This window comes from Pseudochrobactrum kiredjianiae (genome assembly GCF_030362795.1).
Classification (GTDB): domain Bacteria; phylum Pseudomonadota; class Alphaproteobacteria; order Rhizobiales; family Rhizobiaceae; genus Pseudochrobactrum; species Pseudochrobactrum kiredjianiae.
In genome coordinates this window covers 115,343-173,013 of record NZ_JAUCBM010000004.1, presented here as the reverse complement: position 1 = coordinate 173,013, position 57,671 = coordinate 115,343, and the positions used below count along the sequence as shown (strand labels likewise).

Annotated in this window: 49 protein-coding genes (2 of these 49 running past the window's edge); 28 read left to right on the top strand and 21 right to left on the bottom strand. The window is 50.4% G+C overall.

From position 1 onward, the window contains the following. Positions 1-1,084 carry the 5' portion of an HAL/PAL/TAL family ammonia-lyase gene (locus QUF18_RS10240; RefSeq protein ID WP_289386961.1) on the bottom strand. It extends 599 nt beyond the left edge of the window, so only the first 1,084 of its 1,683 coding nucleotides appear in the window; it begins with the start codon at positions 1,082-1,084; its stop codon lies off the left edge, out of view. Positions 1,085-1,497: 413 nt separating this feature from the next. On the opposite strand from QUF18_RS10240, the gene QUF18_RS10235 reads away from it, so the two are divergent. Further along, a complete protein-coding gene (locus QUF18_RS10235; protein WP_289386960.1) occupies positions 1,498-3,093 on the top strand; it encodes an amidohydrolase in 1,596 nt (531 codons plus the stop codon). 55 nt (positions 3,094-3,148) lie between these two features. On the opposite strand, the gene QUF18_RS10230 is transcribed toward QUF18_RS10235, so the two are convergent. Further along, entirely contained in the window at positions 3,149-3,826 is a 678-nt protein-coding gene (locus QUF18_RS10230) for a helix-turn-helix transcriptional regulator (protein WP_289386959.1), read from the bottom strand. A 158-nt stretch (positions 3,827-3,984) separates the two neighbouring features. Between QUF18_RS10230 and QUF18_RS10225 the strand changes: the two genes are divergently transcribed. Further along, positions 3,985-5,409, top strand: coding sequence for an MFS transporter (locus QUF18_RS10225; protein ID WP_289386958.1), 1,425 nt, complete (start codon positions 3,985-3,987; stop codon positions 5,407-5,409). Between the two features lie 37 nt (positions 5,410-5,446). On the opposite strand, the gene msrQ is transcribed toward QUF18_RS10225, so the two are convergent. The 4 genes from msrQ to gltX form a co-directional block, all read right to left on the bottom strand. Next, positions 5,447-6,103 (bottom strand): protein-methionine-sulfoxide reductase heme-binding subunit MsrQ, encoded by a 657-nt coding sequence (gene msrQ / locus QUF18_RS10220; protein ID WP_289386957.1) that lies wholly within the window; start codon positions 6,101-6,103, stop codon positions 5,447-5,449. Between the two features lie 15 nt (positions 6,104-6,118). After that, positions 6,119-7,072: a protein-methionine-sulfoxide reductase catalytic subunit MsrP gene (msrP, locus tag QUF18_RS10215; protein WP_289386956.1), complete on the bottom strand. Its 954-nt coding sequence runs from the start codon at positions 7,070-7,072 to the stop codon at positions 6,119-6,121. Positions 7,073-7,252: 180 nt separating this feature from the next. Continuing rightward, positions 7,253-8,545, bottom strand: a complete 1,293-nt coding sequence (gene gltA, locus QUF18_RS10210; RefSeq protein ID WP_113942921.1) for a citrate synthase — start codon at positions 8,543-8,545, stop codon at positions 7,253-7,255. Between the two features lie 367 nt (positions 8,546-8,912). Then, positions 8,913-10,331: a glutamate--tRNA ligase gene (gltX, locus tag QUF18_RS10205; RefSeq protein ID WP_289386955.1), complete on the bottom strand. Its 1,419-nt coding sequence runs from the start codon at positions 10,329-10,331 to the stop codon at positions 8,913-8,915. 257 nt (positions 10,332-10,588) lie between these two features. On the opposite strand from gltX, the gene QUF18_RS10200 reads away from it, so the two are divergent. After that, complete coding sequence (locus QUF18_RS10200) at positions 10,589-13,144, top strand: ComEC/Rec2 family competence protein (protein ID WP_289386954.1); 2,556 nt, start codon at positions 10,589-10,591, stop codon at positions 13,142-13,144. A 123-nt stretch (positions 13,145-13,267) separates the two neighbouring features. Here QUF18_RS10200 and lexA read toward each other — a convergent pair whose 3' ends face one another. The 6 genes from lexA to QUF18_RS10170 form a co-directional block, all read right to left on the bottom strand. Beyond that, positions 13,268-13,990 (bottom strand): transcriptional repressor LexA, encoded by a 723-nt coding sequence (gene lexA, locus QUF18_RS10195; RefSeq protein WP_289386953.1) that lies wholly within the window; start codon positions 13,988-13,990, stop codon positions 13,268-13,270. Between the two features lie 206 nt (positions 13,991-14,196). After that, positions 14,197-15,417: a molybdopterin molybdotransferase MoeA gene (locus QUF18_RS10190; protein WP_289386952.1), complete on the bottom strand. Its 1,221-nt coding sequence runs from the start codon at positions 15,415-15,417 to the stop codon at positions 14,197-14,199. 33 nt (positions 15,418-15,450) lie between these two features. Further along, the gene (gene moaC / locus QUF18_RS10185; RefSeq protein WP_289386951.1) at positions 15,451-15,927 is read right to left on the bottom strand and encodes a cyclic pyranopterin monophosphate synthase MoaC; all 477 of its coding nucleotides are present in this window, start codon (positions 15,925-15,927) and stop codon (positions 15,451-15,453) included. 3 nt (positions 15,928-15,930) lie between these two features. Continuing rightward, positions 15,931-16,728 carry an indole-3-glycerol phosphate synthase TrpC gene (gene trpC, locus QUF18_RS10180; protein WP_289386950.1) on the bottom strand — a complete coding sequence of 266 codons (798 nt, stop codon included), beginning with the start codon at positions 16,726-16,728 and terminating at the stop codon, positions 15,931-15,933. A 1-nt stretch (position 16,729) separates the two neighbouring features. Then, positions 16,730-17,752: an anthranilate phosphoribosyltransferase gene (gene trpD, locus QUF18_RS10175; RefSeq protein ID WP_289386949.1), complete on the bottom strand. Its 1,023-nt coding sequence runs from the start codon at positions 17,750-17,752 to the stop codon at positions 16,730-16,732. Positions 17,753-17,895: 143 nt separating this feature from the next. Further along, positions 17,896-19,785, bottom strand: coding sequence for a SurA N-terminal domain-containing protein (locus tag QUF18_RS10170; RefSeq protein ID WP_289386948.1), 1,890 nt, complete (start codon positions 19,783-19,785; stop codon positions 17,896-17,898). Positions 19,786-20,121: 336 nt separating this feature from the next. Between QUF18_RS10170 and tpiA the strand changes: the two genes are divergently transcribed. The 5 genes from tpiA to kdsA all read left to right on the top strand — a co-directional run bounded on the left by tpiA (position 20,122) and on the right by kdsA (position 25,289). Next, on the top strand, positions 20,122-20,886 hold the full coding sequence (tpiA, locus tag QUF18_RS10165) for a triose-phosphate isomerase (protein WP_289386947.1): 765 nt from the start codon (positions 20,122-20,124) through the stop codon (positions 20,884-20,886). A 112-nt stretch (positions 20,887-20,998) separates the two neighbouring features. Beyond that, positions 20,999-21,388 (top strand): preprotein translocase subunit SecG, encoded by a 390-nt coding sequence (gene secG, locus QUF18_RS10160; protein WP_289386945.1) that lies wholly within the window; start codon positions 20,999-21,001, stop codon positions 21,386-21,388. A gap of 231 nt (positions 21,389-21,619) precedes the next feature. Then, on the top strand, positions 21,620-22,270 hold the full coding sequence (locus tag QUF18_RS10155) for a L,D-transpeptidase (RefSeq protein WP_289386944.1): 651 nt from the start codon (positions 21,620-21,622) through the stop codon (positions 22,268-22,270). Between the two features lie 370 nt (positions 22,271-22,640). After that, a complete protein-coding gene (pyrG, locus tag QUF18_RS10150; RefSeq protein WP_289386943.1) occupies positions 22,641-24,269 on the top strand; it encodes a CTP synthase in 1,629 nt (542 codons plus the stop codon). A gap of 177 nt (positions 24,270-24,446) precedes the next feature. Further along, positions 24,447-25,289 carry a 3-deoxy-8-phosphooctulonate synthase gene (gene kdsA, locus QUF18_RS10145; protein ID WP_289386942.1) on the top strand — a complete coding sequence of 281 codons (843 nt, stop codon included), beginning with the start codon at positions 24,447-24,449 and terminating at the stop codon, positions 25,287-25,289. Positions 25,290-25,342: 53 nt separating this feature from the next. On the opposite strand, the gene QUF18_RS10140 is transcribed toward kdsA, so the two are convergent. Further along, positions 25,343-27,664, bottom strand: coding sequence for a TonB-dependent hemoglobin/transferrin/lactoferrin family receptor (locus QUF18_RS10140; RefSeq protein WP_289386940.1), 2,322 nt, complete (start codon positions 27,662-27,664; stop codon positions 25,343-25,345). A 136-nt stretch (positions 27,665-27,800) separates the two neighbouring features. Continuing rightward, complete coding sequence (locus QUF18_RS10135) at positions 27,801-28,238, bottom strand: Lrp/AsnC family transcriptional regulator (RefSeq protein ID WP_289386939.1); 438 nt, start codon at positions 28,236-28,238, stop codon at positions 27,801-27,803. A gap of 172 nt (positions 28,239-28,410) precedes the next feature. Here QUF18_RS10135 and rocF point away from each other — a divergent pair, with 172 nt between their 5' ends. The 3 genes from rocF (at position 28,411) to QUF18_RS10120 (ending at position 31,263) form a co-directional block, all read left to right on the top strand. Continuing rightward, on the top strand, positions 28,411-29,334 hold the full coding sequence (gene rocF, locus QUF18_RS10130) for an arginase (protein ID WP_289386938.1): 924 nt from the start codon (positions 28,411-28,413) through the stop codon (positions 29,332-29,334). 199 nt (positions 29,335-29,533) lie between these two features. After that, on the top strand, positions 29,534-30,604 hold the full coding sequence (gene ocd, locus QUF18_RS10125) for an ornithine cyclodeaminase (protein ID WP_289386937.1): 1,071 nt from the start codon (positions 29,534-29,536) through the stop codon (positions 30,602-30,604). Positions 30,605-30,822: 218 nt separating this feature from the next. After that, entirely contained in the window at positions 30,823-31,263 is a 441-nt protein-coding gene (locus QUF18_RS10120; RefSeq protein WP_289386936.1) for a DUF1489 family protein, read from the top strand. Between the two features lie 10 nt (positions 31,264-31,273). Here QUF18_RS10120 and QUF18_RS10115 read toward each other — a convergent pair whose 3' ends face one another. Both QUF18_RS10115 and QUF18_RS10110 read right to left on the bottom strand, forming a co-directional pair. Beyond that, on the bottom strand, positions 31,274-31,561 hold the full coding sequence (locus QUF18_RS10115; protein WP_289386935.1) for a hypothetical protein: 288 nt from the start codon (positions 31,559-31,561) through the stop codon (positions 31,274-31,276). A gap of 202 nt (positions 31,562-31,763) precedes the next feature. Next, positions 31,764-33,356 carry an SPOR domain-containing protein gene (locus QUF18_RS10110; RefSeq protein WP_374806864.1) on the bottom strand — a complete coding sequence of 531 codons (1,593 nt, stop codon included), beginning with the start codon at positions 33,354-33,356 and terminating at the stop codon, positions 31,764-31,766. Positions 33,357-34,087: 731 nt separating this feature from the next. On the opposite strand from QUF18_RS10110, the gene clpS reads away from it, so the two are divergent. Then, a complete protein-coding gene (clpS, locus tag QUF18_RS10105) occupies positions 34,088-34,438 on the top strand; it encodes an ATP-dependent Clp protease adapter ClpS (RefSeq protein ID WP_374806922.1) in 351 nt (116 codons plus the stop codon). A gap of 6 nt (positions 34,439-34,444) precedes the next feature. Continuing rightward, positions 34,445-36,889, top strand: a complete 2,445-nt coding sequence (clpA, locus tag QUF18_RS10100) for an ATP-dependent Clp protease ATP-binding subunit ClpA (RefSeq protein WP_289386934.1) — start codon at positions 34,445-34,447, stop codon at positions 36,887-36,889. A gap of 82 nt (positions 36,890-36,971) precedes the next feature. Here the strand turns inward: clpA and scpC are convergent, their stop codons facing one another. After that, on the bottom strand, positions 36,972-38,465 hold the full coding sequence (scpC, locus tag QUF18_RS10095; protein ID WP_289386933.1) for a succinyl-CoA:acetate CoA-transferase ScpC: 1,494 nt from the start codon (positions 38,463-38,465) through the stop codon (positions 36,972-36,974). A 615-nt stretch (positions 38,466-39,080) separates the two neighbouring features. Here scpC and QUF18_RS10090 point away from each other — a divergent pair. Then, positions 39,081-39,737, top strand: coding sequence for an AzlC family ABC transporter permease (locus tag QUF18_RS10090; protein ID WP_289387167.1), 657 nt, complete (start codon positions 39,081-39,083; stop codon positions 39,735-39,737). Next, positions 39,734-40,081, top strand: a complete 348-nt coding sequence (locus QUF18_RS10085) for an AzlD domain-containing protein (protein WP_289386932.1) — start codon at positions 39,734-39,736, stop codon at positions 40,079-40,081. Before QUF18_RS10090 ends, QUF18_RS10085 begins: the two co-directional genes overlap by 4 nt. Positions 40,082-40,126: 45 nt before the next feature. Here QUF18_RS10085 and QUF18_RS10080 read toward each other — a convergent pair whose 3' ends face one another. The 4 genes from QUF18_RS10080 to QUF18_RS10065 all read right to left on the bottom strand — a co-directional run bounded on the left by QUF18_RS10080 (position 40,127) and on the right by QUF18_RS10065 (position 43,079). Then, complete coding sequence (locus QUF18_RS10080) at positions 40,127-40,549, bottom strand: HIT family protein (RefSeq protein WP_289386931.1); 423 nt, start codon at positions 40,547-40,549, stop codon at positions 40,127-40,129. Between the two features lie 10 nt (positions 40,550-40,559). Then, positions 40,560-41,786, bottom strand: a complete 1,227-nt coding sequence (locus QUF18_RS10075; RefSeq protein ID WP_289386930.1) for a GNAT family N-acetyltransferase — start codon at positions 41,784-41,786, stop codon at positions 40,560-40,562. A gap of 82 nt (positions 41,787-41,868) precedes the next feature. After that, entirely contained in the window at positions 41,869-42,609 is a 741-nt protein-coding gene (locus QUF18_RS10070) for a glycerophosphodiester phosphodiesterase (RefSeq protein ID WP_289386928.1), read from the bottom strand. Between the two features lie 2 nt (positions 42,610-42,611). Further along, entirely contained in the window at positions 42,612-43,079 is a 468-nt protein-coding gene (locus QUF18_RS10065) for a RidA family protein (RefSeq protein WP_289386927.1), read from the bottom strand. A 278-nt stretch (positions 43,080-43,357) separates the two neighbouring features. Here QUF18_RS10065 and QUF18_RS10060 point away from each other — a divergent pair, with 278 nt between their 5' ends. The 13 genes from QUF18_RS10060 to lpxA all read left to right on the top strand — a co-directional run. Then, the gene (locus tag QUF18_RS10060) at positions 43,358-44,203 is read left to right on the top strand and encodes a cell envelope integrity EipB family protein (protein ID WP_289386926.1); all 846 of its coding nucleotides are present in this window, start codon (positions 43,358-43,360) and stop codon (positions 44,201-44,203) included. 185 nt (positions 44,204-44,388) lie between these two features. Further along, positions 44,389-45,489 (top strand): alkene reductase, encoded by a 1,101-nt coding sequence (locus QUF18_RS10055; protein ID WP_289386925.1) that lies wholly within the window; start codon positions 44,389-44,391, stop codon positions 45,487-45,489. Positions 45,490-45,774: 285 nt separating this feature from the next. Further along, positions 45,775-46,542 carry a 30S ribosomal protein S2 gene (rpsB, locus tag QUF18_RS10050; protein WP_289386924.1) on the top strand — a complete coding sequence of 256 codons (768 nt, stop codon included), beginning with the start codon at positions 45,775-45,777 and terminating at the stop codon, positions 46,540-46,542. 456 nt (positions 46,543-46,998) lie between these two features. After that, complete coding sequence (tsf, locus tag QUF18_RS10045) at positions 46,999-47,922, top strand: translation elongation factor Ts (protein ID WP_289386922.1); 924 nt, start codon at positions 46,999-47,001, stop codon at positions 47,920-47,922. A gap of 425 nt (positions 47,923-48,347) precedes the next feature. Next, a complete protein-coding gene (pyrH, locus tag QUF18_RS10040; protein ID WP_289386921.1) occupies positions 48,348-49,070 on the top strand; it encodes a UMP kinase in 723 nt (240 codons plus the stop codon). A 325-nt stretch (positions 49,071-49,395) separates the two neighbouring features. Continuing rightward, a complete protein-coding gene (gene frr / locus QUF18_RS10035) occupies positions 49,396-49,956 on the top strand; it encodes a ribosome recycling factor (RefSeq protein WP_289386920.1) in 561 nt (186 codons plus the stop codon). A 323-nt stretch (positions 49,957-50,279) separates the two neighbouring features. Continuing rightward, positions 50,280-51,071, top strand: coding sequence for an isoprenyl transferase (locus QUF18_RS10030; RefSeq protein ID WP_289386919.1), 792 nt, complete (start codon positions 50,280-50,282; stop codon positions 51,069-51,071). A gap of 164 nt (positions 51,072-51,235) precedes the next feature. Continuing rightward, entirely contained in the window at positions 51,236-52,048 is an 813-nt protein-coding gene (locus tag QUF18_RS10025; RefSeq protein ID WP_289386917.1) for a phosphatidate cytidylyltransferase, read from the top strand. A 51-nt stretch (positions 52,049-52,099) separates the two neighbouring features. Then, positions 52,100-53,239 carry an RIP metalloprotease RseP gene (gene rseP, locus QUF18_RS10020; protein WP_289386916.1) on the top strand — a complete coding sequence of 380 codons (1,140 nt, stop codon included), beginning with the start codon at positions 52,100-52,102 and terminating at the stop codon, positions 53,237-53,239. A gap of 263 nt (positions 53,240-53,502) precedes the next feature. Further along, positions 53,503-55,905 carry an outer membrane protein assembly factor BamA gene (gene bamA / locus QUF18_RS10015; RefSeq protein ID WP_289386914.1) on the top strand — a complete coding sequence of 801 codons (2,403 nt, stop codon included), beginning with the start codon at positions 53,503-53,505 and terminating at the stop codon, positions 55,903-55,905. A gap of 67 nt (positions 55,906-55,972) precedes the next feature. Then, positions 55,973-57,019: a UDP-3-O-(3-hydroxymyristoyl)glucosamine N-acyltransferase gene (lpxD, locus tag QUF18_RS10010; RefSeq protein WP_289386913.1), complete on the top strand. Its 1,047-nt coding sequence runs from the start codon at positions 55,973-55,975 to the stop codon at positions 57,017-57,019. Position 57,020: 1 nt separating this feature from the next. Further along, the gene (fabZ, locus tag QUF18_RS10005) at positions 57,021-57,482 is read left to right on the top strand and encodes a 3-hydroxyacyl-ACP dehydratase FabZ (RefSeq protein WP_289386912.1); all 462 of its coding nucleotides are present in this window, start codon (positions 57,021-57,023) and stop codon (positions 57,480-57,482) included. 82 nt (positions 57,483-57,564) lie between these two features. After that, positions 57,565-57,671 carry the start of an acyl-ACP--UDP-N-acetylglucosamine O-acyltransferase gene (gene lpxA / locus QUF18_RS10000; RefSeq protein WP_289386911.1) on the top strand. 724 nt of this gene lie beyond the right edge of the window, so the window shows 107 of its 831 coding nt (coding positions 1-107); it begins with the start codon at positions 57,565-57,567; its stop codon lies beyond the right edge, outside the window.

Here is a 57,671-nt window from a genome sequence, read left to right as displayed (position 1 = left end):
CTTTTTCTGCAGGCTTGTCTGAAGTGACTGCTGCCGGATTGTCATCGCTGGCATTGATATGGATATGCAGAGCTTCTTCGAGGGCGGACTGCGCTTCCCATGCATTACCAAGCGCATAGGCCATCGTGCGGTAAGAGAGCGGATCTTGCAATGCGCGGCTGTCAGACTGCTGCCAGAGATAGGAACCGTCCAGCGCGGTACGAATATCTGTTGCCGCCTTCACCATTCCCGGAAATGGACGCAGTTCGGTTGTCTCGCTCAGGAAGGGCGCGACATTGCCATTATAGCCTTCAAGCGACAGGGCAAAGACGGCTGTGGCGGCTTCCAGATAATGGCGGGTTTCTTCTGCAAGCAAAGCAGCCTGACCGGCAGTCAGTGCATTGGTACTGAGAATGGAGAGGAAGTCTTTGCCAACCGGTTCAATTGGCTTCAAGCCAGCCAGTTTCAGCGCATCTGCCGCAGGCATGCGCTTGCCCTGATAATCGACAAACCATTCGCCAATCATAGCCAGACCGATATGGGAGGCGAGTGTAATATCAGCCTCACCGACCGAGCCTTTTTCCGGCACAACGGGGATGATGTCGTGGTTGAGGAAGTCGCGATAGGCTTCGACAACACTCAGCTGTGTTCCGGTTTCACCGCCGAGCATTTCATTGAGGCGGATCAGCATACCGGCGCGTACAGCCTGCGCAGGCATAGCTTCGCCAATACCGCCACCATGAGCATGAAGCGAACTGGTGTTGAAGCGGCGGGAAAGCGCCAGCAATTCATCATCCAGCGTGCGGCGGCCTTTAACCTCTTTGAAAACCGGTTTGTCCTTGTTCCAGCCCACGCCGACATTCAGCCCGTAAACAGCGGTGCCCTGTAAGGCGGCTTCCATTACCAGATCAAAACTATGGCTGACTTTTTGTGCCGCTTCCGCTGCGATTTCGACTTTTTCATTTTTGTTCGCTGCGAACTCTGCCACCTGCGCAGTGGTGAGCTTCGTGCCGTTAAGCTGCAAAGCTTGTGCATAGGCCGCAGAAGACGACAGGAGTGCAAGTGTCAGAATGCTGATTTTGGACAGGTGATTGAGCGTTTTCATAATGGGTTCCCGTTTGCCTTCTCCCTCTGGATAAGGGTGCTTATGGATGCGGCAAATTATGGGTCAGTATAGGAATTGCTTGAAAGGCTGAAACGGCGAAAGTTGCGAAACCGGCAATAACAAAAAGCTAAATGCTGCCGGTATCAGAGAATAGTTTTCTGAAGTCGGCAGCTTGTCACCATAGGCCGCTTTTTGGTTTCATTTTACACCGGAATGAAAAGGACTGAGTGTAACTGAAAGGCTGAGTATGGGAAATGAAACTCGATATTCAGTTGTTGTTAAAATGACAATAAATACTGTAAAATCAAAAGGTTGTAATTGTTATTTTAAGGGTTGTGTATGGCGTTTTTATGATGAATTGTCTGCGCGTCACTGTCATATAATCTCAGGCAAAATCAGTAACGGAGTTGTACATGTCTTGTAATCTCTCGTCTAAAATTGCACTCAGCCTTATGATGTCGGCCTCTTTGCTCAGTCAGGCCGCAGCACAAAAATCAGAACAGGATGTCAAAGCCTATAAGCAACAGGTCACGGCTGGTGTGGAGAGCCGCGCCAAGCTTGCACAGGAGATGACGGATTCAATTTTCAGCTTTGGTGAGCTAGCTTTTCAGGAAGTGGAAACCTCAAAATACATCACGGATATTCTTGAGAAGAACGGCTTTACCATTGAGCGCGGCGTTGCCGGTCTGCCAACGGGTTGGGTGGCACGCTGGGGCTCAGGCAAGCCGGTGATTGCACTGGGCAGCGATATTGACGGTCTGCCGAAAACATCTCAGATGCCCGGTGTTGCCTATCGTAAGCCGATGATTGAGGGCGCACCCGGTCATGGGGAAGGGCATAATTCGGGGCAGGCTGTGAATGTGGTCGCAGCTTTGGCGATGAAAGACCTGATGGAGAAAGAAAAGCTCTCCGGCACGCTGGTATTGTGGCCGGGGGTGGCTGAGGAACTGCTGGGCGGCAAAGCCTATATGGTGCGTGACGGCGTATTCAAAGATGCGGATGTGGTGATGTTCACCCATGTCGGCAATAATCTCCAGACATCGTGGGGCGCGGCCAATGGCACGGGTATGGTCTCGGTCAAATATACATTTGCCGGAGAGTCTGCCCATTCTGCCGGTGCGCCATGGCGTGGCCGCAGTGCGCTTGATGGCGTAGAGCTGATGAATGTGGGCTGGAATATGCGGCGCGAACATCTGCGCCCTGAACAGCGCTCGCATTATGTAATCCCTGACGGCGGCGATCAGCCGAATGTGGTGCCGTCTGTTGCCAGTGTCTGGTATTTTATCCGTGAGACGGATTTTGAGAACATCGCCAAGAATTTTGCGATAGCCAATACCATGTCTGAAGCAGCGGCAAAAATGTCTGACACAACAGTGGAACGGCAGATTATCGGTACAGCAGCACCGCGCCATTTCAACAAGCCTATGGCGGAGGCAGCCTATGCCAATATTGTCGAAGTTGGCCTTCCGAAATGGACTGACGACGAAAACAGCTTTGCCAAAGCTGTGCAGAAGGCGGTGAAAGGCAAAGAAGACGGGCTGGCGACAAAGCTGAAGAAACTGGCTCCACCGCCGGAAAAGCTGGAAAGCGGCGGCTCGGATGATATTGGTGATGTGTCATGGATTGTGCCGACAATTACGCTGAATTATCCGTCGAATATTCCGAACCTTCCGGGGCATCACTGGTCAAATGCCATGTCGATGGCTACACCAATCGCTCATAAAGGCGTTGTCGCCGGCTCAAAAGTGATTGCTATGACCGGTGTTGATCTTTTGACCAAGCCTGAACTGGTATCTGCGGCACAGGATTATTTTACCAATGTACAGCAGAAGGATCAAAAATACCTGCCGATGCTTGGTGCGGATGACAAGCCGCAAATTCAGCTGAATACGGAGATTATGCAGCAGTTCCGTCCTGAAATGCAGAAGCTTTATTATGATGCTGAGAAATATCCGAGCTATCTGGATCAGCTGGGTGTGAAATTTCCTGAACTATCAGCTCCGCAATAATATGGACGTCTGAATATAACAAAGGCGGTTCGGTATTTTGCCTTATCGCCTTTGTTTATCCGGTCTCAGTAATACGATAAGCGCAGCGCCGTGCGCCAAGCAGAATATGCTCGCAGCGTTCGATCGAGCAGTCTTCACCAAGAATGGCCTGAAAAATATTCAGCTCGGAGCGGCAAAAATTTTGGCAGGCCGTAGCGGCAGCACAGATAGGGCAGTGGTTTTCAATCAGCAGCCACGAGCCGTCCTTCTCTTTTGACCATTCCGACATATAGCCTTCCTGACTGCGCAGTCGGGACAGGCAGTCAATGCGTTGCTCAAGCGCAAACATATTCTGCATTTCTGCTTGATAGCTCGCCAGCATTTCCTGTTCACGCAAAGATATAATACGGTCAGTGAGGGCAGGATCAAGACTGCTCATATGGCGCAGCAAGGAAACGGTAATTTCCGCATGTGTATCGGGAAAACGGCTATTGCCTTTCTCGGTCAGTTGCCAGAGTTGCACTGGTCGGCCGGCTTTGGGCTGTTTTTCAGTCGTATGGGATTCAATCAGCCCTTCTGTCACAGATTTGTGCAATTGCTGGCGTATATTCTCGGCACCGGTACCGATGAGTTTGGCCAGAGCAGATATCGTTTGCGGACCTCGGCTTTTGAGAATAAACAGCAGGCGTTCGGCTGTGCTTTGTTGTGCAGAGCCATTTATTTCATCTGAAGTGATAATGTCAGAACTTGACATTTGATCTCCTGCTGAATATTCCAAGTATCTACTTGCTTAATTAGCGGCTTCATCAGGACTTTGCAACCCGACCGGCATAATTCGGTTAAAATTGATGAGAAACACAGGCGCATTCCCGCCGGAACTCATGGTTTTTGATAGCTGTTCCGGAGAATAAAATGTCTGACCCGGCATCCCTCACCAGTTACCCTAAAGTGGGCTGGGGAGATTTGTTGACTGGCAAAAATGCCATTCGCTCGCTGGCGCTTGCAGGCGGCGTCGCGCTCCATGCTGTTAATGTTTATATTGCAACAACCATTCTGCCATCTGTTGTCGCGGATATTGGCGGGCTGGATTATTATGCGTGGAACACCACATTGTTTGTGGTGGCCTCGATTATTGGTTCCACACTCGCAGTCAAATTGCTGCGGGCAGTAGGGCCTCGTAAAGCTTATGCCATTTCAGCCTGCGTCTTTGCTTTGGGCACATTGATCTGTGCTTTGTCACCAAGCATGGAAATGCTGCTGATTGGCCGGTTTATACAGGGCTTTGGCGGCGGTTTCATGCTGGCCTTGTCCTATGCGATGATCCGCATCGTCTTTCCTGAAGCTCTGTGGCCGCGCGCTATGGCATTGATTTCCGGTATGTGGGGTGTTGCGACGCTGGTTGGCCCTGCTGTCGGCGGTATTTTTGCGGAGCTTGGTGAGTGGCGTGCGGCTTTCTGGACGGTTGTTCCTGCGGCATTGCTGTTTGCTATCATGGCGCTGTTTGTGCTGCCGGATGTGCGTCATGAAAAGGAAGACACCACACGTCTGCCATTTGCACAGCTCACCCTTCTGACACTCGCTGTGTTTGCCGTTTCGCTCGGTAGTATTAGTCATGAAGTGATCTGGAATGTGATCGGTATCAGTACGGCTATTGCTCTGATTGCTCTTATGATCCGCTTAGATGCAACCAGCAGTAAGCGCTTGTTACCGCGTGGTTCTTTCAGCTTCAGCCAGCCGCTGGGGCCTGTTATTGTAACCATGTCTTTGCTGGCACTGACAGTAACCTCGGTGGAAGTATTTATTCCGCTGTTCCTACAGGTGCTGCATCACCAGTCGCCATTGGTTGCCGGTTATCTGGCGGCATTGATGGGGGCAGGCTGGACAATCGGTTCCATCATGAGTTCCGGCATCAGTTCGCGCCGTGTCCGCGACGTGATTATCATCGGCCCGCTAACATCCTTTGCGGGTATGGTGTTGCTATTTTTGCTGCTGCCGATTGCCAGTGGCGGTACCTATCTCGAGCTGCTGCCGCTCTGTGCCGGTTTTGTGGCTGTTGGCTGCGGCGTTGGTATGACATGGCCGCATTTGCTGACACGGGTGCTGAAAGTGGCACCCGATGATGAAAAAGATCTGGCATCAACGGCGATTACTACTGTGCAGTTGTTCTCTGCCGGACTTGGCGCAGCTATGGCCGGTATGGTCACCAGCCTTGGCGGTCTGACCGTGCCGGGTGGTATGGCCGGTACATCCAGCGCTGCATTCTGGTTGTTCCTCAGCTTTGGCATCGGGCCTTTGCTTGGCTTCCTCTGTGCTTCGCGTATTGTCAAACGCTGGTAAAATCAGCAGCTTACGATAATAATATAAAGCTGATCGGTCACTGGCCGGTCAGCTTTTTTTTATAGGCCAGATAGGGCTTGCGAATGACCCGCCATAGCACCAGTGTAATTATAATCAGAGCATAGATCAGCGGTTCTGTCGGCCAGCTTTTCACCGACATCAGAAAATGCAGGCTACCGGCAAGGGCAATCAGATAAATCAGCCGGTGAAGGTTTTGCCACTTGTTTTTTAGTTTGCGGATTGACCATTGGTTCGAGGTCAGAGCCAGCGGGATCATCAAAATAAAAGCTGCAAAACCAATGATGATGAACCAGCGTTGCGTGACATCTTTTACGATTTCCGGCCAGTTCAATCCGCGATCAAGAATGACATAAGTGGCGAAGTGCATGGCGACATAATAGAAGGCCAGTAGACCAAGCGCGCGGCGATAGGGCAGAAAATTGAAACGGAACAAATCGCGCAATGGTGTGACGAGTAAAGTCAGGATCAGAAAACGCAACGCCCAAAGGCCGAGAATATGTTCAAACTCTTTGACCGGATTGGCGCCAAGCTGATTATTGGCCGCGAGCCAGAATGCCCAGACAGCCGGTGCGAGGCCGACGACATAGATGCCCCAACGCAACCAAGCATTATTGGGGATTTTAACCGGCGCTTTACGGGCAGCACGGGGCAGAGCAGTGGTGTTGGCCGTCATCCGGTTTGTCTCTACTTAATAATTTTTGATCAGATCCATGCCGCTGTAGAGTTGAGCAACATGCTCGCCATAGCCGTTAAATGGCAGCGTATCGCGCCTGTCCGGCGAGAAGAAACTACCGCTGCCGATGCGTGTCTCGGATTTCTGGCTCCAGCGCGGATGATCAACGTCCGGATTAACATTGGCATAGAAGCCATATTCCGAGGCGTTCTGCATCTTCCACGCGGTAACCGGCTCTTTATCGGTCAGCGTGATTTTGACAATCGATTTGATGCCTTTGAACCCATATTTCCACGGCACAACAAGGCGCACCGGTGCGCCGTTCTGATTGGCGAGGTTTTCCCCATAGAGGCCGGTTGCCAGCAATGTCAGCGGGTTCATAGCCTCATCAAGGCGCAGGCCTTCGCGATATGGCCAGTCGATCACCGGAAAGGCACCACCGACACCCGGCATTTCCTTTGGTCGCAAGGCAGTTTCAAAAGCAACATATTTGGCTGAACCAAGTGGCTCAACGCGCTTCAGTAGTTCTGATAGCTGAAAGCCCTGCCATGGGATGACCATCGACCATGCCTCAACGCAGCGCATACGATAGATACGCTCTTCAATGCTCATGGTTTTCGTCAGGTCATCAATGTCAAAAGTTGCAGGCTTTGCCACCATGCCACCGACTTCAATCGTCCACGGACGGGGTTTGAAATCACCGGAATAGCTTGAGGGATCGGATTTGCCGGTGCCGAATTCATAGAAATTATTATAGGTCAGCACTGAGTCTTTCGGTGTCAGTTTTTCATCTGTCATGAAGCCATCAGCGCTGTCTTTTGCTAATGCGAGCTGAGGGGCCAATCCGCCCAAAGATATGCCAATACCCGCAGCTATGCCGGTTTTAATAAATTCCCGCCTGCGTAAATAAAATGACTGGCTGGTAATTTCTGACGCTGCAATGCCGGATTTGAAAAATGACTTCGACATAATACTGGCTCCCTGCTGATCGGCAGTTACGCATATCGGGCTTAAAACGGATATGTTACGGGCAATTTTATGCTGATGTCTGTGGTTTATTTGCGTTCATATTGCGTGAGAAAAACGCAAAATCCTATACGTTAAATAAAAAAGGCTCCCGAAGGAGCCTTTTCATCAGTGAAACACTGATTATTTGCGCTTTGCCAGCGGTACGAAATCGCGCTGTGCATGGCCGGTGTAAAGCTGACGCGGACGACCGATTTTCTGAGCCGGATCTTCAACCATTTCTTTCCACTGAGCAACCCAACCGATGGTACGTGCAACTGCGAACAGAACTGTGAACATTTCTGTCGGGAAGCCGAGAGCCTTCAAGGTGATGCCGGAATAGAAGTCGATATTCGGATACAGCTTCTTCTCGATGAAATATTCATCGGTCAGTGCAATATTTTCCAGTTCCATCGCAACGTCGAGCAACGGATCATCTTTGATGCCGAGTTCGCCGAGAACTTCATGGGTGGTTTTCTGCATGATGCGGGCGCGCGGATCGTAGTTTTTGTAAACACGGTGACCAAAGCCCATCAGACGGAACGGATCGTTTTTGTCTTTTGCCTTGGCAACATATTCAGGAATACGATCAACCGAACCGATTTCAGCCAGCATGTTCAATGCAGCTTCATTGGCACCGCCATGCGCTGGACCCCAGAGGCAGGCAATACCGGCAGCGATACATGCAAACGGGTTGGCGCCTGAAGAACCGGCGAGACGAACGGTCGATGTCGAAGCATTCTGCTCGTGGTCAGCGTGAAGGATGAAGATACGATCCATAGCGCGTGCCAGAACCGGATTGACCTTATATTCTTCGCAAGGCACGGCAAAGCACATGCGCAGGAAGTTGGAAGCCAGATCAAGATCGTTCTTAGGATATACGAAAGGCTGACCGACATGATATTTATAGGCCATTGCAGCCAGTGTCGGCATTTTCGCCAGCAGGCGGATCGAAGCAACCATACGCTGATGCGGATCAGTAATGTCGGTTGAGTCGTGGTAGAAGGCGGACATAGCGCCAACGCAACCAACCATAATGGCCATCGGATGCGCATCACGGCGGAAGCCGGTGAAGAATTTGGCCATCTGTTCATGGACCATTGTGTGACGGGTCACACGGTAGTCAAAATCTGCTTTCTGGGTTTTGGTTGGCAGTTCGCCGTAAAGAAGCAGGTAGCAGGTATCAAGGAAATCGCCCTGTTCGGCGAGCTGTTCGATCGGGTAGCCGCGGTGCAGGAGAACGCCTTCATCACCGTCGATATATGTGATTTTGGATTCGCAGGAAGCTGTAGATGTGAAGCCAGGGTCGTATGTGAAGGAATTTGTATTCTTGTAAAGCGGGCCGATTTCGACGACGTCTGGTCCGATTGTACCTTTGCGGACCGGCAATTCGGTGGAATTGCCATGTAGCGTGATTGTCGCTGTCGTATTAGACATACTGGTTCCTTTCATCATCGCGCTCACTGCTCGTGGATAGCAGTAAATTTGGAGCATATTGCCGAAAACTGGTCTTTCGGATTCAACTTATGCATAGAAACATACAGTTAGGGTATTTTTACCGGCGCTGCCAGTTTGAAAAATATCCTAAGCCGGTTGTCACGTAAAATTCATGATATTTTTGAATGACAGCCTGAAAAATTCTTGGCTCAAATTATCGTAAAAAACGGACGTTGCAATGCAGAAATTCGGGTTTTTATGAACAAATTTCTGTCAATTGGCCATTCTTACGACAGAAGCCGGTCTGTGAAATTCACAACACCGTGTTTTGGCCGCGCTCCGTTGAGGGAGCGCGGCCAAAAGAGACTTATACAGCCTGATCCTGAATGCGTCCAAGCGCTTCTTCGCGCCCCAGAACCACCAGAACATCAAAAACGCCCGGCGATGTGGCGCGGCCGGTGAGGGCGGCACGCAAAGGCTGGGCAATCTTGCCGAGCTTCAGGCCGGTTGATTCTGCATGGGCGCGCACAACAGCGTCGAGCGCTTCGGCAGTCCATTCCGCAGCTTCAAGCTGTGGCAGCACGGCCTTGAGAATAGCGCGGCCTTCATCATTGAGCAGGCTGGCAGCTTTTTCATCCAGCGGCAGCGGGCGGGAGACGAACAGGAATTTCGCACCATCAGCCAGCTCGACCAGTGTTTTTGCACGGTCTTTCAGACCAGGCATTGCTGCAACAAGCTGGGCACGACGTTCATCGTTGAGCAGAGCCTGCAATTCCGCACCGCCTTCGATATAAGGCAGGACGTCAATCAGCGCTTTGGTGAGCGTTTCTGAATCGCTGGCACGGATATGATGGCCGTTAATGGCTTCCAGTTTCTGGAAGTCAAAGCGTGATGCGCCTTTATTGATGTCTTTGGTATCAAACCATTCAATCATCTGCTCGATGGTCATGATTTCATCATCACCATGGCTCCAGCCGAGACGAACCAGATAGTTGCACAGTGCTTCCGGCAGATAGCCCATCGCACGATAGGCTTCCACGCCCAGCGCACCGTGACGCTTGGAAAGCTTAGCACCATCCGCACCATGGATCAGCGGGATATGGGACATCTTAGGCACATCCCAGCCCATTGCCTGATAGATAATGGTCTGGCGGGCAGCATTGGTCAGGTGGTCGTCACCGCGGATAATATGGGTAACGCCCATATCATGATCGTCGACCACAACCGCATGCATATAGGTTGGCGCGCCGTCAGAACGCAGAATGATGAAATCATCCAGATCCTTATTCGGGAAACGAACTTCACCCTGCACATCATCCAGTACAACAGTTTCACCTGTCTGAGGGGCTTTAATGCGGATAACCGGCTTCACACCTTCCGGTGCTTCTGAAGGATCGCGGTCACGCCAACGGCCGTCATAGCGTGGCGGGCGGCCTTCAGCGCGCGCCAGTTCGCGCATCGCATCCAGTTCTTCCGGTGAGGCGTAGCAATAATAAGCTTTACCGGCTTTCACCAGTTCTTCAGCCACTTCGCGGTGGCGTGGTGCACGTTCCCACTGGGAGATCGCATCGCCGTCCCATGTCAGGCCGAGCCATGTCAGGCCTTCAAGAATGGCTGTTGTTGCGGCATCTGTGGAACGCTCGCGGTCGGTATCCTCAATGCGCAGCAGCATCTTGCCGCCGGTATGTTTGGAATAAAGCCAGTTAAACAGCGCTGTACGTGCGCCGCCGATATGAAGATATCCGGTCGGTGAAGGCGCAAAGCGGGTAATAACGGGTGATGACATCTGTCGCTCCGTATCTGCGGGAAAATTACAATTTGATGCTCTTATATCCGAATTTATGGAGATAAGAATGTAATTTGCCGCCTCTCGATTTCTTATGCTGTTCATGTAGCATAGGCAGCACAACGTGCAAGACTTGATGCAATGATCGGGGTGCAGAAGCGGTGTTAAACACTGTGCAATGCAAGATTCCTGCGTGAAAAGTGCTGTTTTGGACGTTTAATTGTGCAGCTGTCAGGTGCGGGGGCAATTCAGACAGCATGACCGGCAGCAATGACACGGCGGATGGAAGTCACCAAAATAAGAGTGAGTCCCGTGGTGCGTATGACGGGGCGCAGACAAGTGCTGCTCGTAACACTTATTCACACAGGCTGACAGTTGAGCAAACCATGCTCGGTTTTGCAGAACCGAATGCTGGTGCGGATACTGTAACGCATAGTTCTGCTGAAATTGAATGTGCTGCCAGAACCAAGCACTATGAAAATTACGCGAAATATTTGAGCGGCAATGCTCCTGTTTGGCAGGAATACTGGCAATCTTTCAAAGACAATCTGATTGATGCTTTGCTCTATGAATATGAGCGCGGAGCGGTGTTTCTTCTGACCACGATTGTAACAGGTGTAGGTGCTGTTTATTATTTCAGTTTGGTTCGGGAACCTTATTGGATCGAGTTGGCTATTCCGGCTTTTCTGTTTGGCTGGTTATTGGTTTTGCTACGCGACACGCTGATACGCCGTGTCAGTCTGGTGCTGATCCTTAGTTTTATTACGGGAATGGCCGCGGCTAAGTGGGAAACACAACGCTTTGCAACGACGATGCTGGGCAGTGCCGTTTCTACGGTAATGACAGCACGGATTGTGTCATTGGAGCAGGAGGCTGAGGAGGATGGCAAGGCCGGTCGCTGGCGCATTGTTGCCGATGTTTTAGCAACGGAAAAGCCGCATTTGCGCTATGCGCCGCAGCGTTTGCGTCTGTCTGTCCGCGATTTACCGGCATTGAGCGAAACTGGCTCGGTGTTGAAAGGTGCTGTGCGTTTGCGCGCGCATGGCGGACCTATACGCTCCGGTCAGTATGATTTCGCTTTTCACGGCTTCTTTCGCGGTCAGGGTGGCAATGGTTTTTATCTTGGTACGCCTGAAATTATAGCGAATGATGCTGTCAGCGAGCCTCAAGGTAAAAGCTGGACGGCCAGAGTGGAGGCGATCATCGGACAACTGCGCGCTCTGATAGGCGGGCGCATTATGCAGGCATTAAACGGTGAAGAAGGGGCGGTGGCTGCCGCGCTGATTTCCGGCCAGCGGGCAGGGATCAGTGAAGCCACCAATGAAGCGCTGCGTATTGCAGGGCTGGCGCATATTCTCTCAATCTCCGGTCTGCATCTGGCACTGGCAGCAGGAATTGTCATGGTGAGTGTGCGGGGGCTGGCGGGGCTGTTTCCGTCTTTATCGCTCTATTATCCGGTCAAGAAAATTGCCGCGCTGATTTCGTTGTTTTCTTCCGGTTTTTATCTGGCTTTATCGGGCGCAGATGTGGCGGCGCAGCGCAGCTTTATTATGCTGGCTGTGATGCTCTGTGCGGTGATTTTAGATCGCAAAGCGCTGACATTGCGTAATCTGGCAATTGCGGGGCTCTTCACCATTCTTGTAACGCCGCATGAAATTCTGGGACCTAGCTTCCAGATGTCCTATTCTGCCACCGGAGCGCTCATTGCCGGATTTGCATGGATAAAATTACGTAAGAGGCAAAATCCGGAGAAAACGGAGCGGAAAACCGGCTTGTTTCATACCGTCTGGCGCTGGCTCATTGGTATTATCGCAACGTCGCTGTTGGCGGGTACGGCCAGTGGCCTTTATGCAGCCTTTCATTTCAACAATATGGCACCACTGGGTATGATGGGGAATGCATTGGCTTTGCCGGTGATCTCAGTGTTGATTATGCCCTTTGCCGTGATTGCACTCTTGCTGATGCCACTTGGCCTTGAGTGGTTGCCCTTACAGGTGATGGGTAAAGGCATTGAGCTGGTTAAATGGATTGCTCATTTTGTGGCTGGTCTCTCGCCAGATCTGATACCCGGATTGCTGCCTGCGCCGGTATTACTGCTTTGGACTGCGGCTATGCTGTCTGCCATGATCCTGAACAGCCATTTACGGTTGATCTCTCTGGTGTTTTTAGGGGCAGGTTTTGTTGCGCTCATAACAACGGATTTGCCGGATATTATTATTTCCGAGGATGCCAGACTGGTTGCTGTGCGCCAGAATACTATTCTGTATGTGAATCGCCCGAAACCCGCAGCTTTTACAGCCGAAAACTGGCGCAAAGCCTATAAAATTACAGAAGTAAGTGTGCCGGATAAAAAGGAGACAGAAGGCTCGGAAGGTTTTATCTGTGCGGACGGACTATGCAGCTTTGATTTAGCGAGTGGTCAGGTGCTGGCCTATGCCGAAAATCGAGATGCTGCGGAGGTTGCCTGTAATATCGGCGATATCATCATTTTCGCCTTTGCAGGCAATATGCATTGTTCAAAACAGCAAGAACGGGATGATACGTCACCGCTTATCATCACCTGTCAGCAACTGGCTTTAAAGGGTGTTGCTGAAATCTATTTGCCTTCAAATGGAAAAATCAATCAAGAGCGGACTGTTACTCAGGCTGCAAAAGCAGCTCCTCAAACTGAGAATTCTGTGGCCGGTGATCAGTCAAAAAACAGTACAAATAGGCCAGCGCAGGCAAAGGTCGTTTTCGCGGTAGAAGAGCCGCAACGGCCGTGGCATCTATATCGTCTCTGGTCTCGTGCAGCGCGTAATCTGGAAGATTAAACATCGTTTATATCAAAGAGATACGCTGATGATGAATGTAACCATTCTCAAAACACAAAACATCGCTTTAAGCAGGCAAGTGAAACCGATATAAATCACCGGTTTCACTGTAATAATTGCCTGTTAGTAGCGGCGCACCAGACCAACCAGCTTGCCCTGTACACGTACGCGGTCAGGGCCGAAAATACGGGTCTCATACGCAGGGTTTGCTGCTTCCAGAGCAACAGAAGCGCCTTTACGTCGGAAGCGTTTCAGCGTCGCTTCTTCATCATCAACCAGAGCCACAACAATTTCACCGGCATTGGCTGTATCACCGCGGCGGATGATGACCGTATCGCCGTCGAGAATGCCGGCTTCAATCATCGAGTCGCCTTTAACTTCCAGCGCATAATGCTCACCGCTGCCAAGCATTTCCGGAGGCAGGGTAATCATATGGGTCTGGGACTGAATGGCGGAAATCGGCACACCGGCTGCAATACGTCCCATGACCGGAACACTGATACCTGCAGGGGTATCAGTTTCTGCCGCAGGAGCAGCCTTTTTAGGCAGTTCGGTTACATTCTTCTTGCCCAGATCACCTTCAATGACGCTTGGCGAGAATTTCTTCTGGCTGTTAAGCCCCGGAGCAATGGAATCCGGCAGACGCACAACTTCCAGCGCACGTGCTCTGTTTGGCAGGCGACGGATAAATCCGCGCTCTTCAAGAGCGGTAATCAAACGATGAATACCAGATTTTGATGCAAGGTTAAGTGCTTCCTTCATCTCATCAAACGAAGGGGGGATGCCGCTTTCCTTCAGACGTTCATGGATAAACAGCAATAATTCATGTTGTTTACGCGTCAGCATTATATGCTCCCAAAGTCTAGAACATATCTGCGGTCAATTTGAAGACTACAACAGATATAGAAGTCGTGCGGATCATACGCATAACCGCATGCACGGGGCACGGTTGCGAGAATCAATTTTTAAAAACAAACCCAGAACGGACACTATATGTTCCAGTATTGTTCCGCAAGGCTTTAAAAAGGATTAATCCTGAATCTGTAACAGGTTTAGCGAATAAGCAGGACTTGGCAGCGGTCGCCGCGCTTTGCCGCTTCCGCAAATGGTTCTCGGATCAGTAAGCCGTCAGCACGGGTAATGACAGTCAGCATTGAGGAATCTTGTACTGGTAATGGTGTCGCCAGCAACTCGCCATTGCTGTCATAGCTGAGGGCTGCGCGGGCATAATCACGACGATTGCCGTTTGTAGCCATATCCTGAGCGAGTCTGGCACTGGCAATACGTGTCATTGGTGTTTTGCCTGCCAGACGGGCAACCAGAGGTGCCAGAAATACATAAGAGCAGACAAGGCTGGAAACCGGATTGCCCGGAAGCCCCAGAACCAGCAAAGGTTTCTTGCCATCGCGGGCGAGGGTACCAAACATCAGCGGCTTACCCGGACGCATGGCGATTTTGTAAAAGCCTAAATCTACGCCGCAATTGATGAGCGCTTTATGCACCAGATCATGATCGCCAACCGAAGCGCCGCCAAGCGTAATCAGAATATCCGCATCGGAAGCCGCAACAGTGCGGATGGATTGTTCGATCTTTACCAGATCGTCAGGCACAATGCCTAAGTCTTCCGCAACGCCGCCATTACGGCGCACGATTTCAGCAACACCGTAACTGTTAGAGCTGACAATCTGATCTGCCGCCGGAATAGTACTGGCAGGGACGAGCTCATTACCGGTCGCAAGAATAGCAGTTCGTGGTTGAGTGTAGACTTGTAACTTCGCATGCCCTGAAGCGGCAGCCAGCGAAAGCGATGCAGGATCAAGAACATGACCGGTCTGTAACAGGCATTCACCATCACGGAAATCTAAGCCGCTCAGGCGGATATGACGAGCTTTCTCCACGTCTTCCAGCAGAGTGACATGATCACCGTCCTGTTTGGTATTTTCTTGGATGACAACAGTATCAGCACCGGCAGGCATAGGTGCGCCGGTAAAAATGCGCACTGCTTCACCGGATTTCAGTGTGCCGTCAAAGCCTTTACCGGCGGCGGATTCACCGATGACTTTGAGTGTGACCGGCAATTGTTCTGCATCGGCAAAACGAATGGCATAGCCATCCATAGCTGAGGCATCAAATGGCGGTTGATTGAAAGAGGCAAAGATCGAAGTGGCAAGAACGCGGTTTCCTGCCTGATGCAATGCAACATACTCATGACCGGAAGGCATTTTATCTGCCAGTAACAGACGCAATGCTTCATCAACGGGTAATAAGGCCATGAATTCTCTCCCGTAAAATGATCGGAAAGGATGTTAAGAGCGCTGCCAGTCGCCGGACTTGCCGCCGGTTTTGCTGTCGACGGCAATATCGCTGATGATCATGCCTTTATCAACAGCTTTGGCCATATCATAAATGGTCAGGCAGGTGACGGAAACGGCAGTCAGCGCTTCCATTTCCACACCGGTCTTGCCGGTCAGCTTGACTGTCGCGCTGACGCGTAAGCCGGGCAAAGCTTCATCCGGTTCAATCTCAACAGTGACTTTGCTGAGCATCAGCGGATGACAAAGCGGTATCAGATCAGATGTTTTCTTAGCGGCCATAATACCGGCAAGGCGGGCGGTGCCGATAACATCGCCCTTGGCTGCATTGCCGGAAAGGATCAGCTCAAGTGTCTGCGGCTGCATGATGACACAGCCCGATGCGGTCGCAATGCGCACGGTGTCGGTCTTGTCACCAACATCCACCATATTGGCGGCGCCGCTTTCATCGAGATGTGTCAGCTTGCTCATAGCTTATTCTTTGCCGGTCAGGAGTTTGCGGGTCGCACCTGCTACATCCTGCTGGCGCATCAGGCTTTCACCGATCAGGAAAGTGGAGATGCCGGATTTTTGCAAACGCAGGCAGTCATCATGGGTGAAGATGCCGCTTTCGCCAACCAGAAGACGATCATCCGGCACCATGGCTGCCAGACGCTCAGATACTGCGAGATCGACTTCGAAAGTACGCAGGTTGCGGTTGTTGATGCCGAGCAGGCGCGAAGACAGTTTGAGTGCCCGCTCCATCTCTGCTTCATCATGCACTTCAATCAGTGCATCCATGCCAAGCGAGAAGGCTGTGTCTTCCAGCTCTTTTGCCAGTGCATCATCAACGCTTGCCATGATGATGAGAATGCAATCTGCACCCCAATGACGCGCTTCATAGACCTGATAAGGATCAAACAGAAAATCCTTGCGTAGCGCTGGCAGAGCGCAGGCAGCACGTGCCTGTTGCAAGAACTCCGGTGCGCCTTGGAAGCTTGGCGTGTCTGTCAGAACAGAAAGACAGGCCGCGCCGCCATCTTCATAGGCTTTTGCCAATGCAGGCGGATCAAAATCCGGACGGATCAGACCTTTGGACGGGCTGGCCTTTTTGATTTCTGCAATCAGACCGAAAGAACCGGCAGCCTGCTTTGCTTCCAGCGCTTTAAGAAAACCACGGGCAGGCGGCTGATCGGCGGCAGCCTTTTTAACGTCTGCCAGTGGCAAACGTGCTTTGGCTTCAGCAATTTCAACAACCTTATAGGCTTCGATCTTTTTGAGAATATCGGTCATTTTATTCACTTGTTTTGCTGTTCGATACGGCAATCAGCTGATCGAGTTTGGCTTTGGCCGCGCCGCTGTCAATCGACTGTGCGGCAAGGGCGATGCCTTCTTTAATATCTTTGGCTTTACCGGCAATTACCAATGCAGCGCCAGCATTGAGTAGCACGATATCGCGATAGGCACCGGCCTCACCCTCAAGCACACGCAGCAGGGCTGCCGCATTATGCTGAGCATCACCGCCTTTGAGATCATCAAAATCAACGCGCTTCAGGCCGACTTCTTCCGGCGTAATTTCAAACTCGGTAATTTCGCCATTTTGGAGTGCAGCAATATTGGAAGTGCCTGCAGTAGTCATTTCATCCAGACCGTCACCATAGACAACCCAGACATGATCTGACCCCAGCTCTTTCAGCACTTCGGCAATCGGCAAAACCCAATCGCGGGAGAAAACGCCGACGAGCTGATGCTTAACACCAGCCGGATTGGCCAATGGGCCAAGCAGATTGAAAATTGTACGGGTGCCGAGTTCAACACGGGCAGGGCCGACATGACGCATGGATGAGTGATGCATCGGCGCGAACATAAAGCCTAACCCAGCCTCATGAATGCAACGGCTGATGGTTTCGGGCGATGCTTCAATATTAATACCGAGTTCCGCCAGCGTGTCTGCCGCACCGGAGCGGGAGGACAAGGCGCGGTTGCCGTGTTTAGCGACAGGAACTCCAGCTCCGGCAACGACGATGGCTGCACAGCTGGACACGTTATAAGAACCGGACTGGTCGCCGCCGGTACCGACAATATCAATCGCACCGGCAGGGGCATCAACAGGGATCATTTTCGACCGCATTGATTCCACAGCGCCTGCGATTTCCGCAACCGCTTCACCGCGCATGCGTAGAGCCATCAGAAAACCGCCGATCTGGGCAGGGGTGGCAGAACCGGACATCATAATGTCAAACGCTGCTTTGGACTCCGCCTGAGATAACGGTTTTCCTGTTACAGCTTTGGCAATGTAGCTTTTGAAATCTGACATAGTGTACTCGAATCTTATAAAGTTCTGCAATGAGAGCAGTTCCGGCTAAGTTTGAATTGCCGAAGCTGCTTTCATTGTTTGTTTTACACATTATCCTCCGTAAACCCGCTTCGCACTTTCACTGGAAATGCTTTTAAAACAGGTCAGAAAGATAGAGCCTGATCCATCAGAGCCTGATTGATCTTGACCGGATAATCTTTCTGCAGACGTCCGACCAGCTGTTCTAGTAGGTCATCGCCAATGCGTGAGGAAATCGCATCACGGGTGCCCTGTGGCAGGCTTTCAGCGCTAACACCGGCAGGCTCTGTGGTCTCGATCACCTGAAACAAAATCTGCGTGTCTTTATTAATGCCATTGGCTACGCCGCTCAGCTTCTCCGGACCACCGAAAATTTGGGCAATGGCTGTGTCAGACAATTCCGAATCTGTGGCTGTACGTGTCAGACCGCGTTTGGTCTGTTTTTCCACGCCGGCTTCCTGAGCGAGCGTATCCAGTGTTGCGCCGGCATCGAGGCGTTTGCGCAGCTCTTCAGCTTTCGCTGTCAGGCCTTTGACCGCTGCATCCTGTTTCCATTCAGTCGTAACCTGATCTTTGACTTCATCAAATGTCTTGTCACGGGCAGGGGTTACACCATCCAGCTGATACCAGATGTAACCACGGGTCTGTGTTGGCAGCGCATCATTATCAATACCCTGATCTGACTGATAAACAGAGGTCAGGAAGGAAGGCAGCTGTGGCAGATCTGCAATCGGTTTGCCGTCAGGGCCGTTACCGTTGATATCAACAGCCTCAATAGTTTTCACCTTGAGTTTCAGCTTTTCAGCAGCCTGAGTAAGCGTAGCACCATTGCCGCGTTCTTCTTCGTAAGAGTCATGAACAGCATTCAGCGAAGCCAGTGCCTGTGTCAGAGCCAGTGTTTTGCGGATTTCCGGCTCAACTTGCGCCTCAGTTTTAACTGTGGCTGGTTCAACAGCACTAATATGCAGAATGACCGGACCAAAAGCGCCTTTAACAATATCGCTGGTGCCATTGGCTGGCAGTGCGAAAGCAGCATCAGCAATCACTGCATCCGGCAGATCGCCTTTAACAAAAGTGCCGAGCTTAACATCTTCCGGCTTTTTGCCTTTTTCCGCAATCAGATCAGCAAAGCTGGTGCCGGATTTGATTTTCTCGGAAGCCGCTTTGGCTTCATCTTCATTGGCAAAAGTCAGCTGTTCAATCGTACGTTTTTCTTCAGTGGAAAAACGCGCAACGTTCTTTTTATAAAATTCCTGAATTTCTTCCGGTGTTACATCGGCTTCGTTCACAATATCCTGCGCTTCCAAAGGAACATAGCTGACTTTGCGATATTCCGGTGCGCGGTAATTGCCAAGATGGCTGTCATACCATTTTTTCAGCTCAGCTTCGTCAGGTGTCGCGATTGTATCGGCTTTTTCCTGAGTTAGCGTGATGTAATCTACAGTGCGGCTTTCGCCGTCATAGAGCGCCAATGCTTTGAACAGTGTATCTGGCGCGCTCATACCATCAGAAACCGCTTCAACAATCTGCTGACGCAGGGCGAATTTGGTGCGGCTGTCAAAATAGTTCTGCGGGCTCATGCCAGCCTGACGCAGCACAGCGTTAAACTGGTTGTTGGAAAAGCGGCCGCTTGAATCCTGAAACGCCTGATCCTCACCGGTGAGGCGGGCGAGATGATCTTTCGACATGCCCAGGCCCATCTGGCGAGCCTGCTCATCAAGCAAAACGCCTGCAACCAGCTGGCCGGTAACCTGTGCCGGAATACCAAGCGCTTTCGCCTGATCGCGGGTCAGCTGCTGACGGAGCTGGTTTGAAACAGCAATCACCTGACGGTCATAGGCCAGACGATATTCTGTCGGCGATACGGATGAGCCTCCGGCTTCCAAAACAGCATTGCCGCTAAAACCTTCACGGAACACATCTGCGATACCCCATGCAGCGAAGGAGAGGACGAGAAGGCCGAGAAAGAATTTTGAAACCCAGGATTTGGATGCAGTGCGCAAGCTGTCAAGCATAGAAGTACCTTTGTGGAGTAAACTCACTTTGTTAAATAAGGGGATAGCCGCCGATGATAATGCAGTCAAACGGAAACCTGCTCTTGAAGGGCGAATGACCAAAAGAATTGTGGCATTATTGCCATTTATCCGCATGAAGAGGTGAAGTTTGGGGATTTGCTTTCACAGACGAATTTGCTAGAGCGTGTCGCAATTCATCGCCTCCTGAACTGCGACACGCTCTGGAGCAGGTTCAGTTCAAGGTGCAAATCGGCTTTGTCCGCAAGCACTGTGCTGTACGGATACTGTCAAAACCCGCTGTAAAGCGCGGCTGAGATCATTGGTGAGGAGGGTGTAATGACCCCGGAAATTCGTCCGCTTGTTGCGGGAAACTGGAAAATGAACGGCACCGGCGAGCAGCTGGGTGAGCTGCGCGCAATTGCTGCTAATCTGAGCACAGATATCGGCCGTAAATTCGATGTGGTGATTTGTGTTCCTTCCACTTTGATCTCTCGTGCTGCTGCAACACCTGAAACTGACGCGATCGGCGTTGGTGGTCAGGATTGTCATGCAGCAGAATCAGGTGCGCATACCGGCGATATTTCCGCGCTGATGCTGAAAGAAGCAGGCGCGAGCCATGTTATCCTTGGTCATTCCGAGCGCCGTACAGATCATCACGAGAGCAGCGTTGCTGTTTGTGCAAAAGTGCAGGCCGCATGGAAAGCCGGATTGACGACGATTGTTTGTGTCGGTGAAACCGCTGAACAGAAGCAGGCCGATCAGACTCTTGAAGTCGTTGGTCAGCAGATTGCGGATTCTCTGCCGGAAGGCGTGACACCGGAAAATACTGTTGTTGCTTATGAGCCTGTCTGGGCAATCGGCACCGGTCTGACACCGACTGTGTCGGATGTGCGGACTGTTCATGCCTTTATTCGCTCGAAGCTGATTGAGCGGTTTGGTGCCAAAGGCGCGCATCTGCGTCTGCTTTATGGTGGTTCGGTCAAGCCGAATAATGCTGTTGAATTGCTGGGCGTGGCCGATGTGGATGGCGCGCTTGTTGGTGGTGCCAGCCTGAAAGCGACCGATTTTCTCGCAATTTGCGATGCGTATCGCGTGCTTTGAAATTGAATAAATATCAATCCCTTGCAAGCATTCTGTTGCAGGGGGTTGGATTGTCGGATAAATCCGTGTAGAAAGCCGTTTCTATTCTTATAAGAAAGCAGTCCGGAAACTCATGCAAACCGTTCTTATTGTTATACATCTCCTGATCGTTCTCGCTCTTGTCGGCGTTGTGTTGATTCAACGTTCTGAAGGCGGTGGTCTTGGTATCGGTGGTGGTTCAGGTTTCATGTCGGCACGCGGCGCGGCCAATGCTCTGACCCGCACAACGGCTATTCTGGGCGCAGGCTTCTTCGCAACGTCGCTGCTTCTCGGCATTATGGCGATGAACGGCGAACGTCCGACAGATATTCTCAACCGTATTCCTGCGGCTTCCGGTTCGCAGACAGCGCCAGCCGGTGCTGGTAATGGCATTCTCGATCAGCTCGGTGGTGGTACAACGACACCTGAAGCTGCGCCGGAGCAGCCAGCGGCGCCTGCAAGTCAGGTTCCAAGCTCCCAGTAAGAGCCTGTCAGATTGAACTTTTTAAAAGCCTCCCTCGCGGAGGCTTTTCTATTCTTAAGGCTTCTTAAGAAAAGTGTTGCAGGCTTGCCATAGATGGCGGGATTAGCATGTGGGTAACATATTGCCCGTTGAGAGATGGGAGAGTTTAGCCTATCAGCAAGTAACCTGTTTACAGATCATCTTCCGCATATCTTCATCAGATGCGCATAAAAGAGTGTTCGAGAAAGCCCCATGATTTCATCGCGTGTTCTCATTGCCGGATTTGCCGGTCTTTGCTTAAGTTTTTCGGCCTTGACCGGTCTTGCCTCTGCTCAGACGGTCGCTGCTGAATCTTCAACAGAAGCGGCACCGAAAGCCGCTAAATCTGAGAAGAAGAAAGCACCTGCTCAGAAGGCTGCCAAAGGCAAATATAATATTGATCCGAAGTTTCAGGCGCAGACTGTTGCCTTTTCGGGTTATCCGGTCGGGACAATCGTCGTCGATCCGTCGAAGTATTTCCTGTATCTGGTGGAAACACCGACCACTGCACGCCGCTACGGTATTGCTGTTGGCAGAGCTGGGCTGGAATTCAAAGGCAGCGGCACAATCGATGCCAAGCGCGAGTGGCCGCGGTGGATTCCAACTGCGGAAATGGTCAAGCGTAACCCTGCACAATATGGCAAGTACAAGAATGGCATGGATGGCGGCCTTGGAAATCCGCTGGGTTCACGCGCGATGTATCTTTTTCAGGGTAACAAAGACACCTATATCCGCATTCATGGTACCACACAGCCTTGGACAATCGGTAGCGCAGCTTCAAACGGCTGTTTCCGCATGACCAATGAAGATGTGATGGAACTCTATGGCCGCGTAAATATGGGCGCGACTGTCGTCGTTCTCTGATCGTCTGCATTTTTGCTGAAGCCGGCTGATGCCGGCTTTTTGCATTTTAAGCCATCCGGCTTGCTAATAAAAATATTTAATAAAAAGTTGTTCGGGATAAACGAATAAGCAGTGGCAATTTGTTTGCCTAAGCATTATCTGTTTGGTCAGAGCTACGGATCAGAATTCTGTAGCGCGTTATCAACGCAAAGTTTGTAATGTCAGCACTGTTCGGAAAATTCCTTACGGTGATGTTGTTGCGTGAAAATTGGGTTTTGCCATAAAGTCCTTGATGGATTTTTACGGGTAAATGTTAAGAATAATGAAAAATCCGTTACAAATGCATTTTTTTGTGGCGGAATCAATCAGGAGAGTCTAACGACATAAGCCCATGGCGCGATATGTATTCATCACAGGCGGCGTGGTCTCTTCCCTCGGAAAAGGCATAGCTGCAGCAGCACTGGCGGCTCTTCTTCAAGCACGTGGTTACCGCGTGCGGATCAGAAAGCTCGACCCTTATCTCAACATTGATCCGGGCACGATGTCCCCTTACCAGCATGGTGAGGTGTTTGTGACCGATGACGGTGCGGAAACCGATCTTGACCTCGGTCATTATGAGCGTTTCACCGGTCGTTCTGCGACAAAGCAGGACAATATTACGACCGGCCGCATCTACCAGAACATCATCGAGAAAGAGCGCCGCGGCGACTATCTCGGTGCGACGGTTCAGGTTATTCCGCATGTAACGGATGAGATCAAAAACTTCATTACCGATGGTAATGAGGATTATGATTTCGTGCTTTGCGAAATCGGCGGCACAGTCGGCGATATCGAAGCAATGCCGTTTCTGGAAGCCATCCGTCAGCTCGGCAACGAATTGCCGCGCAACACAGCCGTTTATATTCACCTGACACTGATGCCGTATATTCCGGCAGCGGGTGAGCTGAAAACCAAACCGACACAGCATTCGGTGAAAGAACTGCGTTCTATCGGTATTGCACCGGATGTTCTGCTGATCCGTGCGGATCGTGAAATTCCGGAATCAGAGCGTAAGAAACTCTCCTTGTTCTGTAATGTCCGCCCATCGGCGGTTATTCAGGCGCTGGATGTGCAGTCGATTTATGATGTGCCGATGGCTTATCATAAAGAGGGGCTGGATTCAGAAGTTCTGGCAGCATTCGGTATTGAACCGGCACCGCTGCCACAGATGGAGCGTTGGGAAGAGATTGCCAACCGTATCCATAATCCTGAAGGCGAAGTGACCATTGCGGTTGTCGGTAAGTATACCGGCCTCAAGGAAGCTTATAAATCGCTGATCGAAGCGCTGACGCATGGTGGCATTGCCAACCGCGTGAAGGTCAATCTTGACTGGATCGAAGCAGAAGTCTTTGAGAGCGAAGATGCAGCACCTTACCTCGAAAAAGTACACGGCATTCTGGTGCCGGGTGGCTTTGGCGAGCGTGGTGCGGAAGGCAAGATTCTCGCGGCTAAATTTGCCCGTGAGCGTAAGGTTCCTTACTTTGGTATCTGCTTTGGTATGCAGATGGCTTGTATTGAAGCAGCGCGTAATCTTGCTGGTATCAAAGATGCGACTTCATCCGAGTTCGGTCCTGCGAAGGAACCGGTTGTTGGTTTGATGACAGAATGGCTCAAAGGCAATATGCTGGAGAAACGTTCCGCATCAGGCGATCTCGGCGGTACAATGCGTCTTGGTTCTTATGAATCCATTCTCAAGAGTGGCACCCGTATTGCTGATATTTACGGCACAACGGATATTCATGAGCGTCATCGTCACCGCTATGAAGTTAATATCGATTATATGGATCAGCTCCAAAAAGCCGGTCTGACATTCTCCGGTCTGTCACCTGACGGTGTTCTGCCAGAGACGATCGAATATGCTGACCATCCTTGGTTTATTGGTGTGCAGTATCATCCGGAGCTTAAATCGCGTCCGTTTGAACCGCATCCGTTGTTCGCTTCCTTCATTGAGGCGGCAATGAACCAGAGCCGTCTGGTCTGACCAATGCAACGGGCACTTTAACAGTGCCCGTTTTGCTTTTGTCCCAAAAGACTGGATATTGCGAATGCTAATATCCATATGCTGAGAATGTGACTGCTCTGCAGTTTTCTGCGCAGACTATTTGCGTGATTATTTATTCTGAAAAGTCAGACTACTTTTCAAATTTGAGGAACAGAGATGACTGCCAATTCTGTTATTGAGATCAAGGCGCCGTCAGGCAATGTCGTATTTTCCAACAAGGGCGCTTTGTCGATCATTGCAGGCCCATGCCAGATGGAAAGCCGTGAACACGCTTATGAAATGGCTGGTTCCTTGAAGGAAATGACAGATAAGCTCGGTATCGGACTGGTTTATAAGTCGAGCTTTGATAAAGCCAATCGTACGTCGCTGAAAGGTCAGCGTGGTATTGGTCTTGAAAAGGCTCTGGAAGTTTTTGCTGATCTCAAAAAAGACTTCGGCTTCCCGGTACTGACCGATGTGCATACTGAAGAACAATGTGCAGTTGTCGGTGAAGTTGTTGATGTGCTGCAGATTCCAGCATTCCTGTGCCGTCAGACCGATCTTCTGATCGCAGCAGCCAATACTGGTCGTGTGGTCAATGTCAAAAAAGGCCAGTTCCTCGCACCTTGGGACATGAAGAATGTCATGGCTAAAGTGATTGAAAGCGGCAATCCGAATGTGATTCTGACTGAACGCGGCGCATCCTTTGGTTATAATACACTCGTGTCCGATATGCGTTCGCTGCCGATTATGGCTGGTATGGGCGCTCCTGTGATTTTTGATGCTACCCACTCAGTTCAGCAGCCGGGCGGGCAGGGCGAAACCAGTGGTGGTCAGCGTGAGTTTGTTGAAACACTGGCGCGCGCAGCTGTAGCGGTTGGTGTGGCTGGTGTGTTCATTGAAACCCATCAGGATCCGGATAATGCACCATCGGATGGTCCGAATATGGTTGCAATTAAGGATATGCCACGTCTGCTCGAAACACTGATGGCTTTTGACCGGTTGGCAAAGTCTCTCTGATTTCTAAATTAACTTAATAAAAAGCCCCGTATTTTGCGGGGCTTTTTTTTGTTTTAAAACTGTCGGCTGAGGCTGACTTTAAAGTTTCGGCCAGGCATCGCTGTAATGCCATCGCTGAGATATGGTTCATACTTTTTGTCGAAAATATTATCGAGACCGATATCTAATTTGGTATCTTTCATCATACCGCTTTGCGGTGCCCATGTCAGAAACAGATCATGGATACCATAGCCGGCACTTTCAGGACGGGCATATTCGCCACCATTCTGATTGTGCGGGGTTTTGGATTGTCGGGCGACAAATGTACCTGTCCAGCCCAGTGTCAGCTCATAATCCGGTACTTTCCAGCCCAGTGTTGTAACTAATGTCGCCGGTGCTAGATCTTTGAGATAAGTGTCGTAGCCATAGATGTTATTCAGAGCTCCATGACGACTGCCATACATGGTGGAGAAAGCTACATCGGCAAACATAGTGGTTGTATCGTAATGCGCTGAAAGCTCGATGCCTGTGGAATAATAGGATGGTAGGTTCCAGTAAGTATCACCATCGCCTTTCTTTTCCGGAGCATTCTTGGAGCCAAAACGTCTGTTAATCGGATTGGTGACATGGTTGTAATAGGCCGTTGCGCGTATCTTTAGCTGATCGTCACTCATGAAAAGCTGATCGTGAATGGTTTCCACACCGATCTGAAAGTTATTATTACGTTCAACTTCGAGGCCGCGGCTGGTACGTGGCAGACTACTGCTGGCGCTTTGTGTCGAATAAAGCTCATCAATATTCGGCATGCGCATAGCATAAGCCCAGTCGGCAAACAGACGCAGATTTGAGTTTGCATCATAAGTCATGCTCAAACCCGGTGTCAGGCCGTCGTGACTCACTGCGCTGTAATCATGACCAATTGCAGGATTATTATAGGTCTTTGCAGCGTTAGGCTTACCTGTGGAGCGAACATAATCGTAGCGCAGACCTGGAATAATCGTCAGTTGATCAGTCAGCGCAATTTTATCGATAACGAAAGCACTGAAAGTTTCCTGCTTGCCTTCAGGCATATTATACGGAGCAAAGTAGCCATAATTATAATTGGCATTGTCTTTATAGCTATCGGCATACATGACAATGTCACGATTGTGCTTCTGCAACTGAAGGCCGTAATTCAGGCTGTGATTAAATCCGCCGAGCGTGAAATTAGATGTGTTTTCGGCCTCAATACGCAAGTCAGAATATTTGGATTCATTCCATTTTCCGCCGAGTGAAGCACTTGTGCTAACACCATCCGGACGTTCCGCAAACATCGATGTATAAGCATAGCTGACCATCAGGCGTGTATTAACCAGATCACTGTCGCCGCTGAACTTATGTTCAATGGATGAACTGAAATCCTTCAGATCGCGCCAGGCAAGGCGCCGACGGATAGCTTCATAATAACCGTATTTTTTAACGTCACTGCCGATTGGTTCCACCTGACCACGGATCGCCGCAGGCGGGCCCCAGTTCTGACTCGTGCCGTAGCTTGCAGTTGCTTTCAGTTCATGACCGTCAGCACTGGCACTTCCTTTGGTAGAAAACGAGGTAAGCTTGCTGTCGGAGAAATTATAGCGCTCGCCGCCGCCAATGCGCATGTCATCGGTTTTACGCCATGTTACCGCGGCAAGGCCATCAAAGGTAATGCCACTATAATCAGTGCGACCATAAACTGCACCGCTTTGCACCCAGCCTTTATTGGCTGTCTGATAAGCGGTTTTAGACCAGAGTCCCCAGTTCTCACCATCGCGTAGCATATCGGCTGCATCTTTGGTTTCCATTTTAATGGTACCGCCAAAGCCGCCATTGCCGTATTTGACAGAAGTCGCGCCTTTTTCAATTTCGACACTTTTGAGCAGTTCCGGCTCAATGAAAACGGTGCCCTGATCGTAGCGTTCAAAATTCTTTTGTGCGCCGTCCATAATGATACGTACGTCTGTTTGACGGGCGAAACCGCGAATAGCGATACTCTGCCCCTGAATGCGCACACCGCCGAGCATTGTAACCCCCGGTGTATTCTTCACCAGTTCCGGCAGGCTGGATGCCTGCACACGATCAATCGTCTCACGATTGATCGTCACAACATTGGGCGCATCCGTGCCATAGCTACCAGTACCAATTGCACCTGCGCTAACCGTGATTGTGTTGAGCTGCACTGTGCTGGCGGAAGCATCCGCTTGTTGTTTAGTGGTTGTTTTTTGCTTCTGCGGAGATTGAGCAATCGCATCAGTGCTGAAATTCAGTAGGGCGGCAGTGCTTAAAACGGTGCTTGTAAGAAATAAAACTGTAAATTTTTGCATGCAGAAAAACGTGCGTGCACCGGTGGCTGAACCACCAGCAGCATAAGCGGACATAAGCGCAACTCCTTGGGAGGATGTGTTGTTCAGGCTTTATTAACGAATGAGCCCGCCATAATGTATTTGTTGCGCTTTGCATATATGTTTTGTCTAAACAAGACAGTTTTTGTCCTGTTTAGGTTGAATTATCTGTTCATAGGCGCGCTTTGGTGCTGCGCGGGGTCGCCAAAAGCAGATTGGTTTCGCTGTTGGTAATGCCCGGAACCAGACGCACTCGGCGCAATACGCTGTCAAAATCACTCAGTGTATCGGCGTTGATTTCAGCAATCAGATCCCAGCGGCCATTGGTGGTGTGAATTTCCGAAATCTCTGAAAAGCCACCCAGTGCTTTTACCACGCGCTCTGTCACATGACCTTCAATCGCGATCATCATAATACCGCGAACAGCCTGTTCGACTGTGTCTGCACGCAGGATAACCGTATAGCCGAGAATATGGCCGTCTTTTTCCAGACGCTCCAGACGGGCGCGGGCGGTTGCGCGGGAAACACCGGCGTCGAGCGCCAAATCGGAGATGCTGCGGCGGGCATTATGACGGAGCAGGGTGATGAGTTTCTGGTCGAGTTCGTCCACGGTCTTACCATTTTGTTTATTTAACTGACCATTCTGATAAAGCATCTGTGGACATTTGCCAATCTTCTCTGTCCACTCTGCCAATGATTCATGGTTTTATACGGGAAAATCACAGGCCGGATTGCGCTTGAGCGGTCGGTTTGTGAATAAATGAGAGTCGTGAGGAACATATATGCATTGTAAGCTGATTGGTGCACCCGTGCAGGACGGAACCGGACGCATGGGTTGTGAAATGGGGCCGAGCGCTTTTCGCGCCGCCGGATTATCTCAGGCTCTGGAAGAACTGGGTCATACTGTTACTGATCTCGGCAATGTCGAGCCGGCACCGAAACGTGCGCTGACTCATTACAATCCGGCTCTGAAGAACCTTTCTGAAATTGTGGCATGGATTGAGGCGCTGGATAAAGCTGCCTATGATTCCAGTGTTGACGGCTTCCCGATTTTCCTCGGCGGCGACCATGCTTTGGCAGCCGGTACTGTGTGCGGTTTGAGCCGTCGCGCCAAAGAACTGGGACGTCCGCTTTTTGTGCTGTGGCTTGATGCTCATACGGATTTCCACACACTGGAAACCACTGCCAGCGGTAATCTCCACGGCACGCCTGTGGCCTATTACACCGGTCAAAAGGGCTTTGAAGGCACTTTCCCTGAAGTGCTGGCACCGGTTGATCCGGCCAATGTCTGCATGATTGGTATTCGCTCTGTCGATCCGGCAGAACGCGCTGCGATCAGCAAAACCGAAGTCACAGTCAACGACATGCGCATGATTGATGAGCATGGCGTTGTCGCGCTGCTGAACCGCTTTCTCAAGCGTGTAAAAGAAGCCAATGGCCTGCTGCATGTCAGCCTTGATGTTGATTTCCTTGATCCGAATATTGCACCGGCAGTTGGTACAACTGTGCCGGGTGGTGCGACTTTCCGCGAAGCGCATCTGATTATGGAAATGCTCCATGACAGTGAGCTGGTAACGAGTTTTGAAGCTGTAGAGCTTAATCCGTTCCTCGATGAACGTGGCCGTACGGCCTTTCTGATGGTCGATCTTATCGCCAGCCTGATGGGGCGCAGTGTGATGGATCGTCCGACACGCAGCTTCGCATAGAGCTGAAAGTTTCAAAAACAGAGCGCCCGCAAGCCAGAAGGTAAGCAGGCGCTCTTTCTTGGTTTAAAAAGCAGTTTCAAAATGTGTGGTAACCGGTTTACTACTGAGATTGCGCCATTCAACAAGCAGAGCATTTCCCTGACAGGAAAAAAGACTGCTCTGATACAGGTTCCGGCAGTGACCGGAGGGAGAAAACCTGATGCGTGACAGAACAACTTTGAATCTCGTACCATTTGTCAGTGTTGACCACATGATGAAACTGGTTTTGAAAATCGGTATTGAAGAGTTTCTCAAAGAACTCTGCACCTATGTGGAAGAAGATTTTCTGCGCTGGGAAAAATTCGATAAAACCCCGCGTGTTGCCTCGCACTCCCATGACGGTGTGATCGAGTTGATGCCGACCAGTGACGGTACGCTCTATGGCTTTAAATATGTCAACGGCCATCCGAAGAATATGAAAGACGGTCTGCAGACTGTTGCTGCATTCGGCATGCTCTCCGATGTGGATACCGGTTATCCGGTTCTGCTGACAGAAATGACCATTCTGACGGCTCTGCGTACGGCTGCAACTTCGGCTGTTGTTGCCAAATATTTGGCTCCGGAAAATGCGCAGACCATGGCGATTATCGGCAATGGCGCACAGTCCGAGTTTCAGGCACTCGCATTCAAAGCACTGCTCGGTGTTAAGTCGCTCCGTCTTTATGATATCGACGCGACTGCAACTGAGAAATGCAAGCAGAACCTCGCTGGGTTCGGTTTTGAAATCGTAACATGTACCAGTGCAGAAGATGCCGCACAGGGCGCGCAGATCATCACCACTGTGACTGCCGACAAGCAGAATGCTACAATCCTGACCGACAATATGATTGGCAGCGGCATTCACATTAACGGCGTTGGCGGTGATTGCCCGGGCAAGACAGAAATGCATAAAGACATTCTGCTGCGCTCAGATATCTTTGTTGAATATCCGCCGCAGACACGCATTGAAGGTGAAATCCAGCAGCTTGATGCTGATCATCCGGTTATTGAAATGTGGCAGGTGATGAATGGTACTGTTCCGGGTCGTCGTGACCAGAACCAAATCACATTGTTTGACTCGGTTGGTTTCGCGACTGAGGATTTCTCGGCACTGCGTTATGTGCATGACAAACTGAAATCGACCGGCCTGTTTGAAAATCTTGATCTGCTGGCAGATCCGGATGAACCGCGCGATCTGTTCGGTATGCTGCTGCGTTGCGAGAAGAAACTCGCAGGCGAAGCTGCTGCATAATTGACGAGAATATTAGAGCGCCGTGTGCCATACTTGGCACACAAAGGTCGCTCTAACACTTTAAAGTTAGAGCATAATTTTTCCTTGAACTGATTCAAGTTTAAGGAATTATGCACTAAAAAAACGGGCAGGGTCATTCCTGCCCGTTTTTATTTGTACCCCGCTGATATGGGCTTGTAATACTGGACATCACGAAAACAACGGAGTAATTGCCGGTCATGGCTCTGCATCTTGTAAAACTCTGTGTGGGATGTGATTCCCTTGAAGATCTGGCAGCGTGGATTGATTTCCGCCTTGAGGAATGCCGTGCAAACGGTGTTGTGCCGGAACAGTTTCATACAACGCGAATGGTGCCTAAGCGCCAGGCTGAATTGCTTGAAGGCGGTTCACTCTATTGGGTGATTAAGGGCAATATTCAGGCGCGCCAGCGTTTGCTGGAAGTGCGTACATTTACTGGTGAGGACGGGATTGGCCGTTGTCATCTGGTGCTCGAGCCCAAAGTGATTCCGACTATCTGGCAGCCACGCAGGGCGTTTCAGGGCTGGCGTTATATTGTGGACGAAGAAGTGCCGCAGGATGACAGAGCAGGTGCCGGCGGCGGTATGCAGGCTTTGTCTGTGGAGCTGCGCCGCGAACTGGCGGCGCTGGGTCTTATTTAAGTAATCGTTTTTAGCGCAGTTTAATACGGATTGCTGTGCGTCCGTTAACATTGCTTGTCGCAATGCGCAGAGAAGCTTCCGGCAGGCTGATGCGACGGCTGCGCTGTGCATTGCAGACCAGCAGGCCAACAAATTCACGGGTATTCAGCGAGGCGCCGTCTGCACGAAGATCTGCAAGACGGGCAGCGGCACTGCGCAAAGCATGCACACTGAGCAAAGTAGTTTTGCCCGATTTTTGGTGGTCGGATTCAACCGGATCAACATTCGTGAAACCGAACAGGTTGAGCATATTCGACATTGTAAACCCTTTACACAATACTCATTGGGTTTGCAGATGGTCTGCCAGACTGACTATTCGGTTAAACACACAACCGGATAATCTCGGATATTACACTGTGACAGAGCATGACCGGTTACTTCCGGAATATTACACAATGCTCTGGCACTTTTTCTCTTGCGTAACCGCGATACAATTTACGGCTACGCTTTTATCACACGCCTTAACGCGCGATTGCATAGCAGCTGAATTTTTTCTTTTTGAGGGCATCACAGGCATCCCATGCAGCAGTTTTGGTCTCAAAGCCGACAAAACGTGCGCGATAGAATGTGTTGCTACCTTTGTTAAATGTTTCAGTCATAGGCGAGGTGGCGCGCAAAGAGCTGCCTGCCTGCTGAGCTGCTTTATTCAGCATTTCCTGCGCCTGATTTTCGCTCGGCAGGGAACCAATCTGGATAGCCCATGCACCGGAAACATCACTTGCAGCAGCCATGGCAACAGCGGTTTGAGCAGGCTGTGGCTGACGAGTGTTTTCCTGCGGAACTGCGATTGGCTCATTACGAACCGCTGCAACAGGTTTAGGAGCAAGACCCATACGCGCCGCAGCTGTATTTGCTGATGCAGTCGTGACCGGATCAACATTTGGAATTGCCGCTTTAGGTGTCGGAATTGCCACCAGCTGAGTAGAAGCCGGAACATTCGGGCGTGGTGTTGGTGATGCCAGTGCCAGCATTTCAGGCTGTTGAGCCGGAACTGGTGGTTGACGGGAAATAACCGCGCTGATGGCATCCTGAGCGCTGCCGGTTGAGCCTGAAGCATCTGCAACAAGTACCGGCTGATCTGCGCGTTCAGCTGGAATTGGCACTGCGCGCGGCAAAGGAGATGGAGCCGAAGCCACAACAGGTGCAGCAGGTGCATCGTTACGAGCCATCAGCAACGCATCACTGCCGCGACGGGAAGGAACTGCATTTGGCAGATGCGTCTGAATGAGACGTGTCATTGTGGCATCGCGGGAAGCGCCGCTGCTGCCGCCCATAACAACCGCAATAATACGGCGACCATCACGATTAACAGAAGTCACCAGATTATAACCGGAAGCATTCACATAGCCGGTTTTAATGCCGTCTACCCCTTCAATGCGGCCGAGCAGACGGTTGTGACCATTGATGGTCTTACCGCGGAACTGGAAGCTGGTGCGGCCGAAATAACCGTAATATTGCGGGTAGTGCTGGCGAAGGGCAATGCCAAGAATAGCCATATCACGAGCGGTGGTCTGCTGGTTCGGATTAGGCAGACCCGAAGCATTGCGGAATGTTGTCGAGCGCATGCCGAGACGACGGGCTTTCGCTGTCATCATCTGTGCAAAGCGTTGTTCTGAACCACCGAGATATTCACCAAGCGCCGCTGCCGCATCATTCGCAGAGCGGGTAATCAGTGCCATAATGGCGTCCTCCACCGTAATGGTCTGGCCTGCAGCCACACCGATTTTTGTCGGCGGACGGGACGATGCATATTGGGAGAACGGAATTTTTGAGTTTTTATTGATGCGTCCGGCCTGCATGGCCTCAAACACCATATAAAGCGTCATCATCTTGGTAAGTGATGCAGGAAAGCGTTTGGCATCGGCGCTTTCAGCAAACAATGTCTTACCGGTATTGGCATCAATCACAATTGCGGCATGACGTGAAGGATTCTTCGCCGCCTGCGCTGCATCGGTTACGATGGTAAGAGATAAGGCGCCGACCATTGTTACAGTTAACAATGAACGGGCCGCAATCTTGATGCCGGATGCGGCGTGACGGAACGCATGATACACGGTGACTTACCTACCTGGACTGCCAATTTTCAGGTGTGGCGCAAAGGACACGCCACGAACATTTCCGTGATCATATTGCCAACAGCCTTACCAATCCGTTTATAGACGGGGAAATCATGATGTTTTTTTGATTTTTATGACGCTTTTTTTCGGTGTGACCGGTTGAGATGTACTAATTGTGCTGTCAATGTCGTGTTAAGTGCCTGCTAATAAATGAAAAATTTCTGAGCTTTATTTTTCTGTTGAGCGTGGATAAAATATTCTTTTGTGAATTATTTTGCTCTGAAAATCGTATTTATCTGTTTGAAACGGCTATTTTGTCCTGAAACTGTTAATAACTGAAGTTATGGGACGGGTGGTGAAAAGCTAAGTATAAGCCGCCTGTTTGGATGCCAGGCTGTGGCGGGGCGTTGTGAACAGGTAAAATCTGCATGTTGGTACGGTTTTTCATGAGGCACTGATTCCATACACTGTGTTTGCGAAAAACTTTTCTCAACAGATGTGTTTCATGCTGGTTTTTTCCGGCAGGCGGGGTACTCTAAAAAGAAATGAGGACATGTCAGGCTTTGTATTGTGCGGGGCTTAACATCGCCGCGTTTCAACCTACATAATAGGTCTACGATGCATGGCTTTACGGTCATGCAGGGTGACTTCAGAAAATACAGATACGATCAGGACGGATATAGTCAGTAATGAATGCGGCACACCGTTTAAAACAGGCTTCGCTTTCTATGCAGGGTAAGCCTGTTATGCAGGGAAATGATGAAGACGATCAGAAAGGCCCTGGTAATGGTACAGCTGTTATTACGCGGACAAAAACCCGCTTAAAACGGCCGAGCCTCTACAGGGTATTGCTGCTGAATGATGATTATACGCCTATGGATTTCGTGATTCATGTGCTGGAACGTTTTTTCCAGAAGAACCGTGATGAAGCGACACGCATTATGCTGCATGTTCATAATCACGGGGTCGGTGAATGTGGTATCTTTACGTATGAAGTTGCCGAAACCAAAGTGACGCAGGTGATGGATTTCGCCCGTCAACATCAGCATCCGCTGCAATGCGTGATGGAGAAAAAGTGAGGTACCATGCCAACATTCTCCCAAAGCCTTGAAAAAGCACTTCATCAGGCGCTGACAATCGCCAATGAACGTCATCATGAATATGCTACGCTTGAGCATCTTCTGTTGGCGCTGATTGACGACCGTGACGCCGGTGCGGTTATGCGTGCCTGCAATGTCGATATCGTGCAGCTTAAAAAGACAGTGACTGAGTATATCGACCGCGAACTGGATAATCTGGTGACCGGTTATGATGAAGATTCCAAGCCGACAGCCGCTTTCCAGCGGGTGATTCAGCGCTCGGTGATTCATGTGCAGTCGTCAAATCGTGATGAAGTGACCGGTGCAAATGTACTGGTAGCGATCTTTGCCGAGCGGGAAAGCCATGCGGCCTATTTCCTGCAAGAACAGCAGATGACCCGCTATGATGCTGTCAATTATATTTCGCACGGTATTTCCAAGCGCTCGGGTGTCAGTGATGATCTGACGCCGGATAAAGTGCATGATCAGGAAGAGGCTGCACAGCCTGAGAATGAAGAAAGCAGCAAGAAGAAAATTGATGCGCTGACCGCCTATTGCGTCAACCTCAATGAAAAAGCCAAAGCCGGTAAGATTGATCGTCTGGTTGGCCGTGAAAGCGAAGTTAACCGCACCATTCAGGTTCTGTGCCGCCGTTCCAAGAATAATCCGCTTTATGTGGGTGATCCGGGCGTGGGTAAAACCGCGATTGCCGAAGGTTTGGCCAAGCGCATTGTTGACGGCGATGTACCGGAAGTCTTGCTGAACGATACGATCTTCTCGCTGGATATGGGCAGCCTGCTGGCAGGTACCCGTTATCGCGGTGACTTTGAAGAACGCCTGAAACAGGTTGTTAAAGAGCTGGAAGATTATCCGGGCGCGGTGCTGTTCATTGATGAAATCCATACAGTCATCGGTGCAGGTGCGACCTCCGGCGGTTCGATGGATGCGTCCAATCTGCTGAAGCCTGCTTTGTCTTCCGGTCAGATTCGCTGCATTGGATCGACAACCTATAAAGAGTTCCGTCAGTTCTTTGAGAAGGACAGGGCGCTTGTGCGTCGTTTCCAGAAAATTGATGTACCAGAGCCAACCATTCCGGACGCCATTGAGATCATGCGCGGTCTGAAGCCTTATTTTGAAGACTTCCACAAGGTGAAGTTCTCAAATGATGCATTGACTGCGGCTGTGGAACTCTCTGCCCGTTATATCACTGATCGTAAATTGCCGGACAAGGCGATTGACGTGATTGATGAGAGTGGTGCAGCGCAAATGCTGGTGCCGGAAGCCAAGCGCAAAAAGGTTATCGGTATCAAAGAGATCGAAGCGACCGTTGCCACGATGGCACGTATCCCGCCGAAGACTGTTTCCAAGGATGATGAGCAAGTGCTTGCCAGTTTGGAAAAAGATCTCAAGCGCGTGGTCTATGGTCAGGAACTGGCGATTGAATCGCTCAGCTCTGCGATCAAACTGGCACGTGCGGGGCTGCGTGAGCCGGATAAGCCGATTGGCTCTTATCTGTTCTCTGGTCCTACCGGCGTGGGTAAAACGGAAGTTGCCAAGCAGCTTGCCAGCACATTGGGCGTGCAACTGCTGCGCTTTGATATGTCTGAATATATGGAGCGCCATACTGTATCGCGTCTGATCGGTGCCCCTCCGGGCTATGTCGGCTTTGAACAGGGTGGTCTGCTGACTGATGGCGTTGATCAGCATCCGCATTGCGTGCTGCTGCTGGACGAAATCGAGAAGGCGCATCCTGATCTGTTCAATATTCTGTTGCAGGTTATGGATCATGGTCGTCTGACCGATCACAATGGCAAGCAGATTGATTTCCGCAATGTCATTCTGATTATGACCACCAATGCCGGTGCGGCAGATCTGGCAAAAGCTGCGATTGGCTTCGGCTCATCCCGCCGTGAAGGCGACGATATGGAAGCGATCAACCGCCTGTTTACGCCGGAATTTCGTAACCGTCTGGATGCGATTATCCCGTTTGGTGCGTTGCCTGTACCGGTTATTCATAAAGTGGTGCAGAAATTTATCATGCAGCTGGAAGCCCAGTTGGCTGATCGCAACGTCACCTTTGAACTGGATAAGAAGGCAATCAACTGGCTGGCCGATAAAGGCTATGATGAACGCATGGGTGCGCGCCCACTGGGTCGCGTTATTCAGGAATATATCAAGAAGCCTTTGGCGGACGAATTGCTGTTCGGTAAGCTGAAAAACGGCGGCACTGTTAAGGTGACAACCGGTGAGAAAGCTGACGGCAAGATTGGTCTGGTGCTGGATGTGGTGAAAGCCAAGCCGGTTAAACCACAGAAAGAACAGCCGGAAGAAGAACTGGTTGTAAAGCTGGAGAAAAAGCCTGCAAAGGCTGAGGCTGTCGCCGAAACAGGTACAGCAGAGCCAAAGCGCAAATCGGCATCCGTGCCGAAAGTGCCACGCTCTAAAGAGTAAGGCTGATTTGCTAAAACAAAAAAAGAAAAGCGCCCGTTGATCGGGCGCTTTTTTGTTAGTAGGCAGATAAATAAAAAGCCGGTCAGCTCTTTAACATGGTGCCGGTTTTTTCTTTCAGAGCATACCACGAGATCGCTTCTTCAAGAATATGCGGGGTCTGCCCGCCACGCTCACAAGCACGGGCAAAATAATCGCGCAATTGCGGGCGGTAATCCGGATGTGCACAATTTTCGATAATCACAGAAGCACGTTCTCGTGGAGCAAGGCCACGCAGGTCGGCAAGGCCATGCTCTGTCACCAGAATATCAACATCATGTTCCGTATGGTCAACATGCGGCACCATCGGCACAACCGAGGAAATCGCACCGTTTTTGGCAACCGATTTTGTCACGAAAATTGACAAATAGGCGTTGCGGGCAAAGTCACCGGAACCGCCGATACCGTTCATCATATGGGTACCGGCCACATGGGTGGAGTTCACATTGCCGTAAATGTCGAATTCCAGTGCGGTATTGATACCAATAATGCCAAGACGGCGGATAACTTCCGGATGGTTGCTGATTTCCTGCGGGCGCAGGATCAGCTTATCTTTATAGCGCTCGAAATTGCCGAACACACGCTCACCGCAAGCCTGACTGAGCGTGATCGACGAAGCCGAAGCAAAGCTGAGTTTGCCTGCATCCATCAGATCAAATGTACTGTCCTGCAAGACTTCGCTATACATCCGCAAGCCGCTGAACGGGCTGTCGACAAGGCCTGTCAGTACCGCATTGGCAATGGTGCCGATACCGGCCTGCAGAGGATTGAGCGACAGATCAAGACGGCCTTTTTCCACTTCACTCTCAAGGAAATGCGTCAGGTGCGAGGCGATGGCAGAGGTTTCACTGTCGGCAGGCTCAATCAATGACGCGCTGTCAGACTGCTCCGTGATAACGATAGCTGCAATTTTCTCGGGCGGAATCGGAATATATGGCGTGCCGATGCGGCTTTCACAGGAAACGACCGGAATTGGATCGCGGGACGGGCGCTTGGTTGGAATATAGACATCATGCAGCCCTTCCAGCGAAAGTCGGTGGCTGAGATTGATCTCCACAATCACTTTTTTCGCCAGAATGGCAAAGCTTGCCGAGTTGCCGATGGATGTTGTCGGAATCACACCGCCGTCTTCATTAATAGCAATGGCTTCAACAATCGCATAATCAACCGGCCCGATCTGATTGGAGCGCAATTGCTCAACAGTTTCAGAAAGATGCTGGTCGATAAACATCACTTCGCCGCGATTGATGGCGGCACGCAAGGTACGGTCAACCTGAAATGGCATACGGCGGGCAAGCACACCGGCTTCGGTGAGAATCTTATCGACATCATGGCCGAGTGATGCGCCGGTGAGCAGTGTGATCTTAAATGGTGCTGTTTTAGCCTGCTCAGCCATCGCAAGCGGCACGGCCTTGGCATCACCGGCACGGGTAAAACCGCTCATGCCGATTGTCATCCCGTCTTTGATCAGGGCAGCTGCCTCAGCGGGCGTTACAACTTTATCTTGAAGGGAGGAATTGCGGATACGATCTTCTAGCATGGGAAACCTATATTCGAAGGATCTCTGAATGGGAGGGTTCAGAGGTAAGCAGTTTCAGGAAAGTGGAAGCCGATTTTCCGCTCGAAACTGCGCTAAACAAAGAATTCGTGGCGTTTTATATTATAGAAATAAAAGCCTCTCTGATCGCATATACATATGCTGTTAATACGCAGTGTTAGCGTAAGGGCAGAAGTGAAGGTTGACCTAAACGTAAACTGCTCTGAATAAAGGATTTATCCTGTAGCAGAGTGTTTTGCCAGCCCTGACTTTGATGTGGTCATTCTGTCGCGATATATAGCCGAATTGTCTTGAATAGAACAGGTCGTCCGGGCTTTCCTGTTCCGAGTTTATGCCGGTTACGAATGACCGGTTTGTACAGCATTGCCAAGGCAAAAACTGGTGATTAACAATAGTGCTTACAAAAGCGTCATCATATGTAAGTTAAGCCTTATGCCAGATCATCAGTTGCCGGTAGGCCAGTCAGTACCGCGTGTTCAGACCGCGGATAATAATGCTGATACATATAGCGGAGATGTCGTCTCAACACTTTCAGAGCGTGTGCAGTGGTTTGGCCGTGGCTCGAAGAATATTTTCAGCATACCGGCACTGTTGCTGATCAGCTCCTTTATCGGCTTTTCCGGTCTGGCGATTGAGAGCGGTATCAGCATGGGGCAGGCGGTGTTTATGACACTGACCATCTGGGCTTTGCCTGCCAAAGTGGTGCTGATAGGCGCGATTTCTGCCGGTAGTTCAATGGCCGCTGCGGCATTGGCTGTGGCGCTGTCCTCTGTGCGTCTGATGCCTATGGTTGTGGCCCTGTTACCGGAGTTGAAAGGCCCGCGTTCCCGCAAAATTACCTTGCTGTTTCTCTCGCACTTTGTGGCGGTGACCGCATGGGTCATGGCGATGGAGCAGTTGCGCCATATTCCGCGCGATCTGCGCACCAGCTATTTCGCCGGTATTGGTGTGACCTTGGTGCTGACCAACGCCTGTGTGGTGGCGCTGATTTATATGCTGTCTGCCAATTTTCCACCGTTGTTATTTGCTGCACTTTTCATGCTCACGCCGATGTATTTTCTCACATCATTGTGGCGCTCATCGCGTGAGCAGGCAGGCAAAGCGGCTTTGCTGAGCGGACTGGTTATCTTTCCGGTCATGCACACAATCGCACCGGGTTATGATCTGCTGCTCACCGGTCTGACCGGTGGTGCAGTCGCCTTCGGGTTTCATCTCTATGTTCAAAATTTATGCAGAAAAGAGGCTCAATCATGAATTGGCTGAGCTTTGATACATGGTGGTGGCCGTATTTATTCATCTTAATCGCGGGTGCATTGGCGACGGATATCTGGCGCTTTCTGGGTGTGCTGGTCGGCGGTAAAATGCGCGAGGATTCGCAAGCGCTGGTGCTGGTGCGCTGTGTGGCGACGGCCTTGGTGGCGGGGGTGATTGCCCAGCTCATTCTCTACCCAACTGGTGAGTTGGCGAATTCACCAATGTGGCTGAGGGCAGGTTCTGCGGTGCTTGGCTTTGTCGCTTTTCTGTTGGCGGGGCAGCGCATTCTGGTCGGCGTTCTCACTGGTGAAGCATTGCTTCTGACAGGGCTACTCCTCCTGTGAATCTCTGCGCATAGTCATGATGCGCAGAGAGATAATTCTTGTAAATTAAAGGCTTGCGATAATTTTCTGACAATTCTCAGCAAGAACAGCCTGATCTTCCATCTTGCCGGTATGACCTGTTAGTTCCACGCCTTCAAAGCGCGGAATAACGTGGAAATGCAGGTGGAATACAGTCTGTCCGGCAGCCGGTTCATTGAACTGCATGATGGTAACGCCATCGGCTGCAAAAGCCTTCTTCACTGCAACAGCAAGTTTCTGCGTAGCAGTAATCAGCTTGGCCAATACGGCGCTGTCAGCATCGAGAAGATTGCGTGAACCCTGTTTCGGGATCACAAGGCTGTGACCTTTGCCCTGCGGCATCACATCCATAAATGCATAGACATCATCATCTTCATAAATCTTATGACTCGGAATTTCACCGCGCAGGATTTTTGCGAAAATATTGTCGCTGGCATAAGGCGTGGTCATAAAATGCTCCCTAATCCGTTTGATGGAATTTGCGGAACGGACTGTGTTCCGCATAATAGCTGTTGTTCATGTCGACTTCGCTGATCTCGCGGCGCAGATATTGCGCCACGGCATCACGAAAAGCAGGGTGGCTGATATAATGGGCAGAATGGGTTGTCACAGGCTCATAGCCGCGCGCCAGTTTGTGTTCGCCTTGCGCGCCAGCTTCCACCACTGATAATTTATGCGCAATCGCATAATCAATGGCCTGATGATAGCAAACTTCAAAATGCAAAAACGGGTGATCTTCGATACAGCCCCAATGTCGGCCAAACAGCCGGTCGCCACCGATGAAGTTGATCGCACCGGCAATATAGCGACCATCACGCTTGGCCATAATCAGCACAATATCATCGCCCATACGCTGGCCGATCAGCGAGTAGAACTCACGGTTGAGATATGGACGTCCCCATTTGCGGCTGCCGGTATCCATATAAAAAGCGAAAAACTGATCCCAGATATCTTCTGTCAGGTCTTTTCCGGTCAACCAGTCAATGGAAATACCATTGCTCAAAGCCTCACGACGTTCGCGTTTTAATGCTTTGCGTTTGCGGGAAATAAGTTCTTCCAGAAAATCATTATAATCCTGAAAGCCGTTGTTTTTGAAATGGAACTGCTGGTCTTTACGATGCAGGAATCCGGCTTCAATCAGCGCCTGAATATCCGCTGTTTCCGCAAAAGTAACATGCGCTGATGATAGCTGGTTGTGATCGGTGAATTGGGCAATTGCGCCGCTCAGCAATGCGCGTTGTGCAGCAGGTAAATCCGTTGTCAGAAGACGCGCACCAGTCGCCGGAGTGAAAGGGATACCCAGTTGCAGCTTGGGGTAATATTGCCCGCCTGCGCGTTCGAAAGCTTCAGCCCAGCCGTGATCAAAAACATATTCACCCTGACTATGGGATTTCAGGTAGGCAGGTGCTGCGGCGAGCAATCGTCCTTGTTGCGTCTCCAGACGCAAATGGCACGGCAACCAGCCGGTCTCTTCGCTCACGCAGCCGGAATCCTCCAGCGCGGAAAGATAGGCATAGGACAAAAACGGATTGTAGGATTTATTGATTTGCAGATTGTCGTCATCGGATAGGGATGCGGTCTGTTTTCCGGTTTCGGCAAAGAGTGCCCATTCATCAGGGCTGAAGCTCTGCATCGAACTGACGTTACGCAAAATAATGCCGGTTTCTTCCTCTGCGTCTTTATGCATAGCAATCAACCATTTCCACTGTTCCGGTCACATCTGATTTATACCGGCGCATATTAATATGCGCCGGTAAGATATTGTTATATCAGGCAATCGCGCTATCCGGTACAAAGCCTTCAAATGTAATCTGCTGTGCATGCAAATCGCTCATGGCTTTTTCTTCGGTACTACGTATTGTCCATGTAATGACAGGACGGCTGAGCACTTGCTGATAAAAGCTGATGAACGGATTTGGCAGATGGTGGAAGCTGTAAGATACAAAATCCACATCATAAGCGAGCATGGCAAAGTGCTTTTCCATATCGGCTGCACTTGTGCCTTCTGCTGTCAAACCGGCAGGCACACCCGGTGCATCGCTGCGGAAGAGACGGATCAGGTGATGGTCGAACGACATAATTGCCGCTTCACCCTGATAGGTCTTCAGCTCTTTGGCAACGGCGGCAACCAGACCTTCGTCCTGACCTTCAATGCCTTTGAGCTCAATCACCAATGGCACTTGCCCATCAACCAGATCAAGCATCTGGCGAAGCGACGGCGGATGATCTTGTGTCGTACCAATAGTCAGGGCCTGAGCTTCAGCCTGTGTCAGGTCGCAGATGCGACCTTCACGACCGGCAAGACGGTTCAGTACATCATCATGAAACACGATGACTTCGCCGTCTTTGGTCAGGTGCACATCACATTCAATAGCGTAATTGCCTGCAATCGCTGCACTAAAGGCCGGAAGAGTGTTCTCCCAGACCTTTTTGTTCATATCGTGCAACCCGCGATGGGCAATCGGCCGGCGGGTAAGCCACTTCAGTTCATCGCGATGTGTTGCGCTCATAATCAGGCAACCTCGATGATAGCTTCGATTTCGACCGGTGCATTCAGCGGCAGGCCAGCCATGCCAACAGCGGAGCGGGCGTGTTTGCCTGCATCACCGAGAACGTCGATGAACAGCTGGGAGCCGCCATTAGCAACAACATGCTGATCTGTGAAATCAACGACAGACGCAACAAATACAGTGATTTTGACAATGCGTACGATACGGGAAAGATCGCCGCCCAGCGCTGCTTTTGCCTGTGCCAGCACATTAATAGCGCAATGTTTTGCAGCGTCCTGTGCCTGCTCAATGGTCAGGTCGCGACCAACCAGACCACTGGAAACGAGCTTACCTTCACTCAAAGGCAGCTGGCCGGAAGTGAACAGCAAATTGCCGCTTTGAATAAAAGGCAGATAGGCTGCAGCAGGCGCTGCGGATTCTGGAATGGTGATGCCGAGATCTTTGAGGCGGGTTTCAATGGTCGATGTCATGGCGCTCTTTCCGGTTTTAATTCACCATCGCTTATTGATACGTGATGAGTCATTCAGTCATTTCGATGCGATCTTGAGACCGCAGGAATTCTTTAACAGTTTGCACTTCATTCTGCATGTCCATTGTTGCGGTCGCTTATGTAAAATAGATGGCGCGCATTTCACAAAAATGAATACGAAACTGATAGAATCAGTGGAGCATAGCAAAAGCTGTGATTTTTGCCTCGCTTCCGCCATGAGTTATTTTAACATGGCGATAAATTTATCGGAGAATCTATATGCGTTTTTTGCAGGCCCCCATTTTGCAGGCTATTGTGTTCGGATCTGGTTTTGTTTTACCCGCAGTACTGAGCACGGCCGCTTTTGCGGGAAGTACGCTGCTGCCGCATCGCGCAGTTTACGATCTGACACTGGAGCGCGCTGATGAGAAATCGGGCATTGCCGGTGTAACCGGGCGCATGGTGTATGAGTTTAATGGCTCATCCTGCGAGGGATTTACGACGAATTTTCGTTTTGTAACGCGTATTGATATGGAAGGTCAGGATCAGCGGATGACTGATCAGCAGACCACAACATTTGAATCCGGTGATGGCAACCGCTTCCGCTTCGTCAACAAGACCTTTGTTGATAAAGAGCTGGTTAAAGAAGTGCGGGGTAATGCAGCGCTGAACAAAAAGCAGATGGATGTGGCGCTGACCAAGCCTGAAAAGCAGGATTTGAAACTGGTGCTGTCGCAATTCCCGACCCGTCATATGGAAGAACTGCTGAGCCGTGCTGAAAAAGGCGATACTTTTTATCAGACCTCAATTTTTGACGGTTCGGATGAAGCCAATAAAGTGATGGCGACAACCGCTGTTATCGGCAAGGGGCAGGTGCTGCCTGCGGATAATGAAACTAAAATCATGGGTGATGTTGCCAAGCAGGAAAGCTGGCCGGTGACCGTCGCTTATTTTGACGATGAAGATAATGACGAGGGGCTGCCGGTTTATCGCGTGAACTTCAAGCTTTATCGCAATGGTGTGACCCGTGATCTTAATATGGATTACGGTGATTTTTCCATGAAAGGCACATTGGTCAATCTGGAAATGTTCAAACCAGCCGCAGACGGTGCTTCCTGCGAATAATCCGGCGCAGTTTATAGATTTCGATCAGAAGGCGGCATTTTCGGAAACGGATTTGTCGCTTTTTTTATTTTATTGAACTGCCGTACCTTGTATTATGTAGTCCTGACTATAAATATCTTTGTGATTGAGATTAATCCAAAGGCGCTACGGCGCTACGGATAATTTTTCCAAACGAAGGTATTATAATGTCTGAACTTTTCTCCTCTTATAACCTCAGCGGCCTGCATCTTAAAAATCGTGTGGTGATGGCACCTATGACGCGTGCGCGTGCTGTTGATACCGTACCTGATAGCAATACGGCATTATATTATGGTCAACGTGCCGGAGCCGGTCTGATTGTCTCCGAGGGAACGCCCATTTCTGATGAGGGGCGTGGCTATCTCTATACGCCCGGTGCTTATTCCGTTGAGCAGGTGGCGGGGTGGAAAAAAGTAACGGATGCCGTCCATGCGCAAGGTGGTAAAATTTTCTCGCAAATTTGGCACGTAGGGCGTGTTTCCCACGTTTCTGTGCAAAGAGATGGCATTGCTCCTGTTGCACCGGTAGCTGTAATTGCAAAAGATTCAAATGTCTTCGCGCTTGATGAAAGTGGTGTGCCGGGATTGGTCGCGCCCAGCGCTCCGCGTGCACTGAATACTGACGAAATAAACCGTATTACCCAAGAATTTGCTGATGCGGCCGATAACGCGGTCAAAGCCGGTTTTGATGGTGTCGAAATTCATGGTGCAAACGGCTATCTGATTGAGCAGTTTATCAATGCAGGTCTCAATAAGCGTGAAGATGCCTATGGCGGCGCAACAATTGCTGGGCGTATTCGTTTTGCACTCGAAGTTGTTGATGCTGTCGTTGCACGTATCGGTTCTGCGCGTGTTGGTATCCGCCTCACACCATTCAGCCGTCTGTTTGATCTTCATGCTTTTGATGGTGAAAAAGAAACATGGCTGGCGCTTGCGGCTGAATTATCTTCCCGTAATCTGGCCTATATTCATATAGGTAACGCTGGCAGTCTTCTGGCGACAGAAGAAGGGTACAGCTTCCTCAAGGAATTCCGTGAGGTTTATCAGGGGACATTGATTTTCGCCGGTGGTTATAGGCAGGAAACTGCTGAACGTGTTCTGGATGAAGGTCTGACGGATCTGGTCGCCTTCGGAAGACCATATATTGCAAATCCTGATCTGGCCGAGCGTATGCAGCACGGTTGGCCGCTGGCTGATCCTGATTACACAACCTTCTATGGCGGTGCGCAAAAAGGCTATACTGATTATCCTGCCTATAAGGCTGTTTGATAACGGATTAGTTTCAGGGGTGTTTCCGTTATGGGGCAGGTGTTCCGGCGGGAGCTTCCCTGTGCTATAGTCAGACATGCGGTCTTCTATCTGATGATGAGGGCGTTGATCCGGCTTTAAATGGTTTTTGAGCCGTCAGGGCTTGCATTTTTTTCATTCATCGTTTACCAGCCGCATTATTCCACACACGGGATTTGGGCGTTGCACGGGAGAAATCCGTACAACGCCTCCGGTGGCACATTTGTGCCTCAGCCCGTGGAGGTTCAACCGGAAAAGGAAAATACAATGGCATTGCCTGATTTCAGCATGCGCCAGCTTCTGGAAGCTGGTGTTCACTTCGGTCACCAGACACATCGCTGGAACCCGAAAATGGCACCTTTCATCTATGGTGCACGTAACAACATCCACATTCTCGATCTGGCCCAGACCGTTCCTCTGCTGCACAATGCGTTGAAGGTTGTATCGGACACTGTTGCTCGTGGCGGTCGCGTTCTCTTCGTTGGTACCAAGCGTCAGGCTTCGGATATCATCGCTGACGCAGCTGGCCGTTCGGCTCAGTATTACGTCAACTCCCGCTGGCTCGGCGGCATGATGACCAACTGGAAAACCATTTCCAACTCGATCCAGCGTCTGCGTAAGCTTGACGAACTGCTTTCGGGCGAAGCACACGGCTACAACAAGAAAGAGCGTCTGACTCTGGAACGTGAACGTGAAAAGCTCAGCCGCGCTCTCGGCGGTATCAAGGATATGGGCGGCGTGCCTGACCTGATGTTCATCGTTGATACCAACAAGGAATCAATTGCTATTCAGGAAGCCAAGCGTCTTGGTATCCCTGTTGTAGCGATCATCGACAGCAACTGTAATCCTGACCAGATCGATTTCCCGATCCCAGGTAACGACGATGCTGCCCGTGCGATTTCCCTCTATTGCGACCTGATTGCTAAGGCTGCTCTGGACGGTATTATGCGTCAGCAGGGCGCTATGGGCATCGACGTTGGTGCGCAGGTTGAAGCTCCTGTTGAGCCAGCTCTGGAAGCTGCTGAAAACGCTTAATATGTTTTCCTGTCTGCCGGATCCGTTTTCGGATCCGGCAGATTATCTGCTTAAAAGACACAATCTGCTGTGTTTGCAGAGCTTCAAAATTCTGAAGCTTTAAACCGGTAAATACTGAAACGGCTGAGTCGTTTCTGATTCCGTCCTCGAACGGTGTACTCTGTGTCTGAAGCGCGTCTCGAAAAGTGCTAAGCGGTTTTCGGATTAAGATGTGCGTAAAATAAGAGATAGAGCATTTTCAATGGTTCAATTGAAAAGGAAAATGCTCTGGTTAATTCGAGCCTTATAAGGCTCCTGCTATCCCGTATGTATACAGTTGACGCTTTGCAATAATTGCAATGCGGGCTGTAATGATTAATCGGTCATTGGGTAAAAGACAGGTCAGCTGTCTGTGCAATGATCCTTAGCGGGCATGCCGCTTGCCGGATGTCTGCTGCTTATCTCAAAGAGGCGACAATGAGCATTACCGCAGCAATGGTTAAAGAACTTCGTGAACTCAGCGGCGCAGGCATGATGGACTGCAAGACCGCTCTGAACGAAAATAATGGCGATATGGAAGCTGCCATGGACTGGCTGCGCGCTAAAGGTATCGCTAAAGCTGACAAAAAAGCTGGCCGTACAGCCGCTGAAGGTCTGGTAAGCGTTGCCAGCGAAGGCAAAAAAGCTGTTGTTGTTGAGGTTAACTCCGAAACAGACTTCGTTGCCCGTAATGCTGCTTTCCAGGAAATCGTTGTTAATGTAACTAAAGTTGCTTTGGCGACTGATGGTTCAACCGACGCAGTTGCAAACGCAATTTACCCAGGTTCGGAAAAGACTGTAACTGACACCATCAAAGATGCTGTTGGCACCATTGGTGAAAACATGTCCTTCCGTCGTTCCGCTGCTCTGAGCGTAGAAAACGGTGTTGTTGCGACTTACATCCACAACGGCGTTGCTGACGGTCTCGGCAAGCTCGGCGTTCTGGTAGCGATCGAAACAACCGGTAATGCAGATGCTGCTGCTGCTATCGGCCGTCAGATTGCAATGCATGTTGCTGCAACCAACCCGCTGGCTCTGACACCTGCTGAAGTTGATGCTGCTGCTGTTGAGCGTGAAAAGGCAATCTTTGCTGATCAGGCTCGTCAGTCCGGCAAGTCGGAAGAAATCATTGCGAAGATGGTTGACGGCCGTATGCGCAAGTTTTTTGAGGAAGTTGTTCTTCTGTCGCAGGCTTTTGTTATCAATCCAGACCTGAGCGTTGAAGCAGCGCTTAAAGAAGCTGAAAAAGAAATCGGCGCACCTGCTAAGGTAACCGGCTTCGTTCGCTTCGCTCTTGGCGATGGCATTGAAAAAGAAGAAACAGATTTTGCTGCTGAAGTTGCTGCCGTAACCAAAGGCTAATACAGTGAGATGCGAAGCTATTATGCTTCGCATAGAGCTGTAATTTATAGAATAGAGCGGTTTCTCCGGAGACCGCTCTATTTTTTTGTGTGCGTGTCATAAAAATTGTCAGTTATTGCTGTGCATGACGTGACAATGCTGCGTGCTTCATGTATGCGAAATCAATTCAGCTTTTTCCTGTCATCATGCCGGCCAGTTTCTGGTGCTTCCGGCGGGTTTGTCACGACAGGAGGCAGCCATTTCATTTCCGGCTTAATTCAGGCATGTTGCCTTGCAGTCATGTCACTCATCGGGTGCAACCGCTTTGGCGGGGAAGTCAGTCTGCGGGCTGGTTTTATGACGCGCACGTGATGCAGGCCGGACAAATTCGAGCATAGCTCTTCTTACCAGCCGGTAATGACAGGGCGAACCATAAAAGGGATCCCATGACAGGCAAAACACTTTATAAGCGGGTTCTCCTCAAAGCCTCGGGTGAGGCACTGATGGGTGAGCAGGGATTTGGCATTGACGTGTCCGTTGCTGACCGCATTGCAAGCGATATTGCTGAAGCGCGTGCACTTGGCGTTGAAGTCGGCGTAGTGATTGGTGGCGGAAATATTTTTCGCGGCCTCGCTGTAGTCTCCAAGGGCGGTGACCGCGTAACCGGCGATCATATGGGGATGCTGGCGACAGTGATCAATTCGCTGGCACTGCGCACCTCTCTGGTAAAGCAGGGTGTTGATGCAGTTGTGCTGTCGGCAATCGCGATGCCGGAACTGTGCGAGAGCTTCTCGCAGCGTCAGGCAACGGCCTATATGGATCAGGGTAAGGTTGTTATTTTTGCCGGTGGTACGGGCAATCCGTTCTTCACAACCGATTCTGCTGCCGCTCTGCGTGCCGCAGAAATTGGTGCAGATGCTTTATTCAAGGGCACGCAGGTTGACGGTATTTACAGTGCCGATCCGAAGAAAGATCCTTCAGCAACACGCTTTGACAATCTGACCCACAAAGAAGTGCTGGATAAAGGTCTGGCGGTGATGGATGTGACTGCTGTGGCGCTGGCGCAGGAAAATCATATTCCGATCGTGGTTTATTCAATTCATGAAGCGGGTGGTTTTGCTGAAATTCTGCAAGGTAAAGGCCGTTGTACAGTGGTGACGGACGCCTGATAAGCGCTAGAGCATAATTCCTTAAGCTTGAATCAGTTTAAGGAAAAATTATGCTCTAATTTTAAAGTGTTAGAGCGACCTTTGTGTGCTAAGTCTGGCACACGGCGCTCTAATACATAGTGAATCTGTGCCTGTGTACAGATTCAATTCAGCAAAGCAGATATTTTGTGCTTATCATTTGCGCCAACCTGTTCTAAACAAAAACTGAATTATGTGGGCTGAAAGCAGTTTCAGCCCATTTGCAGCATTTTTCTTTTTCAGACAGCTCGTTTGAAGAAGGAATATAATGCGCGAGACGTTTGGTGTACGCCCAAGGAGAGATAAGATGAGCGATGCTCTGGATGTAAACGATCTGAAACGCCGCATGGAAGGCGCAATTCAGTCCTTCAAACATGATCTGGGCGGTTTGCGCACCGGTCGCGCTTCGGCAAGCTTGCTGGAGCCTCTGACGATTGAAGCCTATGGTTCGACCATGCCGATCAATCAGGTAGCACAGATTACTGTTCCTGAAGCCCGTATGCTCTCTGTTTCCGTATGGGATAAGAGCATGGTTGGTGCTGTAGAACGGGCGATCCGTGATAGTGGTCTGGGTCTCAACCCGATTACCGATGGTATGACCCTGCGCGTACCGCTGCCGGAGCTGAATGAACAGCGCCGTAAGGAATTGGTGAAGATTGCCAACCAATATGCTGAAGGTGCGAAAGTTGCTGTTCGTCACGTTCGTCGTGATGGTATGGAAAAGCTGAAGAAGCTGGAAAAAGACGGCACTATCAGCCAGGATGACAGCCGTGTTCTGTCTGAAAAAGTGCAGAAAATGACTGACGAGACCATTGTAGAACTCGACAAGCTGCTGGTTTCCAAAGAAGCGGAAATCATGCAGGTTTAATCTGCTACGATATTGTGCCAGAGTGATTTCATACTTGTGATCTTACTCTGGTACATGATCTTACCGGCAATACCGCTGAAAATTGAATATTCTGTAAGTTCCGGTTTTCGTGCCGGATTGGCCGCGTAAAAGACATTTTGCTCGGTCACTATAATACAGCATGATTGTGCTGAATTATTTCCAAAAAACCGGATAAGCATGGCGCCTGCGGGCAGCCGTTCTGCCCGCTAGAGCGCTTCAAGTTCTGTCTGAATCGTTGGAATCGCTCTGTCTTTTTGTTTTTACGCGCATTGTATCCCGAAAACTGTTTCACACTTTTCGGAATGCGCTCTAAAGAGGAATATGCCCGAATGTCCGATCCGCGTCACATCGCCATTATTATGGATGGCAATGGTCGTTGGGCTAAAGCGCGTGGCTTGCCGCGTGTTGCCGGTCATAAAGCGGGCGTGGACACCTTGCGCGCGATTGTACGCGCTGCGGGTGACAAAGGTCTGGAATTCCTCACACTCTTTGCATTTTCTTCCGAAAACTGGACGCGACCAACCTCTGAAGTCACAGAACTGATGGGATTGTTGAAGCTGTTCATTCGGCGCGATCTGAGCAAGCTGCACAGTCAGAATGTACGTGTGCGCATTATTGGTTCGCGTGAGGACTTGGCTTCCGACATTTGTAGCCTTCTGAATGAGGCGGAAACACGAACTGCGGCCAATACCGGATTGACCCTTGTGATTGCCTTTAATTATGGCTCACGCGATGAGTTGGCGCGCGGTATGCGTAAAATCGCCGAGGATGTTGCAGCAGGGCTGTTGAAGCCAGAGGCCATCACGGCAGAAATGATTTCATCAAAACTTGATACGGACGGGATTCCTGATCCTGATCTGATTATCCGTACCAGTGGTGAAATGCGTCTTTCTAATTTTCTGCTCTGGCAGGCGGCCTATTCTGAGTTCTTGTTTGCGCCGGAAAACTGGCCGGACTTCAAGCCTGCGCATTTTTATGCAGCAATCGACGAGTATCATAAGCGTGTGCGCCGCTTCGGTGGGCTGACCGCGCAAGAGTTGCAGGATTTTTCCGGTGATTCTGATGTCGTGCCTTTGCGGCATACGGTGGGTTAAACTAGAGCGCCGTGTGCCAGACTTGGCACATAAAGGTCGCTCTAACACTTTAAAATTAGAGTATAATTTCACCTCAAACTGATCCAGGTTTAAGGAGTTATGCTCTAACGGGGTGCTTCAGGCTGCCTGAACACGAGTCACATTATTCAGGGGCGAGGGTTTTCGTGTCCAATTTACAATTGCGTATCATGACGGCGGCTGTGCTTGCGCCTGTTACAATTCTGCTGATCTGGCTTGGAGGCATGAGCTTCCGTGTGCTGGCTGTTGTTATCGGCTTCGCGATTTTCTTTGAATGGACGACGCTGAGCGCCTCGAAGCAGACACGCTCCGGTCTGACAGCGGCTTGGGCAGTCTTATCGATCGCTGCCGGTTTGCTGCTGATTGAAGTGCCGTCACTGCAAATTCTGGCGATTCTTGCTGCCGGTGCGATTTTCCTAGTACAGCGTTCAAACTGGGCTGCGGCTGGCTTGCTCTATGCCGGTGTGCCAATGGTCTGTCTGGCGGTTCTGCGCGGGGAGACGACATCCGGTCTGATCGCAATCATCTATCTTTTCGCACTTGTCTGGGCGACGGATATTTTTGCTTATTTTACCGGCCGCACCTTCGGCGGGCCAAAGCTGGCACCACGATTCTCTCCGAATAAAACATGGTCCGGTGCAATCGGTGGTGTCGTCGCTGCAATGATTGCTGCTGCAGCAGTCAGCTATTTCAGCTTTGATCGCGTGAAATATCCGATGGTTATTCTGGCGATTATGCTCTCTGTGGCCTCGCAGATCGGTGATCTTGGCGAATCCTGGGGTAAGCGCCGTTTCGGTGCCAAGGATTCCGGTAAACTCTTGCCGGGACATGGTGGTGTTATGGATCGCGTGGACGGTTTGATCGTGGCTGCCGTTATGCTTTATGTGATTGGCGCTTTGGTGACCGGCTCGGATACACCATCAGCGATGTTTATTGGTATTGTTTTGCAGCCTCTGTAAATTTTACAAGCGAAGACAGTTTTTTGAATTTGAAAGTCGGGAGACAGGGTATTGAGTGATCCCTTTGGATATTTATTCGGCGGTGAAAGCCTGCTGGTTGGTACATTGCTTCCGTTTATTCTTGTTCTGGCTGTTGTCGTTTTTGTCCATGAAATGGGGCATTTCATCGTTGGTCGTTTATGCGGTATCGGCGTGCAGGCGTTCTCGATCGGCTTCGGGCCGGAGCTGATCGGCTATACGGCACGCAATGGCACGCGCTGGAAACTTTGTGCTATTCCTCTTGGCGGCTATGTGAAATTTGTCGGTGACCTGAACGCGGCCAGTGCGCCGGACGGGCAGGGCGTGGCTGCAATGAGTGAGGCAGAGCGCAAAGTGGCATTCCCTGCGCAGCCGGTCTGGAAGCGCGCAGCCACTGTTTTCGCAGGCCCTGCTTTCAACTTTCTGCTGACCATTGCTATTCTAAGTTTTTTCTTTGCCAGTTACGGACGCATGGTCGCTGATCCGACCATTGCTGAGGTGAATGCCGGTAGTCCTGCGGCTATTGCCGGTTTCAAGCCGGGCGATCGCTTCATCAATGTTGAAGGTAGTGAAATCACCACCTTCTCTGATGTGCAGCGCATTGTGAATGGTCGCAGCGGCGATGAATTATCATTCACTGTTGAACGCGACGGACGTGAGGTTGAGCTGAAAGCTGTTCCTGAACTGATGGAGCAGACAGATGCATTGGGCAATAAAATCAAGCTCGGTGTCATCGGTGTAACGATCACCAGAGATACAGGAAATTATCGCACGGTTGAATATTCACCACTCGAATCGGTTGGTGCAGCGGTTGTTGAAACCGGACATATCATCAGCCGCACCGGTACTTTCATGAAAAGACTGGTAATGGGGCGTGAGGATAAATGTCAGTTAGGCGGGCCGGTAAAAATCGCTAATATGGCGGGGCAGGCGGCGCAACACGGCTTTGAATGGCTGGTTCAGCTGATTGCAATGTTGTCGGTTGGCATTGGATTGTTCAATTTATTTCCGCTTCCCCCTCTTGATGGCGGCCATCTGGTGATTTATGCCGGTGAAGCTGTATTGGGACGTCCGGTTCCGGTAGCAGTACAGGAATTGTTCTTCCGGCTTGGTTTCTTCGTGGTTATCGGCTTTATGGGATTCGTTTTTTATAATGATCTCTTCGGTTGCTAATCTGATCTGGACATAGTCTAGGCCGTTGAATTATAAAACATTAACGATTTGTGTAAAAACCGGAGGGGGATTATACGAAAAAGCAGTAATTTGTTTACCATGCTATTGGAATTGCGTGGCACCTGTGCCACGCTCGGCAATGAAGTAAACAGATTTTAATTGAGATGCTTGCTTGTATATGAAAACCGGTTATTACAGTTTGCATTATGCGCTATTCTCCCGGATTACGGCTCGGGGCAACGAAACGAAGGTTAAATAGACCTATGACGGCAAATTCAAAGTTTTTTGGTGCTGCTTCTGCGGTTGCTATGTCGGTAGCTATGGTTGCTGCCGGTACATCAGCGATCTCATTTGCTACTGTGAGTGTTGCACAGGCAGCAGTCGTAAGTCGGATTGACGTTCGCGGTAACAAGCGGGTTGATGCAGCGACTATTCGTGGCGCTATCGCTATCAAACCGGGTAAATCATTTACCAATACTGATATTGATGCGGCTGTTAAGAGCCTTTTCAATATGGGCTTGTTCTCGGATGTTCGCATCAGCCAGTCCGGCGGCGTACTTGTTGTAAGTGTTTCTGAGTTCTCGGTTGTTAATAACGTCCTGTTCCAGGGCAACAAGAAGGTTAAGGATGCTGATCTCGCCCGTGCGGTTGAGTTGAAAGCCCGTAGCCCGTTTGATCCTGCTCAGATGGAAACAGACCGTCAGTCCATTCTTCAGGCTTACAACCATGTTGGCCGTAGCGATGCGATTGTAACTGCCCGTACCGTTGATCTCGGTCAGGGGCGAGTGAACGTTGTTTATGAAATCACAGAAGGCGGCCGTACAAAAATCGCCAATATCGATTTCGTAGGCAATGAAGCATTCGGTGGTCGTCGTCTGCGTGATGTGATTTCGACAAAGCGTACCAATCCGCTGTCATGGCTGACCCGCGGCGATATCTATAGTGAAGATCGCGTGCAGGCTGATGAAGAAGCACTGCGTCGCTTCTACTACAACCGTGGTTATGCTGACTTCCGCGTTGTTTCTTCCAATGCGACACTTGATCCTGCAACCAACGAATATACGATTACCTTCACTGTTGAAGAAGGTCAGCGTTATACATTCGGCGATGTTCAGGTTGAAAGCACAATCCCGGGTGTTGATGCTCAGGCGCTTGATGGCATGCTGAAAAGCCGCGCAGGTAAAGTTTATAGCGCAAGCGACGTTGAAAAGTCGGTTGAAGCTGTAACTGAGCGTGTTGCCGGTAACGGTTATGCTTTCGCTAAGGTTGAGCCACGCGGTGACCGTAACTTCGAGAATCATACAATTTCGGTTGTTTATAACGTAGAAGAAGGTCCGCGCGCTTACGTGCAGCGTATCGAAATCCGCGGTAACGATAAGACCCGTGATTATGTGATCCGTCGTGAATTCGACATGAGTGAAGGCGATGCTTTCAATCAGGTTATGATTACACGTGCAAAACGTCGCCTTGAAGCGCTGCAGTTCTTCCAGACAGTTAATATCTCGACCGCTCAGGGTTCTGAGCCGGATCAGGTTGTTCTGATTGTAGATGTGACTGAGAAGCCTACAGGTGAGTTCTCCATCGGTGCGGGTTATACTTCAGGTGGTGAAACTCCGGGCGCGTCGGTTGAAGGTTCTGTTGCAGAGCGCAACTTCCTTGGTCGCGGTCAGTATATCAAGATTGGTGCTGGTGCTGGTCAGGATAACGCTCGTAACTATTCCTTCTCGTTCACCGAGCCTTATTTCCTCGGTCAGCGTATGTCCGCAGGTTTTGACGTATTCCGCAAAACATACAGCGTACGTAACGATTACGATGTAGAGCAGACCGGCGGTACAGTTCGTTTCGGCTTGCCAATTACAGATAATTTCGGCGCCAGCGTTGGCTATAACCTTGTTCAGGAAAAATATAAGCTTGATAAAGGTCGGTTAAATGCTCAGGATCATCAGGATATTAATGATGGCACGCGTAGCAGAGATGAGGTTTATGGCCAGTATTGGGCGCCTGCGCTGATCGAAGCTGCTGATCAGAGCCCATGGTTGCGTTCTTCGATTTCCTATGCGCTGACCTATAATTCTATCGATGACCAGAACAATCCGCATGATGGTATTTATGCGCGCTTCGGTCAGGAATTTGCCGGTCTCGGTGGTGATGCTAAGTTCATCAAAACAACTGCAAAGGCAACTTATTATAAGACGCTGTTGCAGGAAGCTGATGTTGTTGGTGTAGTGACTGCCGGTGGTGGCTATGTACACAAGCTGACAGATGATGGTCTGCGTATCTTTGATATGTTCAAGGGTAACACAGATATGATCCGCGGCTTTAAATATAATGGTATTGGACCATGGCAGAAAGCCGGTAACGGCGATATGTACTGGTTGGGTGGTACGACATACTTCCATGCTAGCGCTGAAGTTCAGTTCCCGATGCCGGTTGTGCCTGAAAGCCTTGGTATCCGCGGCGCATTCTTCGCTGATGCCGCAACACTTTATGGAAACAAAGTGGCTGGTGCCGAAGGAACCGGAAGTGCATTGCGTGCTTCTGCAGGTGTGAGCTTGATGTGGGCTTCTCCGTTTGGTCCGCTGCGCTTTGACTATGCAGTACCGCTTAAGAAAGAAGATTCCGACAAGGTTCAGAACTTCAACTTCGGTATGTCGAGCAAATTCTGATAAGTTTGCTTTTTCCTGAGGCGGGAATTCTGAAAAGAAGCTTCGCCTCAGGAGAGAAAGTTTGTTGATGGCAGATCCTGTATTTTATACTCTGTCCTGTGCAGTCAACGTCGCTGATATTGCTCAATTGACCGGTTCTGAGTTGCTGACCAAGCAATTCGCTGACCGCAAAATTGAGCATTTAGCGTCTTTGGATAATGCCACGCCGGATTCATTAGTATTTCTTGAAGGTAAGAAAAACGAAACTGCTTTGGGGTCTCTCAAAGCAGCCGCTGTGCTTTGTTCTCAAGCGCAAGCTGGTTTGATACCAAAAGACGTTGCCGTTCTTATCAGCCGGTCTCCGCATCGCGATTTTGCGGCTGTTGGGCGCAAGCTTTTTGAGCAGGCGGTGCATCCGCGCTCACTGCTAGGCGTTCCGGGCATTTCGGGAAATGCAACAATTCATCCGACAGCTGAGATCGAAGGCACAGTCACGATTGAGCCGGGTGCTGTAATTGGCGCGAATGTTTCTATCGGCTCCGGTTCAACAATCAGTGCTAACAGTGTTATCGGTGCCGGTTGTAAAATTGGCCGTGACTGTATCATTGCGCCAAATGTTTCTGTGACTTATGCGCTGATCGGCAATCGCGTTTATTTGCATCCGGGTGTCCGCATCGGACAGGATGGCTTTGGCTTCGTTCCCGGTCCTGCCGGACTTGAAAAAGTACCGCAGCTTGGCCGCGTTATCATTCAGGATGACGTTGAAATTGGTGCAAATACAACGATCGACCGTGGCTCGCTGAGCGATACGGTGATCGGCGAGGGTACCAAGATCGATAATCTGGTACAGGTCGCCCATAATGTTAAAATCGGTCGTCATTGTGTTATTGCTGCCCATACGGGTATTTCCGGTAGTGTAACGATCGGTGATATGGCGATGATTGGTGGTCGTGTTGGTCTGGCTGATCATATTAATATCGGTTCGCGCGTACAAATTGCTGCTGCGAGCGGTGTTATGAATGATATTCCGGATGGTGAGAGATGGGGTGGTCTGCCTGCCAGACCACTGAAACAATGGTTCCGTGATATCGCTACTCTGCGCAGCATCGGACAGACTAAAAAGGAGAAATCCTGATATGAGTGAAATTACAGAACAGAGCAGCCTTGCTGCAGCTGATATCCAGAAATTGCTTGCAGTGTTACCGCATCGCTATCCATTTCTCCTTATTGACCGGATTGTTGATATTGATGGCGATAACTCTGCGACCGGTATCAAAAATGTGACCATTAATGAGCCACATTTTACTGGACATTTTCCAGCGCAGCCTATTATGCCGGGGGTATTGATTATTGAAGCGATGGCTCAAACTGCCGGTGCAATTTCTATGCTCAAAATGGGTCTGGAAAATGCAGGAACCGTCTTTTTGCTGACTATTGATAATGCAAAATTCCGTCGTCCTGTTGTTCCGGGTGACCGGCTTTTGTTGCGTGTGAAAAAAATCAAACAGCGCGGCAATATTTCAAGATTTGCCTGTGTTGCTGAAGTCGATGGCGTGAAAGTTGCTGAAGCTGAAGTTGCAGCAATGACCGGCGAATAACTCTTCTTGCCGAAATACGATAAATAAACTTTCGGCGTCTGATTGTGGACGCTGATACAGCAAAAGAAAAAGCGTGATTTAAATGCGTGAAACCATCATTCACCCGACAGCTTGTGTTGAAGCAGGCGCCAAACTTGGTCAGGGTGTCTCTGTCGGTGCTTTTTGTCATATTCAGGCAGGCGCGGAGAT

Excerpts from the sequence above, each read along its gene's own strand:
- tsf (WP_289386922.1), top strand. The coding sequence starts at position 46,999 with ATGAGCATTACCGCAGCAATGGTTAAAGAACTTCGTGAACTCAGCGGC.
- scpC (WP_289386933.1), bottom strand. The coding sequence starts at position 38,465 with ATGCTAGAAGATCGTATCCGCAATTCCTCCCTTCAAGATAAAGTTGTA.
- pyrH (WP_289386921.1), top strand. The coding sequence starts at position 48,348 with ATGACAGGCAAAACACTTTATAAGCGGGTTCTCCTCAAAGCCTCGGGT.
- QUF18_RS10225 (WP_289386958.1), top strand. The coding sequence starts at position 3,985 with ATGTCTGACCCGGCATCCCTCACCAGTTACCCTAAAGTGGGCTGGGGA.
- QUF18_RS10080 (WP_289386931.1), bottom strand. The coding sequence starts at position 40,549 with ATGACCACGCCTTATGCCAGCGACAATATTTTCGCAAAAATCCTGCGC.
- QUF18_RS10115 (WP_289386935.1), bottom strand. The coding sequence starts at position 31,561 with ATGTCGAATATGCTCAACCTGTTCGGTTTCACGAATGTTGATCCGGTT.
- msrQ (WP_289386957.1), bottom strand. The coding sequence starts at position 6,103 with ATGACGGCCAACACCACTGCTCTGCCCCGTGCTGCCCGTAAAGCGCCG.
- ocd (WP_289386937.1), top strand. The coding sequence starts at position 29,534 with ATGCGTGACAGAACAACTTTGAATCTCGTACCATTTGTCAGTGTTGAC.
- lexA (WP_289386953.1), bottom strand. The coding sequence starts at position 13,990 with ATGCTGACGCGTAAACAACATGAATTATTGCTGTTTATCCATGAACGT.
- tpiA (WP_289386947.1), top strand. The coding sequence starts at position 20,122 with ATGACCCCGGAAATTCGTCCGCTTGTTGCGGGAAACTGGAAAATGAAC.
- clpA (WP_289386934.1), top strand. The coding sequence starts at position 34,445 with ATGCCAACATTCTCCCAAAGCCTTGAAAAAGCACTTCATCAGGCGCTG.
- QUF18_RS10030 (WP_289386919.1), top strand. The coding sequence starts at position 50,280 with ATGCGCTCTAAAGAGGAATATGCCCGAATGTCCGATCCGCGTCACATC.
- kdsA (WP_289386942.1), top strand. The coding sequence starts at position 24,447 with ATGACTGCCAATTCTGTTATTGAGATCAAGGCGCCGTCAGGCAATGTC.
- pyrG (WP_289386943.1), top strand. The coding sequence starts at position 22,641 with ATGGCGCGATATGTATTCATCACAGGCGGCGTGGTCTCTTCCCTCGGA.
- QUF18_RS10065 (WP_289386927.1), bottom strand. The coding sequence starts at position 43,079 with ATGACATCGACCATTGAAACCCGCCTCAAAGATCTCGGCATCACCATT.
- clpS (WP_374806922.1), top strand. The coding sequence starts at position 34,088 with ATGCAGGGTAAGCCTGTTATGCAGGGAAATGATGAAGACGATCAGAAA.
- rpsB (WP_289386924.1), top strand. The coding sequence starts at position 45,775 with ATGGCATTGCCTGATTTCAGCATGCGCCAGCTTCTGGAAGCTGGTGTT.
- gltA (WP_113942921.1), bottom strand. The coding sequence starts at position 8,545 with ATGTCTAATACGACAGCGACAATCACGCTACATGGCAATTCCACCGAA.
- trpD (WP_289386949.1), bottom strand. The coding sequence starts at position 17,752 with ATGTCAGATTTCAAAAGCTACATTGCCAAAGCTGTAACAGGAAAACCG.
- secG (WP_289386945.1), top strand. The coding sequence starts at position 20,999 with ATGCAAACCGTTCTTATTGTTATACATCTCCTGATCGTTCTCGCTCTT.
- bamA (WP_289386914.1), top strand. The coding sequence starts at position 53,503 with ATGACGGCAAATTCAAAGTTTTTTGGTGCTGCTTCTGCGGTTGCTATG.
- msrP (WP_289386956.1), bottom strand. The coding sequence starts at position 7,072 with ATGTCGAAGTCATTTTTCAAATCCGGCATTGCAGCGTCAGAAATTACC.
- QUF18_RS10120 (WP_289386936.1), top strand. The coding sequence starts at position 30,823 with ATGGCTCTGCATCTTGTAAAACTCTGTGTGGGATGTGATTCCCTTGAA.
- frr (WP_289386920.1), top strand. The coding sequence starts at position 49,396 with ATGAGCGATGCTCTGGATGTAAACGATCTGAAACGCCGCATGGAAGGC.
- moaC (WP_289386951.1), bottom strand. The coding sequence starts at position 15,927 with ATGAGCAAGCTGACACATCTCGATGAAAGCGGCGCCGCCAATATGGTG.
- QUF18_RS10155 (WP_289386944.1), top strand. The coding sequence starts at position 21,620 with ATGATTTCATCGCGTGTTCTCATTGCCGGATTTGCCGGTCTTTGCTTA.
- QUF18_RS10075 (WP_289386930.1), bottom strand. The coding sequence starts at position 41,786 with ATGCATAAAGACGCAGAGGAAGAAACCGGCATTATTTTGCGTAACGTC.
- QUF18_RS10190 (WP_289386952.1), bottom strand. The coding sequence starts at position 15,417 with ATGGCCTTATTACCCGTTGATGAAGCATTGCGTCTGTTACTGGCAGAT.
- fabZ (WP_289386912.1), top strand. The coding sequence starts at position 57,021 with ATGAGTGAAATTACAGAACAGAGCAGCCTTGCTGCAGCTGATATCCAG.
- QUF18_RS10200 (WP_289386954.1), top strand. The coding sequence starts at position 10,589 with ATGACCGGCAGCAATGACACGGCGGATGGAAGTCACCAAAATAAGAGT.
- QUF18_RS10140 (WP_289386940.1), bottom strand. The coding sequence starts at position 27,664 with ATGTCCGCTTATGCTGCTGGTGGTTCAGCCACCGGTGCACGCACGTTT.
- rocF (WP_289386938.1), top strand. The coding sequence starts at position 28,411 with ATGCATTGTAAGCTGATTGGTGCACCCGTGCAGGACGGAACCGGACGC.
- trpC (WP_289386950.1), bottom strand. The coding sequence starts at position 16,728 with ATGACCGATATTCTCAAAAAGATCGAAGCCTATAAGGTTGTTGAAATT.
- QUF18_RS10055 (WP_289386925.1), top strand. The coding sequence starts at position 44,389 with ATGTCTGAACTTTTCTCCTCTTATAACCTCAGCGGCCTGCATCTTAAA.
- lpxD (WP_289386913.1), top strand. The coding sequence starts at position 55,973 with ATGGCAGATCCTGTATTTTATACTCTGTCCTGTGCAGTCAACGTCGCT.
- QUF18_RS10230 (WP_289386959.1), bottom strand. The coding sequence starts at position 3,826 with ATGTCAAGTTCTGACATTATCACTTCAGATGAAATAAATGGCTCTGCA.
- QUF18_RS10070 (WP_289386928.1), bottom strand. The coding sequence starts at position 42,609 with ATGAGCGCAACACATCGCGATGAACTGAAGTGGCTTACCCGCCGGCCG.
- QUF18_RS10170 (WP_289386948.1), bottom strand. The coding sequence starts at position 19,785 with ATGCTTGACAGCTTGCGCACTGCATCCAAATCCTGGGTTTCAAAATTC.
- QUF18_RS10085 (WP_289386932.1), top strand. The coding sequence starts at position 39,734 with ATGAATTGGCTGAGCTTTGATACATGGTGGTGGCCGTATTTATTCATC.
- QUF18_RS10060 (WP_289386926.1), top strand. The coding sequence starts at position 43,358 with ATGCGTTTTTTGCAGGCCCCCATTTTGCAGGCTATTGTGTTCGGATCT.
- gltX (WP_289386955.1), bottom strand. The coding sequence starts at position 10,331 with ATGTCATCACCCGTTATTACCCGCTTTGCGCCTTCACCGACCGGATAT.
- QUF18_RS10235 (WP_289386960.1), top strand. The coding sequence starts at position 1,498 with ATGTCTTGTAATCTCTCGTCTAAAATTGCACTCAGCCTTATGATGTCG.